The organism is Tindallia texcoconensis (assembly GCF_055383815.1).
In genome coordinates, this window is the sequence record NZ_AP042431.1 from 1,153,138 (window position 1) to 1,210,808 (window position 57,671).

The following is a 57,671-nucleotide window of genomic DNA, read 5'->3' on the forward strand; positions in this document are numbered from 1 at the left end:
CTTCTCATCAAGTTAATGGCCTCAATATTCACCACATGCCATGCTGTGGCAATATACTGAAAAGGTTCTCCATCTCCTACCACAAATCCACTTCCCCATGCCAACTCCATGTTGGTTGCTGGGTCCCACACGGTTACCACTACAACGCTTTTGGTTGCTTCAGAAACAGGGTTGGCATATACAGGCATGGCCAATACGCTGATGATTAATAGAACCGTCAAACACAACTTCACTTTTTTATGCCACTTTTTCATTTCTACTCACTCCTTTTTTTTAGGATCATCCCTTGGATTGTATGCTTAAGACAATAACGGTTATATTATCCAAATGCTTTTTATTTTTATTGAGGGCTTGTCGTACCAATTCTTCTGCTGGATTTTCCTTTTCTGTTTCCAGCACTTTCTGTATGTCTGCTATGGTAAGTACGTTGTCTAGTCCATCGCTGCATAAAAGCAGTTGATCCCCTCCTTCCAAGGATAATGCAGCTTGACTCTGATCCAATTCAGGTATTTCTGGCAGTCCTAGGTAGGAGGTTAAGTAATCATGTTCTGGATGGTTTTCCGCCTCCTTTTGTGTCATTTTCCCATTCACCACTTCTTCCTGCAATTCATTGCCATAAATATGATCTTTATTCAGTAGCACCAGTTTGCCCTGATGATAGTGATAAAGATGACTGTCTCCTGCTGTTACCCAGTATAGTTCCTTGTTGCTGATTAAAGCAGCTACCAAAGTAGTCCCCAGTTCTACTTCTTCTCCATCCATATATGCTTTATCAAATACAGATGTGTTGGCGATTTTAGCCGTTCTTTGCAAGAAGCCCAGGGCTGGCTCTTCTGGTTTTCTGTGTTGGTATTCTTTTAAAAAGCTATTCACCGCCGTATGGCTAGCCGTACGGCCCAAGGCCATCCCTCCCATGCCATCGGCCAAAACCGCTAAAAATCCACCAGCTTCTGGTGTCCCCTCCATTGTAAGACCCGCCATACCAAAGGCATCTTCCTGTGCTTTTCGAGTTCCCTGATGCTGTGCATTATAGGGTTGTATTCTAAATGCTTCTACTTCCATAAGCTATTCACTCCTTTTTAGGCATGATCTCTTCTAGATAGGCTCTGGCAATTAAACGATGTGTCCCTGGATGGTCTTTTGGTTCGCAGGTCTGTAGCGTAAGGGCTGGTCGTTCTGTAGAGTCAATCACACTCCAGTCATAAGGATCTACGATTTTTAGCCAAGCCATTTCATATACATAGGTCATGGTGGATGTCTCCAAGATAATCTGATCTCCTGGCTTTAATTGGTCCAAATCTCTAAAATAAGCATACTCCCCTCTTCGATGAGCCGCAAAAGCCGTATTTCCTCTCAGGGTTCCAGGCAAATCACTCATTTCAAAATGAACTGGAGCCATCCGTAGTAGTTCTTCATCAAACACTCCACCATTGATGACTTCCATGCCAAAATCCAGTACTGGTATTTTTAGGAACATTGGTTCCCATGTGGTCATTTCTATGGTCGGAAATTTTGTTTCCAAGGGATCTTCTACGGGATTTTCTACGGTATCTTCTTGGGAATCGGCTAGGTGAATTTCTCCAGACATGGTCACCACTCCAGTTTCCACGGAGGGAGGCCTACTATATAAAAAAAGAATTCCTCCCATGATCAACAACAAGATCCCTATTTTCTTTTTTAGAGCATGACCTTCTATTGGTTTCTTGTATGGAAACTTCATAAAAGAACCTCCGCATCCTTATCATCATAATGAGACTTTTCTTACTGTTTTAAAAGTATCATGATCCCCTCCTTTCTAACACACACAAAAAGGATAGGTTCCAATGTTTTAGGCATAAAAATACCTACCCAAAATGGGTAGGTATTCTAGTTTTTGTTGCTATTTCAAGGTTTTATTAAATTTCGAATTTTCATGCAGAAAAATCTGCAGATTGGTTTTCATCCACCTTTGGTTTTTCCATCGAAAGTATTTTAACGGGGCAATTGGCGACGCAGGTCTGACATTTGATGCAATTTATGTCTTGAAACTGACCCTGTGGATTCCAATTTTTCTGAGGAGCCAATTGCATAGGACATACTTTTTCACATTTTCCACACTGAACACATTTGGATTCATCCGAAATGGTTACCAAGGTATCTGTCTTTTGATGAATGGATGCCACTTTTTTACTAAGGCCATATACCATCTTTTGCATAGTTCCCATAGGGCAAAACTGACACCAGATTCGCGGAGTCCCAAAAACCGCTGCCAGACTTCCAGTAATCATCACGACCAAATAGGTCACCACAAATACAAATCCTAAACGATCTAAAAAATCATAGCTTCCCCAAGCCTGGGTTGCTCCTATTATTCGCCGGCCAAAGTTAACCATAAAGAAGGCAAAGAAGGCAAGGATAAAGGCTTTTGACTTAAGGGCTTCTGGAATTTTTTTATTTCGACTTAAGGGCATCAGCACCACATCAAAAAGGCTTCCATGGGGGCATACATTGCCACACCAATATCGGCCTTTAAAGAATGATGTAGCCATAAGACCTACCATAATGAGGATTACCAACAATCCCAACTTAGGTTCCCATAAACCACCAATGGCCACTAGCAAGGTAAATAACCATGCATACTTTCTCAAATGACTAAAGGCTCTGTTTGTTTTTAAGTACTTGACACTCATCTTATGCGCCTCCCAAAGATTCATTCCCTATAACCCACCCCCCTACGGTAGGGGGTTGTCCATGAAATTAAGTATAGTTGGTTTCTTCGGAATTGTCAAGTGCCCTCTGGGCCGCCTTGGCTTTAGAAAGCAATCCAGTAGGGCTTTATGATATGAGCCCCTAAAAACAAAAGCATTCCTAGGGCTAATATCCGGTGAACTGGCCTCCACATTTTTCTAAGGGAATATACGGCCTGACCCAGAATGGCTACGGCTCCCATCAAGAACAAGATCAGCCATACCAAAGTTCCAGAATGAAACCCAAGACTTCCTCCCATCATCAAATATCCATGATAACCACCAAGGACTACCATGAGGCTTCCAATAAGAGGATGGACTTTCCGTAGAATTCGATACAGTGGTACCAGCTCCTGATTTTGGCCCAATTTTTTCTTGATCGGGTAGATTCCTCCCATGAGGATCGCCGACAGGGCATTAATCCAGCCCAGAAATGATGCCATCGCTTGATCTCCTCCTTCTATTCGTATCCCTGTTATGCGTTGAATATCCTTACTGGAAATGAATTACTGTATCCCCCATTATTTTAACATCTTTCCAGTCATGGGTCACTAATACCACGGCTACTCCTTGGCGAGATAAAAAATCTCCAATCTCTGCCCGCAAGGTGTTTCTGGTCGCAGGATCCACGGAGGCAAAAGGCTCATCCAATAATAGTACCTTGGGGTTGCCTGCCAGGGCCCGTAAAATGGCTACTCTTTGCTTTTCTCCACCGGATAAGGTCCTTGGATACTGATGGCGCTTATGAGCCATTCCCACTGCCTTTAACCAGGTCATCATCTGTATTTCCTTTTCTTCCAGATTTTTTCCTTCCATGCCAAATAAGATGTTGTCCTGCACCTTCATATGGGGAAAAAGTCCGTAGTTTTGAGGTACATACCCAATTCTTCGATTTCTAGCCGGCAGATTAACTTTTTTCTCCGAATGATAAACCAGATTTTGGTCAATCTGGATCCAACCGTCATCTGGTTCCATGAGACCAGCGATCATTCGTAAGGTCAAGGTTTTCCCCGATCCAGAAGGTCCAAAAAGACTAACCACTTGGCCTTTTTCGCACTCCCAACTAACCTTTACGATTACGTCTTCCAGTTTTTTTTGAAAATCCACTTTTAACAATTTCTTCACCACTTTTCCAGATTTTTCCTTTGACTTAACAATAAGAGAGCCAGGATGGTAACGCCACTAATCAACAGCACCAAAAAATTAGCCTGTTGATAATCCCCAGCTTGAACCGCCTCATAAATGGCAATGGAAAGAGTTTGAGTTTTTCCTGGTATACTGCCAGCTACCATGAGAGTGGCACCAAATTCGCCCATGGATCTGGCAAAGGCTAAAATGCTGCCACCTAGAATCCCCTGCCAGGCTATGGGTAAGGTAATCCTACAAAAAACATCTATTTCAGATTTCCCCATGGTTCGTGCTACATCTTCCAGATCTGTATCCACCCTGTCTATACTGCTCTGTACCGCACGTATCATTAAGGGTAGAGAGACCAGAGTTGCTGCCAGTACCGCTCCCTGCCATGTAAATACAAGGCTAATGCCGAATTGGGCCTGTAGCCATCTGCCAATTGGGCTTTGATTCCCCACTAAAATCAGCAGGTAGTAGCCTAGCACCGTTGGTGGTAACACCATTGGCAAGGTCACCAAAGAAGACAGTAGGTTTTTTCCTGGAAACGATCCTCTAGAAAGCAGCCATCCCGTGGGAATTCCAATAAATGCCGTTAGGATCGTAGCAAAAAGAGCAATTTTTAAAGAAAGAAATACGGGCATCCAATTCAATGGTAACACCTCCTAGTATGGCAGATCAAAGCCATGGTTTTGTAAAATAGTAGCCGCTTCTTCCTCCATTAAGAAGGCCACAAACAATTGGGCCCCCTTTTTTTCCTTGGCTTCGCCTACAATACCATAGTGCAGATCCAAGGGTTCATGAAGGCTTTCATCAATGATGCGATACTCCAATGCCTCTGAATTTGCTAGGGATTTGGAAATAATTCCCGCAGAGACATTTCCGGTTTCGATATACTGGCGAACCTGCATAACGCTGTTTCCATACACTATTTTATCTTCTAAAGCCTTCCAGTTCCCAGATCTTTCTAAGGATTCTTTGGCTGCTTTTCCAAAGGGTGCGTGATCTGGATTGGCTATGGCTAGTTGCTGAACATTCTTGGATAAAAGGTCTTCAAGGCTATGTACTGGTTCACTATATTCCTTGGAGTAGGCTAACACAATTCTTCCTTTGGCGAATAAATCGATGTATTCTTCTTCCAGCTTCCCTTGTTGTCTTAGATGGTCGATCCATGATTTTTCAGCAGAAGCAAAGATATCTACTGGTGCTCCATGGACTATTTGCTGGGCTAAATTACCGGATGCATTGAATTGAAAAACAACTTCTATTCCTTCTTGTTCCTGAAATCGATCTCCAATTTCCTCTAAAGCAAATCGAAGGCTAGAAGCCGCTGCTACATGCAGTTTCCCTTGGGCTATTTCCTTTTCTTCAGCCCTTCCCATGCCAAATCCTCTTGTCAAAACCACTATGAGCACTAGGATTCCTGCTGCAAGAATAAGTCTCCTCTTTTTCACCTATCTCTGCCCCTTTCTTTCTTCGTTATTCTTTTAATCGAATAACGACCATCAAAAAAATGACCCTTCTTCAAAGGCTTTTATTTCTTCTCTGATTCGCTGGTCTATCCGATTTTTCAACTGTTCATATTTGTCCATGAGTTTTTTGGCTTCTGGCGTCAGGCTAGATCCGCCACCTTGCTGACCTCCAATGCATCGGTTCAAGATGGAAACCTTCAGTTCCTTTTCCATGGTTTTGACCATGGTCCAAGCTTTGCTATAGGACATTTCCATGGACAGAGCTGCCTGCCGCAAAGAGCCGGTTTCTTCCACCTTTTTCAAGAGCATCAGAGGCCCTTCTCCAAATACTTTCTGGCCATTTTCCACTAGAGAAATTCGAAATCGATAGTCCAAGGGGACCCTCCTTTCTAAATTTTCAATTTTTCTATTAACCTCCCATAGGCTTCCCAGGTATCGGCGTCCATCCCTGTTTCCAAGCAATCAAAGTAGCACTCCTCCACTGCCTGTGGATTTGCTTGTATAATCCCTCTTCCTCCTTGATCTCCTTCTACTTGCAAAAGCTGTTCCCTATAAGTCCAGGGAAATAGCACCGGATTTCCTGGCCTGCCAGCATAGACAGGTCGAAGGATACAAGCCGGGTGTTGTTGATGGATTTCCACCAGTTGATTAATGACTTCCGCTGACAATAGCGGTTGATCGCCCATAACAAACAGGTATCCTGAGCTTTGAGGATGTGCGTGTCCAACCCCCAGTTTCACGGCTTGACTTTGGCCCAAAGCTGCTTTTTCGTTGAGAATCGCTTGATGGACATAATTTCCAACGGCTTCCTTTACTTCCGGATTTCGGTAAATCAAGATCCGCTCCTTGACCTTTGACTGATGAAGGACCTTGGCAATATGACGAATCATTGGCTCTCCTTTAATGGGCAACAATAGCTTTTCCTGACCCATTCTTGTGGAAAAACCAGAAGCTATCAAGACTGCAGAGATCATATTTTTTCACTCCAAATCAATTGATAACGAGTTGGATCAAAGGCAGTGGCCAACATGAAATCCACTCTATTGGTTTCCTTTTTCTCCCTCAGTAGGGTCGCAATTTCTATGGCTTGTTGCCTAAGTTTCTGGGTGTCCGCCTGATTTAATATCAATACTCTTTTGGCTTTTGTTGAACTGTATTGAAAAAGGCCTTGGGGATGTGCAATAAGTCGAGCAAAACTCTCCTCGGTGATTGATTGTCCTATTGGTGTGGCTGTTCGTTGGGCAAAAATCTGACTTCGGTGTACCGTCGCTTCTGTCATCCTTTGTCCAAGTGCCCTTAGTCCCAAGACGCCCACCACCAAGTCCGTTGATGCTAGCAACACTGGTTCTGTTTTATTACAAGCTTTTATGGGCTTTTCCCGAGAACCATCGGATTCAATCAATAGGCGATCATACGCTTGTTGCTGAAGGATCCTCTCCAAGGATTCTGGTAAAAACCCCTTCAACTTTTGTTCCTCCGTCACCCGCTCTCCCCCAATGGTAATGCCTTTGATAGGCGTTTTTTTTTCTAGGGAAGTTGTCTTTTCAGATTCTACCCAGAGGCAATCAAAGGGTTCTTTCTCTGGTTTATACAAGGCTGTAGTGCTGGTAACCAACACCTTTTCCCCAGCATCTCGAAAGTTTCGGGCTAAGGCAAACAGACAAGTGGTTTTGCCACCGGCTCCTACAAAAGAAATCACTCGAGGCTTTTCAAAACATTGGGGATAACGGGTTAATAGGGATATTTCCTTGGTTTCCATTATGCCTGCTCCTGCTCTTTTCTCTTTGTATCTTTCAAGTGAATTAATTGGCCCTGATGGGTTATTTTTTGAATTTCCGCCATGATACTCAGGGCAATGTCTTCTGGCCTTGTACCACCAATACCCAAACCAGATGGGGAATACACCTTCTTTAGTTGCTCTTCTTCATATCCTTCTTCCAACAATTTTTCCAGCGTTTTCTTTGCTTTGCTCCAGCTTCCGATCATTCCTATATATGCTGCTGGGCTATGGATCACGGCTTTTAATGCTTCTTCATCCTGCTGATGTCCACGGGTAACCACCATCACACAGCTATTGTCATCAATGGGGTACTGAGAAAGCCTTTCAGCTACATTCCCTACTATGATTTCTGCGGCCTTTGGAAACCGTTCCTTGTTTCCAAATTCTTCCCGATCTTCAAAGATAACCACTTCATATTTAAGCAGGCAAGCCAATTGGTAAAGTTCGAAGGCCACATGTCCGCCGCCGGCAATTAGTAATTTACGAGAAGGGCCAAAAACTTTAATATATCCTTCTATAAGTCCTCCGCAAATCATTCCCAGTTCTGCAGAGTCACTTAATTCATACTTGAAGTGTTTCGACGTATTCTCTTCTATGCAGTGAAGGGCTTGATCCATCACTGTTTTTTCAATTTTTCCACCGCCTATGGTCCCAAGGATTTTTCCATCTGCTTCCACGCACATCAGACTCCCCTCTTTTCCAGGGGTAGAGCCTTCGGATCTAGTGAGTGTTACCAGCGCTATTTTCTGTTGTTGCTGTAGTGCTTTTGTGATTTTTTCCATGATTTTAATTTCCATCGATTCCACCTCCGCCCTCTTCTAAAGATGACTTAACAACAGGATCGCTTCCAGTACGCCTCCCGCTATGTTTCTTCCTTTTTCCGAGATGGTATAGCAATGGTCCACTTCTCCTCTCGGATCCACATCTGCAATTTTAAGGTTTTCAGATACCCAGGTGCCCTCTCTGATGAGGCCTCTCACCACTCCATCTATTCGGGTTTCTACTGGCTTTCCTTCTACGGATGCTATAGGATCCCCAGCTTTCACCAAATCACCTATTTTTTTGTAAGCCCTTAGAACCCCCTCTCCAGGGGATCGAATCACTCGTTCTTTCGTATATCCTAGGATGCTCCCAGGGCTTCCTGTGTCTACTTGGGCTGTACCGTGAAATATCAAGCGTCCCAGATGATGGCCTCGATTGGTTTCAATCACGATATCAACATCCTTACCAGCTTCAAAACCAGGGCCAATGGCAATGGTCTTTGGCGCCATCCCCCTATGTGTCCCCAGGTTTTTCTTTGCCATGATGGCATCTACTACCACCTCAAAGGATTCTTGTTCTAAAATCTTGGCCTCTGGATCCACCATAATTGGTACTCGATTTTCTCTCCAACTCTTTTTTATTTCTTCTCCTGTGGTTACCAGCCTGGCCTCTACGTCTTCCACTCGGCTATGGCCTTCTTGTACCGCCTCTGAAAAGGCTACGGTTCTTCGAATTGCCAATGGTTGTGCTGTCTCCAAAACCAATAGGCGAAACCCACTTCGATGCAATTTATGAATAATAGCGCTGCTCAAATCTCCACCGCCTCGTACCAGTACTTTTTGATTCCTCATCCTATTTCTTCCTTTCTTTTAACGAGATAAGGTGCATACTGGATAATGGCATTCCTCACAATTCTGGCATAGTCCCCCATGTCCCAATCCACTCATTTCTTTTTTGGTTGGTTTTTCCCCTGCCATTAACCTAGGCAGCACTAAATCAAGAGAGGTTATTTTATGATACATGGCACAGGCAGGAATGCCTACCATGGGCACTTCCCCAGCATAAGCCAGCATTAACATGGCTCCCGGTAGTACTGGTGCTCCATAGGAAATCACTTGTGTCGCTGTGTCTGCAATGGCTTTGGGTGTCATGTCATCGGCATCTACGGACATACCACCAGCCAATAAAATCAACTCGGCCCCGGCTGCCAACAGCTGTTGAATTTTTTCTCTTATCACCCGATCTTCATCTGGTGCAAAAACAGGTTCTAACCCAATGGAACCCAATTGTTCTATTTTTTTCACCAACACTTCACTAAACTTATCTTCAATGAGACCTTCATAGACCTCTGTTCCTGTCACTAGAATTCCTACCCGAAGGGACTGGATTTTTTTTATGCTAAGGATAGGTGCTTTCCCCTGACACAAGGCTTCCACCGCCGCAATTTCTGCATCTTTAATTTTCAGGGGAATAATCCGCGTGCCTGCTACCAGCTTGTTGGGAGGTACCACCGTATTATGACGAATGGTAGCCATCATGATATGCTCACGATCATTCAATTCTTCCAGTAAGTCTGTGTTGATTTTCAGCAAACCACCTTCTTTTGCCACCAAGCTTATTTTTCCTTCTGAAGGCCCTTCAAAGAAAAAATCCTCTTGGTTGGCAGCGGCTTTTGCAATCCGAATAGCCGCCTCATTTTCATGAACTTCATCTGGGGTCATCTCCATCACCCAGATGTTATTTTTGCCCATGGCTTTCAGGGCTGAGATGTCTTCTTGTCCTATCACATGGCCTTTTTTAAATGCGGCTCCTTTGTATTCCTCTGGTACGATTTTGGTTAAATCATGGCCTACCATCATGCCTATGGCTTGTTCTACAGCTACTTTTTTCATCTTATAACTCCTTTAAATCCCTACATATAGGGGCTCTATTCTCGCTTTCTCTATTGTACGTTTTTTCTGTCTTCTTTTCAATGGATTTTGCAAATGCATGGAAACAATCGTGTATCCGTCTCTTATTTTCTTTCTATTGCAACGGAAAAGTCTTTCTTTTATTCATTTGCTATGATAAAGATAGAGAAGGCATGTTATAAAATAAAAAAGACGCTTCGCGTCTTGTTAGTTGGAAAGTTGGTTAGTTGGAAAGAAAAAGCAAAGTCAAAGTCACAAAATAATCCACACGTTAAATGCGCATGCTATTTCCTTAGCCATAAAAAAATCAGGAAGCTGCCAAGGACACTACAATGGTTACACATCGGTGTGGTAAAAAATTTTGATGTCCAGGAAAAAAGCGGAGAATTGATAGTTTCTACACCCATAACTAGGTCTCTTCCCCTTCTTAAGGAACCAAGTAGCTTGATTGATTGCTGACTTTCTCTAGAATACTTCTTATCTTAAGTTTATTTTCCGCTTTTTATTTTGACTATCAAAACAAAAACCCGATCTGGTTTGTATCACCTAATCGGGCTTTTGTTTTATCTTTGAACTATATGATCAAACGTTAAACTTCTTGATCAACTGGGTTAATTCCTCTGCCAAATCAGACACCTCTCTTTGAGCAGAAACAATATGATCGATACGTTCCTGCTGTTCATGCATGGATGCAGATGATTGTTGGGTACTGGCTGCATTTTCTTCGGATATTGCAGATAGATTCTGCGTAAGATCGACAATACGGTCTTTATTTTCTGCCATGATATTTTTAGAATCATTGAGCGAATCAATAATGCTCTTTATGGAATCAATGGCTTTTGCAATGGCGTGAAATTTTCCTTCTGTGGCTTGTACACTCTGATTCTGTACTTTCGCTATGCTTTGAGCATTTCCCATGGTTTTTACCGCTTCTTGGGATTTCACTTTAAGTTCATCAATGACGGTCTTTATCTCATTTGTGAAATTATTTGATTGCTCCGCTAACTTCCGAATTTCGTCTGCTACAACAGCAAATCCCTTTCCAGCTTCACCTGCTCGTGCAGCTTCTATGGCTGCATTTAGGGCTAATAGATTTGTTTGATCCGCAATGTTTTGTATCATTGCACTGGCACTCTCAATTTTTTCTGCACTTACATTGGTACTTTGAACAACTTCATCGATGGATTGCATCGTCTGATCGCTTTCTTTTGTCCTTTGAATAAGATCGACCAAGATCATAAAACCATCTTCTTTTTGTTGATCTATGTCCATGGTTGCCTGATTTAATGCACTCATGTAGTTTGAATCATTATTTAATAGGGTGTTTATCTGCTCAACGGCTGTCGCTAACACTTCAACATCTTTGGCTTGTTCAGATGCACTATTTGCAATTTCATTGATGACACGAGCACTTTCTTGTGTGGATATCAACCCTTGTTCCGCACTAACGGATACTTCTTGGGTGTGTGAAGTCACTTGATTCGCTGTATCAGCAACTCCTCTAATAATATCCGCTATATTCTTTATAAATTGATTGACACTGGATGCCAGTAATCCTAGCTCGTCTTTTGATTGAACATCGATGCTCTGAGTCAAATCGCCACCATTTTGAACCAGTTGGTGAATACTCTCCTGAAGTCTATTAATATTCTTTATCACCTTAAAAATAAGGCTATACAGAAGGACTCCACTAATGAGAATCGAAATACTAAGACTAAGGATGCCAATGATGGTTAGCCTCTCTACTCTTGCTTCTAGATCCGCTACGGTACCCTCTGTTCTTTTTTCTAAAGCATGAAAAAAACTGTTAATCGGTCTCATGATTTCAGCCTTATATGTCATATATTGCTTATCATGCATTATTCGAATGGCCGCATCACCAGGAGTTTCTCCAGGGCGCATTACTTCCCTTTCTTCAGGTCCGATGTTGTTATCCGCTAAGTTCATTGCGATGACTTCAGTATTTACCAAACCATCGGAGTTGGCATTGGATTCCGCTAAAAGCGCAAATTCTTCCTCCGTAAAATTTAAATCCTCCATAATATCAATCAAGGCTCGTGTATCATTGGAATCCGGACTAGGAGCTACATCATCAACGGCTACAAGGTCCCAGTATATTAAGTGATAGTTTTCTGGTCTAGGCACTTCTCCATTTCTGATATCAAGTATCTTAAAATATTGACGCAGATATTCTTGGGCTTGTTCCGGATCATTTTCTTTTTCTACAACGTAGAGACGTGCCAATCGCGTTAAATCATCTGAAGATTGTCTTAGTTCATCGGCTCTTAGGTAGCTATTATACCGAACCTCCTGATGATAACTTAAACTGTCTTGGGTGTTTTTTAATATAAACATGATCCCAATGTTAACCACTAGCAAGATGACGATGGTTCCAATAGACAATAGCAACAATTTTTTTATACGCATGAAAATCCCTCCTCTTTCCTCTAAATTCCATAGCATTACCATTTCTGTATCCGATGGTATTCTCTCTCTGTATCTACATTATGATTCATGCTATGAGTTTTGTATTGATACCCAATTATCAGAATTTTATCTATCGATATAATTTTTTCTTTACTTTTTTGCAAAAAAAAACCAGCCAGACGTACATCGCCTGACTGGCTCCTTTTCTTCTTACTATTTCGCTTTCATCTTTAATCCACAAGAGAGGTTCCATTTGTTTCTTCACTTCCAAAGCGATCAAACACCATAAACATGATGGCCATAATAACATAGCCAGCGGCAAACTTATAATCATAGAAAAAGGCCAGCTTAGGAGCGTGCATAAATCCAGTGGCCGCAAGTCCTGCTGCCACCAAGGAAGCAATCGCCGCTTTCGGATAATCATTGTCTATAATATATACTACGATTGCACCCCATATTAAGCCTGAGAACATGGCCCCCTGCCCCAAGGGCACAATTCCAGTAGAAATGCCTGCTACGGTTTCACCAGCAGCATTATTAAACCGAGTCATCACATAATTTCCAAAATAAGGGAACATGGCGATCACCACTGCTGGAAAATGGCGCTGTGGAACAGATGCAAAGGTTTGAGCAACCATAGAGATTCCTACAAAGACCAAGATCGGTGCAATAACCGGCACAGGGATAATCTCTGAAATAGCTGCAACAATTCCAAAAAGAGAAGCCAGTAGGAAAACGCCCCCATTTAAAACCGAGTAGCCTCGTCCAGCATTCATCCACTTGGATCCTACAGAAGCAATATAAACCGTCGTTGGAAAAACGCCGCCAAAAAGGCTGCCCAACATAATGCCGCACCCATCTACCAACATACATTCACGCGCACTATAATCATCTCCGGCAGATGCCATCGCCTCTACATTGTTCATGGTTTCAATAAAATTATAGATAGAAATTGGTAGCAGTACTGCAATGAGTCCTACCATAGGTCCCATCAAATATTGGAATCCTTCAATAAATCCAAGGGTTGGTAGAAATGGATATACGCCAACATTCCCCATCCCTTCTCCAATACGGCTCATTTCTACCTCTCCCAGACTATAGGCTAATACGGTACCAATAATAATAGCAAATAATGACGCTGGTAATCGAAAGGGCATGGCCTTTCGAGCAATTAGTCCAACAATAATAATGGCTAACACCGTAAAGCCGATCATTGGCATTTCGTGGACATTAAAAAACAATTCTCCACCAATAAACGTGAAGGCAACTCCAGCAAGAGCACCAAGCATAGAAGCTCTAGGCAGGGTTTTTCGCACCCAGTTCCCAATAAAACTTCCAGCCACTTCCACCAGTCCACCAAAAAAACAAGCGGCTAGTCCGATACGCCATGCCACTTCAGGATCACCCGTAAAGGCAAGAGCAGGTCCCATGACTCCAAACAAATACACAAACATAACTGGTGTACTAATCCCATAAGACAGGGCTGTTACATCTGTTCTTCCTTCTTTTTGTGCAAGACGGTTGGCCATATAAGCATAATAAATATTTCCGAACAAAACAGAGACGGCTGCTCCCGGTATCACCCGACCATATACAATGCTAGTGGGATACCCCATTCCAATAAGCGCCACAGCTATTAGTACAAAGTTGGCCAAATTGTTTTGAAACAGGGCGAAAAAACCATCAATATCTTCTTTCTTAAACCATGGATAATTTACTTGCTGTTTTGTCATCCTTTTCCCTCCTCTTGTTTTCGATAACGGTTTACTAGTTGCTTGATACTATTTTCGCTATGCTGTACTAAAGTCCTTTGGTATCCTTATACAAATAATACCTGATTTTTTGAACTTTGTTCTCTTTTTAACAATAATTTTTCTTATTTATACGCCGGCTGAATCTCCAGACAATTGTTAATTGAATGAATTCTACGCGTAGAACAAGTATGTAAGACTTTACCAAAAATGCCATTTTTACTTTCGCCATGGGTTTTTATTGGATGAAAAAAGGATTTTGAGAGGCAACGTCGAAAAGGATATAAAGCCACAGGAAATGAATCTCCGAGACGACAAGAGGGAGGACCTATGAGAAGACAAAATGGCATCACCTTAGATGAGGTCATGAAAATGGATTGCATGAAAAAATGTCAGATTATCGCAGGACATCGCGGCGTCTTTAATACCGTATCCAAAGTCAATATAATGGCAGATCCCGATGCCTTGGAATGGGTTGATGCCTGTGAATTTTTACTCACCACAGCTTATTACTTTAAAAACGAACCTTTAGCAAAGCAGAAAGAGCTGGTTCAACGCTCTGCTCAAAGAGGATTGTCGGCTTTAGGCATTAAAATCCAACCCTATTTAGAGGAGCTTCCTATGGAAGTTTTGGAGACCGCCAATGAGTTGGATTTTCCTATTGTAGAACTTCATGACACCCTTCCTTTTTCCGAAATAATGACCCCTATTTTTCAGGAAGTATTTAATAAACAAACCTCTTTGTTGCAGCGCATCGAAAAAATCCATGAGGAATTAATGAATGTCATGCTTCGAAGTGGCAGCATTGAAGAAATTCTTCAAATTGTTGCAGAGCACCTTCAGAATCCTGTGATGCTTCGCATTGAAGGACGGAATATCTGGCGACAGGGCGGCGGCAAAATTGATGAGGATTTATGGCAAGCTCTTCCAGAAAATGCCAAACAGTTTTTGGAGCTGGCTGAAAAAGGAAAAGATCAAAGTCATTTTTATGAAGATCAGGTCACCCTAGTTCAAAAACGGATTCGACGCATGACCATGCCTGTGGTGGTCAAAAACCGAGTTTCTGGATTTTTAATGGCTTGGTCCATTAAAACTCCTCTTGGTGGTTTCGATTTATCTGTACTGGAGTCTGCCGCTACCACCATTGCTTTAGAAGTTCTGCGGCAAATGTCCATTCGAGATGTGGAGAACCGGTATCGGGTCGAATTTTTCGAAGATTTAATTTCTATGGATCCCAATCGAAAAGAAAAAGCACTGGAAAAGGCCTCCTTGTTTCAATTAACCCAGACAGATTATTTTATGGTGCTGGTTATCCAAGGAGATGAACCTTCCACAGAAATGTCTGGTGATCTGTTTGATAAAATAAGCTGGATTCATTATGAGACAGAAAAATATTTTAGAGATACCTCTGTCAAATCATTAATGGTGTTCAAAACCGATAGCCTCTATGTCCTTCTTTCCGCCGAATCCGAAAAAGAGCTTCAACAATCTGCACTGGCTTATGGCAGGCAAATTCTATCCCGACAGCCTAAAAAACAAGCAGCCTTCCATTTTAGGGTGGGCATCGGAAGATGCTATGCAGGCTTAGACCAAGTAGATCAAAGCTATGAAGATTCTGTAAAAGCACTGAAGCACGGCCCTCTTATTGAAGAAGAAAAGGCCGCCTATTTTGAAGATTTAGGCATTTATAAAATACTTTGCCACCCTTGTTTAGAAAAAGAATTACACCAGTTCTACGAAAAAACCCTGGCACCGCTGGTGGCCTACGACAAAAAAAAATCTTCAGAACTCCTAAAAACCCTGGAAACCTATTATCAACAAGGTGGCAACCTCCGCAAAACCGCCAAAACTTTATATACCCATTATAACACCACCCTCTATCGCATGGAGAATATCCAACGGATCACTGGAATGGATTTAAACAACCACAAAGATAGACTGAATTTGGAAGTAGCTTTAAAAGTAAAGAAACTATTGGATGCCTAAAAAAGCCCCCCATCAAAATCCTTGAAGGGGGGCTTTTTTTATACTTCTTCAATAAGGGCTACGGCGCGAATCGGGGATCCAGAACCTCCTCGAATCCGAAGAGGAAGTCCCATATACAAAAACCGTCGATTCACCACCAAATGAAGGTTGCAAAGATTTTCTGTATTGGTAATATCATACTCCCCGCAAATAAGATGTCCTGAAAAATCCGTATCTTCTGGGTGATCAATGGCTGGTGCATCCACGCCAATATTGACAACTCCCTGATCTGCCAACCATTTAGCCCCCTCATAGCTGAGACCACTATAGGTGGTTTGCCAATGCTCTGTATCAAAGTACCGATCAAAATGACCTGTATACATCAACACAATATCTCCTTTTTCAATGGACTGGCCAGATTTTTTTAGGGCATTCCGTAGCTCTGTAGGACCAATGCGTTGTTGAGGGGTAATATGGGTTAAATCAATGCAAATAGCACTCCCCCAGAAATGAGTTAAGGGCATTTTATCAATGGTTTCTCCTTCTGGTTTATACTCCCAAACCGCATCTGAATGGGTGCCTCCATGCTCACTGATCAGTAGGTTTCGTGCGGAAAATCCCAGGGTTTTACTCCCTGTTTTCTGCTGATTTTCCTCGTGGGTCATATTCGTCATAATAAAGGTAGGTTGATGCATGGGAAATACGGACATGCCTTCAAATATTTCCTGAGATAAATCGATGAGCTTCAGGGCCATGATAAATCCTCCTTCTCCTTTTGAACCTTATAGTGGATGTTTGATGCCAGTATATATGAAAAACACAAGCGTTGACAAGGCAAAGACAGCAAGACAGCCCAAGATTTATGAATACTCCACAAAGCAGCTCTGTTTTAGCCAGGCTATAAACTGAAAACTTTGTTACTTAACAATGAAAGAATTATTCAGAATCAAAGGAAAAGTAAGATATAATGAGAAGTAAGCAACAGAATCATTAAAGGATGAATGAAAAGGAGGCGTGTTTATGTCTACAGAAACTCAGTATGTGCTGGCAGTGCCAAATTTCAGTGAAGGTCGACGAAAGCAAGTCATCGATGCCATTGCCGCACCGCTTAAAGATCGCAAAGGGGTCACCTTGGTTAGCGTAGAACCAGAGCATGATTTCAACCGAAGTGTTATTACCGTCATTGGTGAACCAGAGCCATTGAAAAAAGCCTTGTTGGAGATGGCAGGCAAAAGCTATGAGCTCATCGATATGGAAGAACAGCAAGGAAGCCATCCTCGCATCGGAGCACAGGACACTATCCCTTTGTTTCCTTTTAAGAATATTAGCCTAGAAGAATGTACCCAATTGGCCGAGTCTATCGGAAAGGAACTCTACGATCGCTACGAAGTTCCTGTGTTTTTTTCCGGACAAAATGCTCGGAATGAAGAAAGAAAAGCATTGTCTTTCATTCGAAAAGGACAGTACGAAGGCTTAAAAGAAGTGGCCCACACAGACGACCGAAAACCCGACATCGGACCAGCGGCGCTTCATCCTACTGCAGGTGCCACCATTGTCAGCGCTGATACCGAAGGCTTAACGGCTTACAATGTATTCTTAGCCACGGAAGATGTATCCATTGCCAAATCCATTGCTAAAGGTGTCCGAGGTCCTAGTGGCGGTTTTTCCACGGTTCGCGCCGTAGGTATTAAGTTCCCAGATCATTCTGGCGTAGTAGTGTCCATGAACATGTTCGACTGCAGTGCTACTCCTTTATATCGAGCTTTTAATTTTGTTAAACAGGAAGCCGCTCGATACGGTATTGCTGTTACTGGCTCAGAGTTGGTAGGGCCTATCAAACTAGACCATGTGCTCAACTGTTTTGAATATGCTTTGGGACTGGAAGGATTTAACAAAGAACAAATTTTAGAAACCCATTTAATGAAATAATAACCATCTAAATGTCCAAGAATCTAAAAGCAATGAATAGGAGGGAATACACCCATGAAAGTAGATTTAGTTGTAAAAAATGCCCTGATTCCTCAAGGAGACGACACGGTCTTAACCAATATTCTAGTCACGGATGAAAAAATTGCCGGTTTTGTTTCGGATCTTGAAGGAGTTTCTTATGAAAGGGAAATCGATGCCAAGGGCCATCTAACCTTGCCGGGTTGTTTTGATTCTCATACCCATTTCATGGATCCAGGCTTTGAACACCGAGAAAACTTTTTAACAGGTACTTCTTCTGCCGCCGCTGGTGGACTGACAACTATCATGGATATGCCTTGTTGCTCCAAGCCGTCTGTGCGAAGCATTCCAGAATTAGAGAGCAAGCTGAACCGCATTAAAGATAAGGCCGTTATCGATTTTGCTTTCTGGGGCGGTGTTACCGGAGAAGATATTCGAAATGGCGATTATCACGTGGTTCAAGAACAAGCCGATTATGGCGTATGCGCCTTTAAGGTATATATGACACCTTCTGTCCCTACCTATGAACGAGTGACCGACCCAGAAATGCTAGAAGCCTTTCGGCTGGTGGCAAAAACAGGTTTAGTGGTAGGGATTCATGCCGAAAATTTTGCCATGTGTGACTTTTATGTAAAAAAATTCCAAGCCGAAGGCCGTACAGATGGACCTGCCTGGGCAGAAGCACGATTGGAATTAGCAGAAAAAGCCGCCATTCAATTGGGAATCAGCTTTGCCGAAGAAACTGGTGCTCGGCTTCACATTGTTCATATGAGTACTGGTATTGGAGCCAAATTAGTTGGTGCTGCCAAGCAAAAGGGCTTGGACGTTACTTCCGAAGCTTGCCCTCACTACCTGATGTTGAATTACCAAGATGCTATGACAGAACATAAGCAGTTTGCTAAGATTGCACCTCCACTTCGTACAAAGAAAGATAACGAAGAGTTATGGGAAGGCCTCCGAAACGGTAGTGTTGACTTTATGGGAACCGACCATGCGCCTTACGAAATTGCAACTGAAAAAGAAGGCATTGTAGATGGCGTTGCCTTGGATATTTGGAATTCCTTCCCCGGCATTCCTGGCGTTGAAACCCTCGTACCCATTATGGTCAGCGAAGGATACTTGAAAGGCCGCCTGAGCCTTAGCCGATTAGTAGAAGTATTAAGCACCAATGCGGCAAAACAATATGGTTTATACCCGAAAAAAGGGGCTATGCATATTGGATCAGATGCTGATTTTACCATCATTGATTTGGAAAAGGAATGGACTATCGACCAAGAAGAGACCTACTCCATGGCAAAATACAATCCGCTACACGGCATTACACTAAAAGGAAAGCCCTACAAAACCGTTGTTCGTGGCAATACGGTCTATGAAGATGGCAAAGGGATTGTTGGCAAACCTGGCTATGGTCAATTCGTGAAACGCCAGAATATCCAAAAATTATCCAGAACCATTCATTTTAGCGGCACAGACTTTAGACCTTAAAGCCTAAAAATTTATACACTGGTTCCACAAAAAGGAGGAATAATCATGCCAAGACATGCGATTTTGGTGATTGATATGTTGAATGATTTTGTAGGAGAGAAAGCACCTCTTCGATGCCCCGGCGGCGATGATATTATCCAACCGCTACAAAAACTCTTTGACTGGGTACGAAAACGTTCAGATGATGATATTCATTTGGTTCATATTCAGGAAGCTCACCGCAAGCACGATGCAGATTTTCGGGTTCGCCCAGTTCATGCCGTTGACGGCACCTGGGGATCCGACTTTATTCCAGCTCTATATCCAGAAGGCGATGAGTACATTGTTAAGAAAAGACGTCACAGTGGCTTTGCCCATACAGATTTAGATCTTTATTTAAAAGAAGAAAATATTGATACAGTAGTGGTTACAGGAGTTTGGACCAACGTATGCGTTCGAAGCACGGCTACAGATGCTTTAGCCAATGCATACAAAGTGATTACCCTCAGCGATGGGTGTGCCTCTAAAACCGAAGCTATGCATGAACACGGATTGGTAGACCTTAGCATTTTCACTAAAGTGATGACCATTGATGCGTATATCGAAGCTTGGAATCAAGGGGAAGATCCTTGGGTTGGCGGAGGCGACGCAGAAAACAAGGTGGAGTAACTATGAAAATTATTGTTGGAATTTCAGGAGGAAGCGGTGCCATCTACGGGGTGGCACTGCTACAAGCCTTACAACAGTTGGGAGTAGAAACCCACTTAGTCGTTTCAAAAATGGGCGCTTATGTGTTGAATCATGAGTGTGGCATGGACATGAAAGAACTGGAAAAAATGGCTACGGTTCGCTATGAATCCTGGGATTTAGCCGCTGCTATTTCCAGCGGTTCTTTCAAAACCCATGGAATGGTCATTGCACCTTGTTCTATGAGAACCTTGGCAGCTGTTGCCAACGGCCTATCTGACAATCTGGTAACCCGTGCTGCGGATGTGGTTTTGAAGGAGCAGCGCAAACTGGTATTGCTGGCCCGTGAAACTCCTCTTAGTGTCATTCATCTGGAAAACATGTTAAAATTAGCTAAGATGGGGGCTGTGGTAATGCCCGCCGCCCCAGGATTTTATCATCATCCAGAAACCTTAGAAGATATTGTTGCCATAATGGTGGGTAGAACCCTGGATCAATTAGGCATCGATCACCAGCTAAGCACCCCGTGGAGTGGAAATTAAATCCTTTACGCCAACAGAAGAAAGGAGGAGGTGCATGGAAAAGCAGATGCTTCGCGGAACCTTGGAAGCCTTTAGACACCGTAAGGAACTCAAAGTATGTAGCAAAGAAGTAGATCTACTCTACGAACTGGGAGCCGTCTTAAAACACTATAAAAATGAAGTTCCTATTCTTTTCGAAAAAGTAAAAGGACATAAAATGCCAGTTGCCGGCGCACTTTTTGGCGAGAGGCAAGCCTATTATGATCAAATGAAGATGACCGCCAACAATCGCTTATACAAAATGATGGCGGCTGTAGCCAATCCCCAACCTGTACGCTACGTTACAAATGCACCTGTCAAAGAAAAAATTGTTACTAGCGGCATCCATCTGGAAAAAATGTTTCCCATTCCAAAGTTTCATGAACAGGATTCTTCCACTTATATAACCTCTGGCATCGTTGCTCTGAAGGATCCTTCTACGGGTAAAACACATCTGTCTGTACGACGACTTCAAGTAAATGGGCCTAAGGAAGTCAGTGTTTTAGTGGCTTCCCCTTTAGCCAGACAACAATATGCCCAATTAGAAGCCGAAAACAAACCTTTAGAAATTGCTATTATTCTTGGCTACGATCACAGCCTGCTTTTAGCTTCTCAAATCAGCAGCCAACTCTATGGCGTTGATAAATATGAAGTAGATAGTGCTTTGCGTGGTGAAGCTTTAGAGTTGGTTCAATGCCACCAAATCGATCTGGCAGTCCCTGCCCATGCAGAAATTGTGCTGGAAGGAGTCATGCCACCAGGAAAAAGAAAGCCAGAGGGACCCTTTGGAGAGCTGATGGGTTATTATGGTGGAGTGGGAGATCATCCCATTGCAGAAATAAAGACCGTGCTGCACCGAAAAGATCCGATTTTTCAAACGGCATTTCCCTGCCGTGAAGAACATCTTTCCAACGGTCTTATCCGGGAAATGGAGCTCTACCAAGCTGTTAACAACGTCGCTGATGTATCAGATGTAAACGTCACCATTGCTGGCGGCTGTCGTTTTCACGCAGTGGTTGCCTTGAAAAACCCAGCTCCAGGACACGGGAAGTCCGCTATTTTGGCGGCTTTAGGTTCTAACAAAGATTTAAAACAGGTTACTATTGTAGACGATGACATTAATATTTATGACCCCTCAGATGTAGAACTGGCCGTTGCCACACGGTTTCAAGCCTCAAAGGATCTGGTGGTAATTCCAGACGCCATTGGGTCTGGCCTTGATCCTTCTAATGGAATCCGGGGCGTCACGGACAAGATGGGAATGGATGCTACTACCCCAGCAGGAGAGATGCGCCAAAAGTTTCATCGGGCGATAATTCCTGGCTACGATGCTCTTGATATAAACCAATATTTCCCAGAAGAACAGTAACATAAGGATGGAGATGGTGTACATGCAAGCCCTAGGCTTTGTAGAAACCAGAAGTTTAGTAGCCGCACTTAAAGCAGCCGATGCCATGTCAAAAGCGGCGGATGTCCGAATCGCTGATTTTAACCGAGTAGGTTCCGGCATCATCGCCGTGATTGTAGAGGGTGAAGTCGCAGCTGTCACCTCCGCTGTAGATCATGGAAAAGCCGAGGCGGAAAAAATCGCAGAAATCATTTCATGGAAAGTCTTAGCCCGCCCACATGAAGAGGTAGCCAATCTGATGGAGCAGGAGGAATAACCCATGGCAAATCCATTAATGCAACAAGTATTGCGCAATATCGCTGAAAAAGCAGGCCATCCTGTGGCTTCTAACCCTTCTGAAAACAAGGTTTCTCCTATACGTCAGGAAACAGAACTGCGATTAGAGCCACACCAAAAAATAGCCTTGACAGAACTCATTCAAAAACATCAACCAAGGGATTCCGACCATGGAAATGGATCCCAGCCAAAACCAAAGGCCACCACTGGTAAGCAGATGGTAAGTCTGTCGGCTTTGGCTGAGCAAAGGAGGAACCGACCATGAGTGGAGCCTTAGGAATGATTGAAGCCATTGGATTAACTTCTGCTATGACTGCCGTTGACGCAGCCTGTAAAGCAGCAGATATTCAATTGGTCGGCCAGGAAAAAGTGATTGGTGCTGGTGGATCCATTACGATTACGGTCTATTTTACCGGCGAAGTAGCCGCTATTCAGTCTGGAGTCGAAGCCGGTGTGAAAGCAGCAGAAATTTCTGGTCGTGTATTATCTTATCGAGTGATTCCTCGACCAGATGAAGATGTGATGAATAAACTGATTCGCATCAAGAAAAAAGTCCATCAAAAAACAAGGTCAAAGGATCCTAAGGGTCCAGAAAAGGAGGCAAAAAAATGAGTCAAGCATTAGGATTAGTGGAAACAAAAGGACTAGTAGGAGCCATAGAGGCTGGAGATGCCATGGTAAAGGCTGCCAGCGTTACCATTGAAAGCATCGAAAAAATCGGATTTGGACTCGTAACAGTAATGGTCCGAGGCGATGTAGGGGCTGTCAAAGCCGCAACAGACGCAGGTGCAGAAGCTGCCAGAGCCGTTGGCGAACTTCATTCTGTCCACGTAATCCCACGACCTCATTCAGAGGTGGAACGAGTACTCCTTAAGAAGAGCGAATAACACTTCCCCTTAAGGGTGAATGGCTTAATCAGGAGGGATTATGAATGAACCAACGAAGCCAGACCCAAAAAATTTTAACCCATTTATCTGGTGGAATCGGTGGATTGGCTGGTGGGCATAGCTCAGTAAAAAAGCCTTTTTCTAAGGAAAGAGACGATTTTTCTAAAGGTGTTCTAGTCACCTTCGCCGCCAATCCTCAACCTATGAAACAAACCCTTGAAACCCTAAGATCATGGAAAAAAACAGGTTGTAGCTTTGACATTGCATTTTCTGCTAATGCTGAAGCCTTAACCAACACAACTGAAATCTTGAAGCTCCTACAACCCATCCGCCAAGTTTCACGGAATATCCAAGCATTAAAGGATTATCGGATAGAGGATTTATCCGCGATTGTAGCTCTGAACATGACCCATAATTCTGCCAGCAAACTATCTCAGGGCATACAGGATGGCTTAATTCCTATTCTTCTTTGGCATGGGCTTTGGAAGGGCATTCCTGTCTATATGGACTTTTCCGCCTTAAGAACTTACCACGGAGAACCTACTGCCAATCCAGCTTTACGTCATATGACAGAGGCTTCGATTCATCAATTGAAAACCATGGGTGTCATGGATCTCAATACAGATCAACAACCCCAGAACAACGGATTCACCAGTACACAAAAACCCTTGAATTCAAAGGTGTGGACAGAAAAAGACGTATTGGCCATGCCTTCAGGTTCTACGGTAGAAGTTGGAAAAGGAACCATCCTTACGGCCTTAGCTAGGGAAGCTGCTAAAGCCAAATCCATCACGTTGCAACACCTTAAATAAACCCAGGATAAGGAGAGAAGATCATGCGGATTGGAGAAGTGATTGGCACTATTACCGCCACCAGAAAGGACGAACGACTCACCGGAAGCAAACTGCTTTTGACCCAGCCCCTCAAAGATGGCAGCCCCTCTGGCGATCCTTTGGTAGCCGTGGACACCGTTGGTGCTGGAATTGGCGAAATCGTTCTTTTTGCCACCGGAGCTGCATCGCGTCACGCTGCCAACCAGCCGCAATCACCAATTGATGCAGCTATCGTTGGGATTATAGATACCATCGATTTGGCGGATAAACAGAAACCTTAACGGTGATCGTCATCAGATCACGACCCTTAGAAAGGAGGCGAGCCCCACTCTATGGATACCCAGCACCTTAAGCAAGCCATGGAATACCGACAATTAGTAGATACCCTGATGTCCGACTCACAGTATGCAGATCTGGTGTTGTATGGCGGAAATATTGTAAACGTATTAACCGCAGAAATCTACCCAGCATCTATTGCAATTCAAGGGAAATATATTTTAATGGTAGGCGATGCCGATGCCCTCATAGGACCAGACACGGTTACAGTGGATGTTCAAGGAAAAACCTTGATCCCTGGCATGATGGACTCTCATATGCACTTTGAAAGCAGCATGCTGACCATCACAGAATTTGCAAGGCTTTCGATTCCATCTGGAACCACTACCCTTATAGCCGACCCTCATGAAATAGGCAATGCCCTTGGTCCCGTTGGCATGAAAGCCATGGCGGATGAAGCGGCTCTGGTCCCCAACCATGTTCATCTGGTGGTACCAGCCCTCACCCCTGATTGTCCTGGACTAGAAACCGCTGGCTATGACGTGGACTCCAAGGATATGAAGGATTTACTAAACTATCCTCATGTCATAGGAATTGGTGAGTTGCAGGGCTTTAGCAATGCTGCCCATGTTTATCGCAATACCTCAGAAATTGTCACAGACTTATTAGCCTCCACGACCTATGCTAAAAGCATTGGTAAAATAGTGGATGGCAACGCTCCTGAACTCTTTGGTGCAGAACTGGCAGCCCATATCATTGTAGCTGGAGGCAGTTGCTCCTGCCATGAAACTACTACCAAAGAAGAATGTGTCGAAAAATTAAGGCAAGGGGTTTATGTCTTTATGCGAGAAGGATCTACCCAGCGCAACATGGCTCAGTGCATCCGAGCCGTGACAGAAGATGGTCTGGACTCTCGCAGATGCATTTTAGCCACGGATGATATGGTGGCAGAAGATCTTGAAAAATTAGGTCATATGAATGAAATCGTTAAGCGTACCATTGCAGAAGGCGTGGATCCTGCTGTGGCCATCCAAATGGTAACCATTAATCCAGCCAGCTACTTTGGGTTTAAAGATCGTGGTGTTCTAGCCCCAGGAACACTGGCAGATATTGCTATTATCGATGATTTAGAAAACATGTCTGTAGAGGCGGTTTTTTTACAGGGAGCCTTAGTGGCTTCTCAGGGACAACTTCTTATAGACCTGCCTGAGTACACCTATCCAGACACTGTTAAGAACTCTGTGCGACGAGAAGCCTTAGTGCCAGAAGATTTGGCGATCCGCAGTAAGCATTCAGAAGCTCGTGTTCGATGCATTGGCCTGATTCCAGATCAAAATTTATCCGATAGCTTTGAATATACCCTTAAAACCCAACAGGGCGTCGTCCTGCCAGATACTCGGCAAGATATCCTTCAAATCGCCTGTGTGGAACGCTATGGAAGAAATGGAAGCATTGGAAAAGCTTTTGTACAGGGCTTTGGATTAGAACAAGGTGCTTTTGCTGAAAGCGTAGCCCATGATACCCATAATATTATGGTCATGGGGACTTGTTTGAAAGATATGACCGCTGCTGTAAATCATGTTATTCAAATAGGCGGTGGCATTGCCGTTGCAAAAGGTGGCCGCATTATTGATGACTTACGGCTTCCCATAGGCGGCTTAATGACGGATGAAATGAATGGCCATGAAGTGAGCCGTAAGATTTCTCAAGTGGAAGCTAGCATTAAGGACCAATTAGGCTGTAAAGTCCACGCCCCTCTTATGCATCTATCCTTTTTGGCCCTATCCACCAGCCCTAAATGGAAAATTACAGATCAGGGACTCATCGATGTCATTAATTTCACGGTGCTCCCACCAGTCATTGAAGATTAAAACAAATAGGATTCTTAGCTTGTCTACTTCCTTGTTTCACCCCTACTATGGCTAAGAATCCTATATCTGTCTGTGTTATTATGGAAATTTTCTGAAGACATGCCTCCTACTCATTCCTTTAAAAGGACTATAGGGTATCGGCGGCAGTCTTTCCGTTAATGAGGAGATGAAAAAGGAGGCATATAATGAATCATAAGGAAACCACACAAGCCGGCTTTTTGGAAAAAAGATTTCAATTAAAGAAGCATAACACGGATCCAAAAACAGAAATTTTAGCAGGGATTACCACTTTTATGACCATGGCCTACATCTTAATTGTGAATCCCTTGATTCTATCCGATGCAGGCATGGATTTCGGAGCGGTTTTTACTGCCACGGCCTTATCCTCTGTAATCGCAACTTTGGTCATGGCTTTTTATGCCAATTATCCCTTTGCCCTGGCACCAGGGATGGGATTAAATGCTTTTTTTGCCTACGGCATTGTTCTTGGCATGGGATACTCATGGCAAATGGCATTAACCGCCGTCTTTATCGAAGGGATTATTTTTATTCTGTTAACCTTGTTTAATGTCCGAGAAGCTATCGTAAAAGCCATCCCTCTCAATTTAAAGCATGCTGTGTCCGTTGGGATCGGTCTGTTTATCGCTTTTATTGGCCTCAAAAATGCCGGTGTTGTAGTTCCTTACGAAAGTACCATCATTACCTTAGGGGATATGACCGCTCCTGGTTCCATTATGGCCTTGGTGGGCTTGGTGATTACAGGCGTCTTATTGGCCAAAGGAATAAGAGGTGCTTTGCTAATTGGTATTTTCGTCACCACCCTGATCGGTATCCCCTTGGGTATGACGGAACTTCCAGGTCAGATTATATCAGCTCCGCCTTCTCTTTCCCCACTGTTATTTCAATTTGATTTTTCTAGTATTTTTACCATGGATATGGTTATTATCCTTTTCACCCTTCTATTTGTGGATATGTTTGATACCTTAGGGACTTTGGTGGGCGTTGCCTCAAAGGCAAATATGTTAGATGATACTGGAAACCTACCCAAAGCCAAACAAGCATTGTTTGCAGATGCCATCGGTACCACGGCTGGTGCCTGTTTGGGAACCAGTACCGTCACCACCTACGTCGAGAGTGCTGCTGGTGTTGCTGAAGGTGGCCGAACCGGTCTTACGGCTTTATCAACGGCTTTTATGTTTGCCATCGCCCTATTGCTATCCCCTATCTTTATTATGATTCCAGGAGCTGCAACGGCCCCAGCCTTAGTAATGGTTGGACTCTTTATGATGTCTCCGATTAATAAAATCGATCTGGATGACTTCACAGAATCCGTTCCTGCTTTTTTAACCATTATCATGATGCCCTTGACTTTTAGTATTGCAGACGGTATCGTTTTTGGAATGGTTTCTTACACTGCCTTAAAAATATTCACAGGTAAAATAAAAGATGTTTCTCTTATTATGATTGTATTATCCATTCTCTTTATCATAAAGTTCGCACTCTAACCTAGTTCCATGAGATAAGAACCATTATGCCCTGAGAATTTATTGCTTCTCGGGGCATTTCCCCTTAAACCCTAGAACAGGAGCTAACACATCCCTCGTTGGAAGGAGTTATCCGTTATGAACCCACTATTAATTCAAAATGCAACAATCCTTACGATGAACCCTCAGGAAGAAATCATTCATGGTGATGTCTTGATTGAAGACAGATGCATTAAGTCCATCGGACCCACGATACAGGCTCAAGGATGTGACCTCATTGATGCCACAGATATGATTCTGATCCCTGGATTTATTCAGACTCATATTCACTTAACTCAAAGCCTATTGAGAGGACAAGCCGATGACTTAGAACTTCTTGACTGGCTTAAAAAACGGGTATGGCCTCTTGAAGGAGCTCACACCCCTACATCCAATTACATTTCAGCAAAATTAGGTATTGCCGAACTGATCAAAGGTGGCACCACCTCTATTATCGATATGGAAACGGTTCACCATACGGAGTCTGCCTTTGAAGCCATTAAAGAAACAGGCTACCGAGCCATGTCAGGAAAATGCATGATGGATTACGGCTCAGGAGTTCCCAGTTCACTGATGGAAAAGACAGAGGATTCTCTAAAAGAAAGCTTGAGACTCCTTAAAAAATGGCACGGAACTGAAAATGGACGCATCGATTATGCTTTCGCACCTCGCTTTGTTGTTTCTTGCACTGAAAAACTATTAAAAGAAGTGGGCCACATGGCAAAGGAGTACGGAGTGATGATTCATACTCACGCTTCCGAAAATCGAGGAGAGATTGAGTTGGTTCAGAAAGACCGAGGAATGAGAAATGTGTGCTACTTAAAGTCTCTGGGCCTCACTGGCCAACAACTCATCTTGGCTCACTGTATCTGGCTTGATGAAGAAGAAATGAAAATTTTGGCGGAAAGTGGCACCAGAATTTCCCATTGCCCTTCCAGCAATATGAAACTAGCCTCTGGTATTGCAAAGATTCCAGAATTATTGGAGATGGGTGCCGCTGTTTCTTTGGCCGCCGATGGCGCTCCCTGCAATAATAATATGGATATGTTTCAAGAAATGCGGCATGCAGCCCTACTTCAAAAAGCCAGAACCCTTAGCCCCACCGTCATGCCCGCAAATACCGTATTGAAAATGGCTACTCGAAACGGTGCCATGGCCATGGGAAAAGAGAAACTACTCGGCAGTATTGAAGTAGGAAAAAAAGCCGACTTAGCCTTGATCCGTCGAGACGGCCTTCACCAAACTCCCTCTCAATCCGTAGACCCGATTTCTACCTTAGTCTATTCTGCCACTGCCTCTGATGTGGATACCACCATTATTGATGGAAAAGTGATGATGAAAAACCGACAACTAACCACTATCAATGAAAAAGCCTTACGAGAAGAAGCAAACCAAGAGATTAAAGATCAAATTCAAAGAGCCGGTGTGGTGAAATAACCAAACAGGGAAAGGAGACATCTGCCGTGGTGAATCAAGTGTATCAAGCAGGTTCTGTGGATGAAGTGTTGGAATGGCTTCATCAGTACCAAGAAAAAGCCCAGCTTATTGCCGGTGGCACAGACTTAATCATCAAACTCCGACAAGGAACCGAATCTCCAGCTATCCTAATTGATATCAGTGAAATAAAGGAAACCTCTACACTGAAGGAAAAGGATCATCGAATATCCCTTGGAAGCACCGTTACTTTTACAACCATTCAACAGCATGGTTTTTTTCAAAATAGAATGAAAGCCATGGCTGAAGCGGCTCAATCCGTAGGCTCCCCACAAATACGAAATCGAGCCACGGTTGGCGGGAATATCTGCAATGCTTCAACGGCGGCAGACCTGCTGCCTCCCCTATTAGCCATGGATGCCGTAGCACTGGTTCAGTCTAAAGACCGGCCACGAATTGTGCCTCTGGAGTCCTTCTTAACCGGAAAAGAAACAACGGATTTGATGCCGACAGAAATGTTAATCAGCCTTGATTTTTCAACTCTCAGAGAGGGAGAAGGCCTTGGTTTTAGCAAACTTTCTGTTCGGAACGCCTTGGCCATTGCCCGAATCTCTGTAGCCGTTTATTTGCAATTAGATGAACATGGCCTATGTCGAAACATTCGCATTGCCAGTGGTGCTCTTGGAATCAAAGCACAACGAGAAAAAAATGTGGAGTCCCTATTAAAAAACCAAATTTTAGATGAGAGAGCCATAGAAGATGCATCAAAAGCCTTAGAAGCCAATGCGTTAGAACGATTAGCTGGAAGAAAAACATTGCCATTCAAGCGATATGCTGTACAAGGCGTCTTTCAGGAAGCCTTGGAACAGGCCAGGAATCTTTGCCTAGGGAGGAATATCAAATGAAATCTATTGCCATCACTGTTAATGGAGAAAAGCATGTTTTGTCCGTCACTGGAGAAGAGCGATTAATCGACCTGCTACGAAACCAATTGAACCTGACTGGTACCAAGGAAGGCTGCGGCGAAGGGGAATGTGGTGCCTGTACGGTAATTATGGAGGGGACCCTGGTGAATTCTTGTCTTGTCTTGGCTTTTCAAGCCCAGGACAAAGTGATTGAAACCATCGAAGGAATGACAAGACAAGACGGAAGTCTCCATCCCATCCAACAGGCTTTTTTAGACAGCGGTGCTGTCCAATGTGGATTTTGTACCCCAGGCATGGTTCTGGCGGCTAAAGCCATCTTATCCAACAACCAAAACCCCAGTGAAGCAGAAATTCGAGAAGGCATTTCTGGTAATTTATGTCGATGCACCGGCTATGAAAAAATCCTTGAAGCCATCTGTAAAGTGAGAGATCAGCTAAAGGAAGGGGGAGATCCCAATGACTTGGCACAGTGTGGGAAAAAGTGAAATCAGAGTAGACGGAAAATCTAAAGTCACCGGAAAAGCCCTGTATTCCGAAGATTTAAAAATGGAGGGGATGGTCTTTGGCCGAACCCTTCGTTCCCAACGGCCACATGCTACCTTTCAACTGTTCACGGAGAAGGCATCCACCATGCCTGGTGTTCTAAAGATATTGACGGCAAAAGATGTCCCCCACAATGCACATGGTGTATTGCTGAAGGATCACGAAGTCTTTTGCAAGGAAAAAGTTCGGCGGATCGGAGATCCCTTAGCCTTTGTCGTAGCTGAAACCGAAGAAGCTGCCACCTTGGCATTAAAGGCCATTGATGTAACCTATCAGGATTTACCTGCTGTTTTCGATCCAGAAGAAGCCCTGAAGCCAGACGCACCAAAGATTCATGAACAGGGAAATTTGGTTCACCAGTTTCACCTACACAAAGGTCATATTGAAACTGGATTTCAACAGAGCCATGCCATTGTAGAAGAAACCTATCGAACCCCTATGGTAGATCATGCTTTTTTGCAGCCAGAATCTGGTATCGCCTATATGGAAAATCAACGAATTGTCGTGTGTGCTGCCACCCAATACCCCCATTTTGATCAATTGGAAATTGCAGAAGCCTTAGATAGGCCAGTGGAAACCGTACAAGTCATCAACCCTGCCGTAGGAGGTGCCTTTGGTGGCCGAGAAGACGTCACCATGCAAATCCATTTAGCCCTTGCGGCTCAACACCTAAACCGACCTGTTAAAACCACTTATTCTCGACAAGAATCCTTTTATGCCCATAGCAAACGTCATGCCATGGTCATGCGGTTTAAAACTGGTGCCGATGAAAAAGGTCAATTGCAAGCCATGGAAGCTACCATTTATTCCGATACTGGTGCTTACGCATCTTGGGCCATCAATGTGCTCCGCAAAGCCGGTGTTCACGCTACAGGCCCCTATGTAATTCCCCATGTGAAAATCCAAGGATTTTGTGCTTACACCAACAACCCCTTCGCTGGTGCCATGCGTGGTTTTGGTGCCGCACAAATCCCCATTGCCCACGAAGGACAAATGGATGCTTTGGCCGCAGCCTTAGGCATGAGTCCTATGGAGATACGTATGAAAAATGCTTTCCGTCCTGGAGATAAAACCGCTACAGGTCAAGTTCTGACAGAAAGCGTTCCCCTTGTGGAATGTTTGGAGGCGGTTTCTGCCGCCATGGATTGGAACCCTTCACAGGAGGTGGTCAAATGAAGCGAATTGGTAAAGGCATTGGATGCACTTTTTATGGCACCGGCTATGGCAATGGATTTCCGGATGTCTCTCGGGCCATCCTTCAATTAGAAAAAAATGGAGACCTATGTATTTTTGTTGGCGCTACGGAAGTGGGCCAAGGAGCGAAAACCATTTTAAGCCAAATGGCGGCTGAAATTCTTAAACTTCCCCTCTCTTCTATTCAGTTTGTTTGCGAAGATACGGACACCACTCCTGATGCAGGAACGGCTGCTGCCAGCCGTCAAACCTACAACACAGGAAATGCGGTAAAGAGAACGGCAGAAAAACTACTTCTGAAAATGAGGACTCGGGCTGCCCAACATTGGGACATTCAGCATCCAGAAACAATTCCAGTAGGAAAAGGGAAGCTGCTACATCCTTCTTCGCCCAACCAATCCTTGTCTTATCAGGAAATTGCATGGCTACAGGGCGATGTGCTTTTGCAGGCAGAGGATGACTTTACAGCCAACACCAGTGCCATTCATCCAGAAACTGGTCAAGGCAATCCTTATTGGCCCTACACTTTCACGGTTTATGGGGTGCAGGTAGAGGTTAATACACGAACAGGAAAAGTTCGCGTTACCCATGGGGTTTGTGCTCAAGATGTGGGGAGAGCCATCAACCCTCAGCTTATCCAAGGACAAATGGAAGGTGGATTTGCTATGGGCCTAGGGTACGCATTAATGGAAGATGTGGCTTTGGATAAGGGGGTTATGAAAAACGATCGATATTCCAGTTACTTAATTCCTACGTCCATGGACCTGCCTACATTAGAAAAAATCATTGTTGAATCTCCAGAATCCTCAGCCCCGTTTGGCGCTAAAGGCATTGGAGAACCAGTGATGCTGGGAGTAGCTCCAGCCATCCTCAACGCTATTTATGATGCCACTGGTATTCGAGTCACTCAATTACCTGTAACACCAGATCGTTTATTGGTCCTGCTCAAGGAAAAAGAAGGGAAAGGAGCCACGGATGAAAAAACATCTTAAAACACGTATCTCCGTTGCCGCTGGCAGGGAACCAGCAGACTTAGTCCTGAAAAACGCTGGAATCATCAACGTCTTTACCGCTTCTATTCAAGAGGGGGATGTAGCCATCCAGGATGGTTTTATTGTTGGTATTGGAAGCTATCAAGGAAAAGAAGAAATAGATCTGGAGGGTGCTTATTTATCCCCCGGTCTTATTGACGGACATGTTCATTTAGAATCTGCCATGGTTCACCCTGCTGAGTTCGCCAAAGCGATTGTCCCAAGAGGCACCACTACTATCATTGCGGATCCCCATGAAATCGCCAATGTAGCAGGGATTAAGGGGGTGGATTTCTTACTAGATGCCTGCAAAAATCTGCCCATGACCGTCAAAATGATGCTGCCCTCCTGCGTCCCCGCCACCCATTTTGAAAATGCTGGGGCCACTCTGAAAGCTGAAGATTTAGCACCTCTCTACGACAATAAGGATGTGATTGGACTGGGAGAAATGATGGATTATCCAGGTGTCATCCAAGGAGAAGATGGAGTGATGGATAAAATCCTAGGGGCTCATGGCAAAATCATTGATGGCCATGGTCCAGAAATAAGCCAAAAATCCTTAAATGCCTACGTAGCCGCTGGTATTCAAACCGAACATGAATGCTCCACTGTCCAAGAAATGAAAGAACGCTTAGGCTTAGGTATGTATATCCTCCTTCGAGAAGGATCTGCCGCCAGGAATCTGACGACCCTAGCTAAATTCGTCAACAGAGACAATGCTCGTAGATGTTTGTTTTGCACGGATGATAAACATCCAGAAGACTTGATTCAACAAGGTCATATGGACCATAATTTGCGATTGGCGGTTCAGGCCGGCATCCCCCCCATTACAGCCATTCAAATCGCTAGCCTTAACGCTGCGGAATGCTATGAGCTAAAACACCTAGGGGCTATTGCACCAGGCTATCAGGCAGACTTAGTGGTTTTTGAAGATTTAAAGGACTTTAAGGCCAAAAAAGTGTTTTACAAAGGGAAGCTAGTGGCCTCGGAGGGCAAGCTGGAAACCAAGATTACCAGCATTCCTTCCACCGCTTTACACGGTTCTGTTCACTTACCTCCCATAAAAAGTGAGGATTTCCGACTTCCTTTAAAGTCCGATACCCTCCATGTCATTCAATTGCAACCTCACAGCCTAGTCACCCATAAGAAAATTCGTAAAGTAAGCCGCGTAGAAGGATATTTTAAACCCGATCATCGATTGGATATTCTTAAAATGGCTGTTATCGAACGGCATCACGCTACGGGAAACATAGGGATCGGTCTTGTAGAGGGCTTTGGATTAAAGGATGGCGCCATTGCTACGACCATCTGCCATGATTCCCATAATCTCATTGTTATTGGAGATGAGGATGAGTCCATGGCCTTAGCCGTAGAAACCTTAAGGCAAATGGGCGGTGGTATTGTCTTATGTCATCAGGGAACTGTTTTAAAAACCTTGGCTTTACCCATTGCTGGCCTAATTTCAGAGGAATCCATCCATAGGGTCCATCATCATTTAAACGAAATGAGTGGCATGGCTCATGAAACCCTTTCTGTCAGTCAATCCATCGATCCTTTTATGACCCTTTCTTTTCTAGCGCTTCCAGTCATTCCAGAAATCAAATTAACGGACATGGGCCTTTTTGATGTCAGCCAGTTTAGGTTTATTTCTTTAGAAGCAAAGGAAACCCAAGTAACCAAGGGGACAGAGTAATTTTTAACTCTCTGTCCCTAGCTTTTTTTCTGCCTTCCCATCTCCATGAAAGTATAGGGATGAATTAAGGCGATTTAACCTTTCCAGAATTCGATTGCGCTCCTGCTGATCATCTAACAATCGCACTAAACCAAATCGTATTTCTGCTGGATATACCTTTACTTGTGTCATTTGTTCTGGGGTCAGTTCCAGTTCAAGGGCTACGGTATCGTTTGCTAGGGAAGCATGGCTGGTGGTGAACACAAAATTCCCCAAAGAATAAGCCGTAAACTGTTTAGGACCATTCCATTCCATCCTTTGAAGTACGTGGGGATGGCTTCCAATAATGATATTGGCACCAGCCCTTTCCAAAGATTTTTTCAGAACCAACTGATGTTCATCCGGCTCTTCTTCTAGCTCCTGTCCCCAATGAAGATACGGAATAACATAATCCACCTTTTCTGACCATTTTTCTACATAACGTGTCAAAGGCTCTGGACTATAGGCTGTTGCCATTCCTGGCCGTGTATCCGTTGCTCGCCATTCTGGAATTGGAATGACTCGAGAAGCTCCAAAAATGGCAACAGATACGCCATTTATTTCTGTCGTATAAGGTTGAAAGGCTTCTTGATGGTTTCTTCCGATGCCGACATAATGAAAACCCTCTTCTTCCAAGGTTTCAATGGTTTCCATCACAGGTGCATCCATTCCGTGATTATTGGCCAAGGTAAAAACGAGTTTGTCCTGATAAGGTTTAAATAATTCCAAATACTGGGGCTTTGTCTGAAAGGCAAAAAGTTTGTCTTCCATTACATTTCCACTGGTCCCCACAGCGGTTTCTAAATTCACCACAATAAGGTCCGCCTTCTCCAATACGGGTGCAAATTCCCTTAATGGATAATCCATCCCATATTGATCCATGGCCCCAGCCACATTGCCAGTCATCATGCTGTCTCCCAAAAAAAGCACTGTGAGACTCTCAGAATGGTGGTAGGCCTCTTTTGTTGCTTCCTTCTGTTGGCTTTCTTCCTTTTCTACTTTTTCTACTTCTTCTACTTCTTCTACTTCTTCCACTTCGTCTACTTCGTCTTTTTCTACTATCGAATGAATTCCTTCTTCTAACTTGGCTCTTAGGGGATGAAAAAAATCCCTTGCTTCCAACTTTCCTATTCCCTGATCAGCAAAGGCCAATCCCATCAACATGATTGGAATCATCAAGATCAAGACAATGTTTCGGATTTTTTTACCTTTTTTCTGTTTCTGCAGTCGTCTCTCTGTTCGAGTCATCTATAGTTCCCTCCATACTCTTATCCTTATGCCTTAAACCCACATCATAGCCGCTATGCCATGAAAAATCAAGAGGCATAGCGGCCTGATTGGAATCTGTCTTTTCCTACCACAATAGAAAGTGGCTTTATGGTAAAAATGTTTGCAATTGACTAGCTTTATGTTCTATAATATTCTGATAAGCCTTACTATTCTTAATTGACCCTAGGAAAATTTATGTGGGAGGTTATTCACCATGAAGAGTCACCAAATAACACAAGGAGCACACCGTGCTCCTCACCGTTCTTTACTGAATGCACTGGGCATGAGCCAAGAGGAAATGCATCGGCCCAAAATTGGAATTGTCAATTCCTTTAACGAAGTAGTTCCAGGCCACACCCATCTGGATAAAATAACCAATGCCGTTAAGATGGGGGTTGCAATGGCAGGTGGCATGCCTATGGAGTTTCCAGCCATCGCCGTATGTGATGGAATTGCTATGGGCCATCCTGGCATGAAGTATTCCTTGGTAACCAGGGAGTTGATTGCCGACTCAACGGAGGCCATGGCTATTTCTCATGCTTTTGATGGGCTTGTAATGATTCCCAACTGCGATAAAAATGTACCTGGACTCCTAATGGCAGCCGCTCGCTTAAATATCCCTACTATTTTTGTCAGCGGTGGGGCGATGCTGGCAGGTACCGTTAAGGGAGAAAAAACTAGTCTTTCCTCAGTCTTCGAAGCCGTTGGTCGCCATGCATCCGGAAAAATAAGTTCTGAAGAACTGACCGCCTATGAAAATAAAGCCTGTCCCACCTGCGGCTCCTGTTCTGGCATGTATACAGCCAATAGTATGAACTGCCTTACAGAAGCTTTGGGCATGGGCCTAAAGGGAAATGGAACCATTCCTGCTGTTTATTCTTCACGAGTGCAATTAGCCAAATTGGCTGGTATGCAGATTATGAACTTATTAAAGGAAGATATTCGTCCGCGGCAAATCATGACCGAGAAAGCGTTTAAAAACGCCTTAACCGTTGATATGGCTCTGGGATGCAGCACCAATTCTATGCTTCATCTTCCTGCCATTGCTTATGAAGCTGGTGTGCAATTGGATTTGGAAATGGCCAACCAAATCAGCGAAAAAACCCCTAATTTATGCCACCTTGCACCTGCTGGCCCTGCCTTTATCGAAGACTTGGAGGCGGCTGGCGGAGTCTATGGGGTGATGAACGAACTAAATAAAGTGAATTTAATTGAAAAAGATGCCTTCACCTGCACCATGAAAACCGTAGGAGAAAACATCCAAGGATGTCATAATCAAAATCCAGAGATCATCCGCCCCATTGACAATCCCTTTAGCGCCACAGGAGGCATTGCGGTACTTAAGGGAAATCTGGCACCAGATGCTTGTGTCGTAAAGGCTTCTGCCGTTGCTCCTGAAATGATGCAACACAGTGGACCAGCACGGGTTTTTGACAGCGAAGAAGAAGCTACGGAAGCCATCCAAAATGGAAACATTAAGGCTGGTGATGTAGTGGTCATTCGATATGAAGGACCTAAGGGCGGCCCTGGTATGCGAGAAATGTTGAGTCCTACCTCTGTTATTGCTGGGATGGGATTGGGCAGCGAAGTAGCCCTTATTACAGATGGACGCTTTAGTGGCGCTACGAGAGGTGCTTCCATTGGTCATGTATCACCAGAGGCAGCCGTAGGAGGCCCTATTGCTCTGGTGGAAGAAGGAGACCTGATCACCATTGATATATCCGCCAAAACCATTGATTTTGAAGTGCCAGAAGACGTTCTCACTAAAAGAAAAAACGCTTGGAGGCCAAGACCTCCCAAGATCACCAGTGGTGTGTTGGCCCGATATGCTCATATGGTGACCAGCGGTAGCCAAGGTGCTATCCTGAAAGTCCCAGATATCCAATAAATGTTTTCCCTTTTTCTGGAGGGACGAAGCCAAGGATGGAGCCATCCTTGGCTTCGAATTGTAGTCGGATCAAATGAAAACCTCAAAAAAGTAGGTGAATCTAGCTAAATGACTTTAATAAGTCCCTTGTTGCTGTCGATATAAGGCTTCAAACTGATTCCATGTCATGGGTTTTGCATAGAAGTATCCCTGTAACATATCGCAATCATAATCCCCCAACAAATCGGCCTGTTTCTGTGTTTCCACTCCTTCGGCGACTACTTTCTTCCCCAAAGCATGGGCCAAGTTAATCATGGATCGAACAATGGCTTGTTTGGAACCACTGTTTTCCATATTATTAACAAAGGATTTATCAATTTTCACTTCTTGGACTGGCATAGCTTTTAAATGATTCATGGATGAAAAGCCAGTGCCAAAGTCATCCAAGGAAATGCGCACCCCCATCTGAGAAAGCGTCTCTAAGGAACGTACTACGTCACCAGAATCCATCATGCTGATGCTTTCTGTTACTTCCAACTTCAAATAGTTGATATCTGCAAATCCCATCTCATAGTATGCTTTAAAATCTTCTAAAAAAGTTGGGTGCTGTATTTGTCTGATCGATACATTAACGGAAAGATCTAAGGATTCATGACCTTTGATCTTCCATTCATGCATTTTCTTTGAAGCCTCCGTCATCACCCAACGACCAATTTCTACAATTTGTCCAGAGTTTTCAGCCACCGGAACAAACTCCGTTGGCGAGATCCTCCCTTTTTCTGGGTGTTCCCATCGAATAAGTGCTTCCACGCCTTTTATTTTTCCTGTTTTTGCTTGGATCTGTGGCTGATATTCCAAGCTGAATTGTTGTGCTTCCATGGCATCATAGAGATCTGCTTCCAATTCAACTCTTTTTCGCACCTTTTCTTGTATTTCTTGATAAAAAAACTGATAGCGACAATTGCTTTCTCTTTTTGCTTGATTCATGGCCGCATCCGCACAGGCAAATAAGGATTGGGCATCCACTGCATCCTTGGGATATAAAGCAATTCCAGCTGTGAAATACGGGTATAAGGTTACTTCTTCCATCACCATGGGTTGATGCACTTTTTCAAAGAGTTCATCCAGATAAGCTTGCAAGGCTTCCTTGGTTTCTACTTTGCTTATACAGAGGATAAATTCGTCGCCCCCCATTCTGGCAACCATGGAGTGTTGGCTTTTTGCTTCGGATAACCGATTTCCCAATTCTCTTAAAAGCTGATCCCCTGCTAAATGGCCATGTATGTCGTTGACGCTCTTAAAATCGTCTAAATCCATTAAAACAAAGGCAATCATCTCATTATTTTGACCGTCTGTTTCTATTTTCTCCTCTAGATACTCATGCACCGATCTCATATTCGGAAGACCGGTCAACTCATCGTGATGAGCCATATGCTCGATCACCTGGATATAATGCTGCAATTGATCCACCTGATCGCATAACTCTTCTTCCATGGCTCTTATTTCTTCATAAGAAGCTTGTAATTCTATCATTTGATTTTTGATTGCAAAATACCGAGTGCTGGCAATCAGTCCCAACAGTAAAATACCCAGAAGTAAAAGGATGCCCATCTGTCGCTTTCTTTGTTCCTCATAAAAATGAGGAGAATTTTTCTGCAGATACTTCTGATAGGTAGCTTCATACACGCCTGTTTCTTTCATTTCTTCGAGGCGTCTATTCATAAAACCAACTAGTTCCGGTTTTTCTTTGCTAACGCCATAATGATAGGCCCGCGGGAAAAGCCCTGTTTTATAGGGAGCAATATAGCCTTGTAATCTGTTTTGGACTAATACATGGGCAAAGGCATCTTCTTCCGCAAACACTAAATCCACTCTACCAGCCATTAAGGCATGCATGGCTTCTTCTAAGCCAGCAAAACTCATATAATCTGTTATGCCTAAGTCTTCTTCCAGTAAAAGCGCATCTGAATAGGCTTCTCCTATACCAATCCTATAGTCTTCTATCCTATCCATGGAAAAGGCTTCTATTCTGTCCGTACCAAAAAATCCTTGGCTTACTTGAAGAATAGGATCTGTAAACAGCATCGCTTCTTTACGCTCTTCTGTAATCCCTAGAGCACTAATGACATCCGCCTTGCCCTGCTGAACATATTCTAAAACCAGTGGCCAACTTTCTCCGTGAACCACCAATCGGTACTGTGGATCTTGAAAGATTCGCTGAATCAATTCCACATCAAAACCATCCATTCCTACGGCGGTTTCGTAGGAATAGGGAGGATAGGCTTCATCGGCATAGTAATTAACAATCTCTACATATCCATGAACAGAAACACTCTGGAATGTCATTGTAAAAAGCAATAAGAAAAGGATGGCAACTATTTTTTTCAACGGAAGAACTCCTTCGTTTTGCCAAATTGAATAATTCAGAATAATACTACTAATTATACCATGTAGCCCTTGTTTTTTCCAATAGGCCTAGGCCTTAAACCTCCAAAACAGAACAAAACTCTCTGCTTTTTTATCAGCAGAAAGTTTTGTATACTAGCTATATCCCACGTTTTAACGCTTAAATTTTGATAATGCTTCTTTTAGGGACTCAGCCACCTCTGCCAAGTTACTGGTAGAACTAGAAACTTCTTCCATAGAAGCGGTTTGTTCTTCCACAGAAGCGGAGGCTTCTTCGGTGCCTGCTGCATTCTCTTGGGCAATGGCAGACAAGTTTTGCATCAATACAATAATCTCATTTTTCTTACTTTCCATGTGATGCCCTGAAGCGCTTAAGGATTTTATAGATGTTTTCATTTCTTCGATTGCTTTGTCGATGCCCATGAATTTCTCATTGGTTTCCATAATCCCTTTTCCTTGTGCTTCTACGATTCCACCTACTTTTTCCATTGTTTCTACTGCAATTTCAGTTTTTTCTGTGAGCTCTTCTATCACCATTTCAATTTCACCAGTAAATCGACTGGTTTGCTCCGCTAATTTTCTAATTTCATCTGCAACTACCGCAAATCCTCTGCCTGCTTCTCCAGCTCTGGCGGATTCGATGGCTGCATTCAGGGCCAAAAGATTTGTCTGATCGGCGATATTGGCAATCATTTCACTGGCGCTTTTAATTTTTTGGGCACTTTCATTGGTTTTCCCTATAACGCTATTCACCTCTTGAGCCGCTTTGCTGCTCTCATCGGTTTTACTGACAACATGCTTCATAATGTCCATTCCCTCTTGCTGCAAGGTGCTTACTACTTCCGAAGTATGGTCCACTTTTTTTGTCTGATCATTATTGGCTTCTATCATATCTCCCAGATCCTGTATGTGATCCATGCCTTTTTCTGTATCATTTGCCTGATCTGTTGCACCTCTGGCAATGTCTTGAATAGCTCCTGCTACCTCTTCCACGGCTTTGGCGGTTTCTGCTGCTACGCTTTGTAAATCATGGGAGGTTTTATTCACGTCTTCAGCCAGTTTATCACTTTGTTCCAAAAACTCTAGTACGCTTTTGTTGGATAGGAGAATGGCATGGACCATCCTTCCAAGTTCATCCTTTCTCTCTTTCAGTTTCCCTGGAATACTCTCTGTTGATTCCCTAAAATTAAGCTCGCCTTGTTTTTGAATAATGGCGGTCATCCACTGGATGGGTTGCACCAACATTTTTTGACTAACGGCTATAATCAAAACAATGGCTATGACTCCTGCCATCATCGACACCAGCATTATTTTTCTTAAACTATCCGACAGAATCTGATTCATGGTGGCCGTATCCACGTTTATACCAATATTCAAAGCTCCTACATGTTCTCCTTCATGGTAGATGGGCGTCAATACATCTAGTACCTGAGAATCTGTAACGGACCAGTGGAAATAGCCCGAAAATGCTTGCCCGTCCCTAGCAGCCGCTATGCTTCCCGGATCGTCTAGTTCGATGCCAATACGACTAGCATCACTGTGGGCAATTGCCTTAAGGTTTTTATCAATAAACAGGGCATAGGCCAAATCGTTTTCTTGATCAATGCCTTCGATAAAGGATTGAAGGTTATTCATGTCGATCATTTCACTATATAAGTCTACCAGCTTTAATTCCGATACTTTCCACTGTTCTAATACCTCATCCCGTATCACAGATCTAGTGACCAGATTAACACTGGCAAAGATAACTGTTAGGGATACTAAGATTGCTAATGACAACTTAAAGGTAATACTACTGGTTATTTTTTTCATATCCTCCACATCCTTCTGTCTCATTTTCTATGTTGCTTTTAAAGCTTATGTTCCATTCATCCTAGGCAGCCCTTTGTGTTCCACCACCCCTCTCTTTCATTCTCCTTCTCATGGCCAATAAACAAAGACGCTAGGCGATGGTTCTATATTACTTGTTTTTAATGTTTACCCAATTCGCGGAGTATATCACACATTTATGAAAAAACTGTCAAAATCCTTGGCTCTTGTTTATATTTTAACCTTATTTCTTCCTGATTTCTTGGCTTTATACAACAGTTCATCTGCCCATTCTACCAAGGTTTCAAAATTCAGATTTTTTCCTGCAACAATTCCAGCACTCATGCTAATGGGTTTGTTACAGGCAGCAGGGGTTAGCTTTTTTATTTCTTCTTGGATACGCTGGATAATTCGGTAGGCTTGTTCTCTTTTGGTGTTGGGAAAGATAATCGCAAATTCATCGCCACCATAGCGACACACAACATCTTCCTGCCGACAGCAGTCTTTCAATGTCTGACCTATCAATTGCAACAATTTATCGCCTATGGTATGGCCGCACTCATCGTTAACTTCTTTAAAGTAGTCTAAATCTATCATTGCTAAGGCCATTGTTTTTTCATGGTCTCGGGCTAATTCTATTTCTCTTTTAAGCAGATCATAGAAGGCTTTATGATTGTAAAGACCTGTCAATCCATCTAATTGTGAAACACGAAACAGCTGTTCATTTCGAAGGGTTAGTTTCTGATTGGCTTCTTCCAGTTCAGAGGTAACCTGATCCACCAAATGAGTTAGGGCTTTGATACTCGATAATTGACGATCGGCGGTATTCCTTCTACATAAAGTATATTCATCCCATTCCACCTCTGGCTTTCGATGAGAATCTTCTGACAAAAAGACCATGGTCATGGTTGCGTTAAGCACATGATTGGTATGCTCCTTTCGATAAAACTCCCCATAGGTAAACAGGCCAGCCGTCTTCATGACCCTAGACAATGGTTTGATTTCTCGCAGGACATGTTCTCCCAGAAGAGCTTTTCTGGCGGCACAGGAAAAAATCAAAGCGGCTTCCGCCGCCACGGATTTCATCGGAGGAAAATCCTCTTCCATGTTTTCCAGCATCATAGATGGGTTCCCATATCCAAACTGCACTACTTCATTCTCCAGCAAATCACCGGCGTAAAGCATACTCCCATCCTGATGTATCCCTACCACGCAACGTGCCAGATCCATTCCCTTTCGATGCACCATCAGCGGAAAATCTGCCCCTATAGAATGAGGCAAGGCGTCGGCCTTGTTTATCCCCAAATATTGATGGTAGATTTCCGTTACCGGACGATGATCTATTTCATACACCTGATTGCCCATGGATTTTGTCACCTTCATTTCTTTGCCAATCCTCTTCCAATTTAGGCGGTGTGCCGCAGAAACCATTAAGTGATGACTGTTAAGAGACACTCCTACGACGGAATTTTCTAACACTTGATGGTTCAAAAACACCAAGGTTTTTTCAAGTCGAAGATTATCGCCTGCCATTCCACCTGCTACGGGAACCTGATCCGATTCCTTGGAAACCCCTTGTAACAGCCGGGATGGATTTGTATGCAATCCTTCTGCAAAGAGCAGTAGCAATTGGCTATGATCCCTTAGGATGTCCTTGGCCATCGAAGATCCAACTTCTTCTTCATTTTTGTCCTGTATCTTGTAAGCGCTTCCACTAATTTCTACAGGGTATTGAAAGCAGCAAAAAGTAATGTGAATGCCCTCTTCATGCACCTTCACCCCTTCTATGGTTCCAGCAGCAGAGCAACCCGTCAGAGTTGACTCCGGCAACATTTTCATAATGTGAGTATTTACTTCCACTATTGTATCCACAGGCTCCACATTGGTAAAAACCAGTACCAAAAGTTCTTTTCCTTGCAGTTTATTTTTCTTAATAAACTGGTTCAAATGATCTTTTGACCTGTAACGGATGTTGAACATTTCCATTACATTCGCTCCCTCCATCTCAATCCAATCTTCCAGTTTCTCTAGACTTTAGTGTAGCATAAGTCTCTCTTTCAAACCATGGTTATTATCCTGCATTTCCAGAAGAGACTCCTCCAAAACCCTAGTTCCATTCATCCATAGGTACTCTCTATCGATTATCAAAAACCTATTGAAAAATCCAATTTTAAAACCCTTGTGAATCATGGTATGATTCTATTGGTTAATCCTTTCTACTTTACTAGGGTAAAGGTGGTTCTTGATTATGTTAATCGATCTGCATCTCCATGAAAAACAACATTCTGCTGACAGTCAATTGGATGTAAAAGACATTGTCCGTCAAGCAAAAATAAGAGGCCTGGATGCCATTGGCATTACAGACCATGACAGTATAGGGCTTTTTCCTCAAGCGGAAAGGCTCTCCCAAGAAATGAATTTTCCTATTTTTGTTGGTGCCGAAATCCTTACCTACGAAGGTGATTTGCTGATTTACGGCGTAGATCATATTCCAGAGCACAAAATGCATGCCCAAGAACTCATTGATTGGACGGAAAAACGTGGGGGCATTTCTATCGCTGCCCATCCTTATCGAGAAAATGGGCGAGCCTTGGGAGATACCATGTTTTCCTTAAAAGGATTATCCGGTGTTGAAGCCTTGAACGGAAGTACGCCTATGCCATTAAATGACCGGGCCTGCCATGCGGCTTTTGATCTGAAACTTCCTCTTCTCGGGTGTAGCGATGCCCACCGTCAAGAAAAAGTGGGGATTTTTGCCACCAAATTCTCACAAAAAATCTCCCATGTCCAAGACTTGGTTCGTGAAATTCGAGCAGGCCGTACAAATCCTGTTTATTCCTACCAAAATACGTATCATTCTTTAGACCTTGAATCAATGAAGGAACTTGCGGTTTAAAGGGTTTCTAGGTCCCCATCTAAGTCACCAAGAGGATGTTGTTCGCCAACATCCTCTTTTTTTCTTTTAGCTGCAACTTTTTCTTAAAGTCCTGCGTCTTAATCTTTAGTACGAACTAACACTACTTTAGGAGGAGAATAGACTATGTGTAAATCTACAAGAAAAAAATCCTTGAAAAGGACTTTGGTATTGACTTTATTGCTGACCATGATCCCTATGATGGCTTTGGCTGACACGAACCATCCAGAAGAAAAAGAGGCCGTTGCTTTCCAAAAAGTTACGGGTTCTATCCAAGAAATTCAAGAAAGTCAGGATTCCGACGCTTTCATGATGAGGCTAGAGGATGCAGAGGGAAATCCCTTCGACTTACGCATTTCTGAACAGACCCTGAGTATGACACAAGCATCTCCCCAAAAAGGCGATGATCTTGTTGCCTATTATGATGCCCGCAGACCTATGATTACTATTTATCCGCCACAATATAAGGCCGTGGCCTATATGGTGGAATCAGGCCCTCAAGGATTATTTGTTGGGATATTTGATGAAAGCTTAACAGACACCACTCATTTTCTTCGTTTAAATATTAGCGAAGACACAAAGGTAATGGATCAGCAGGGTGACCCTTACACGGAATCTTTGGAAAACCAAGCCCTAGCAGTCCTCTACAGCGCTGCAACCAAGAGTATTCCAGCACAGACCAATCCAGAACTGGTCGTGGTACTGGAAAACCACCATCCTACTTCTGAAACAAAGGAAATAGACGTTGCTTCCATGGACCTTATCGTAGAGGGAGAGAAGTTGGAGGCTCCCCAAGCTTGGATGACTGAAGACCAGGTTGTCATGGTCCCCGTAGGGCCTATCGCAGAAAAGTTAGGGTTTAATGTTATGTGGAGCGAAGAACTCCAATTAGTCATGCTCAGTGATAGTATTACCTTAACCATCGGCGAAGATGCTTATGTTAATATGAAATATGATGATCCTATTGAGATCGGACAAGAACCTGTTATCCGTAATGGACGAAGTTTTGTCCCACTTTCTTTTTTCAAGGATGTCATCCCATTGAATAATGCCTATGTATCTGAAAATCAAATTGTTATCAATAAGAATTTGGCTGAAAAGTTTAATGAGGAAAGAATGGATTAATTCAACCCTAAAGGCCCCTATCTAAAAACAGACAGGGGCCTTTGTTTCACCATGAATCATCTTTGTTAATTCATACGCCAATTGCTCTTTTGCTTTGTTTAACTGTTTCCCCTGCCACGTTTCCATTTCCTTGATGGTTTCTATGGGTATAAAGGTCAACATCCGTAAACATTTCAACACATCCGCATCTCCTATATTCCGCCAATACTGGTAAAATTCAGAGGGGGATGTTTTCTTTGGATCTAGCCAAACAGCTCCTTTAGCAGTTTTCCCCATTTTTCCTCCTTCTGAGTTCATCAGTAAGGTGTTTGTCATAGCATAGGTATTGACCCCTAGTTTACGCCGAATCAGTTCTCTTCCACCCAGCATATTAGACCATTGATCATCGCCGCCAAATTGCATATTGCAACCATAATGTTGATACAGGTAGAAAAAATCAAAGGACTGCATAATCATATAATTAAGCTCTAGAAAAGACAGGCCTTTTTCCATTCTTTGCTTATAGCACTCTGCCCGTAGCATATGATTCACAGAAAAATGAGTCCCTATTTCTTTCAGTAGTTCTATGTAGTTAAGATCCAAGAGCCAATCTACATTATTGACCAAAACAGCCTTGTCTTCGCCAAATTGGATGAATTTTTCTATTTGATGTTTAAAGCATTCACAATTTCTTTGAATCGTGTCTGCCTCCATCATGGAGCGTAAGTCCATCCTTCCAGAGGGATCTCCCACATACCCAGTGCCTCCACCCAGCAATACAATGGGTTTGTTTCCGGCCATTTGCAAACGCTTCATTAAACATAATGCAACAAAGTGTCCCACATGCAAGGAATCGGCTGTAGGGTCAAATCCAATATAAAATGTAGCCTGTCCTTGATTGATTTTTTCCCTAATCTCTTTTTCATCCGTAACTTGAGCAATCAAACCTCTCTCTACCAGTTCATCATACATATTCATCTTACTATTTCCTCCTATCTTTTCCCTCTAAATTATCCTCCGTCTCAAAAAAACGGTGAAGCCAAGGGATGGAATGGATTCCATTCTAAGATAGGGCTTCAGGAATGTAAAGTCACACTATGGCAAAAATGTAACCCTCTCCTTCTATTTATTCTTCAATGTGTTGGAGTATTTCTTGTGGTAAGGTATTTTTAATTAATTGGACGAGTTTTTTCTTGTCCATCTTCATTCCACTACAGAGCCATTGAATGACCATATCCGTCCCCCCACGAGAAGCAATTTCAATGGCAAATTCCACAGATTCTTTCTGCACCTCTATCCCCTTACCCTTCAGGTATTGCTCATAGGTTTTTTTCGTCAAGGCAATATCCGCATTTCTGAGGCCATTAACATCTTGACTATCATAAGCATTCTTCAACACTGTGTATTTTTCCTGATATTGCTCCAAGTATTTTGTCAAGGCCTCTTCCCAAGTAAGGTGGTTGTTTAAAAGGCCAAAACTCTCTTGGAAAATGCATGCTAAGTACCAATTAGAAAGATCATATTTATCTTTAAAGTGCCGGTAAAATGTTTTTCTGGAAAATCCGCTTCCTGCAACGATTTCACTGACATGAATTGCGTCTAACTTTTTGTACATCAGCAACTGTTCAAGAGAGGCTGCATACCTGCTTTTTGTATCCATTCAACAACTTCCCTTCTATTATGCCTAGAAAGAATGAGGGTTCAAACATGGGAGAGGAGAACAACACTGTTGTTTCATAGTTATCGTCTCGACGTTCACACCTCGAAAAAATGAGTAAAAGAATTATATTCATTAAAATAATAGCACTCACTTTACCTAAAAAAAGCACAAACTATTCAACTTCTGCTATAATCGAACTACTAATTTCTGCAAATACTCTAATAAAGAGGTGTCTCCTACTATGATAAACGAATCCAGCAGTAGAATACAACTAATAATTTATCTGGTCTTTGAACAAACAAAATGATTGACTCTGTACTAAACCAAAGCATCAAATCAATGTCTAAATGGCTTAATTTCTTCCTTGATCTATAGAAATTTTCTATCCAATTTTCTATTCTTATAGATATATTCAATTTCAAAAACCCACAGCACATGGTATACTTCTTTATGGTAGGAGTTTCGAATCTTATATTGGCGAATATTGGCGAAGAAACTAGCGATATCATCTAAAAAAGATTATGTTTGGAATTAACTCAACGTTAAGGAATCTATTATATGATTAGGAGGAACGTGTAATGATTTTCCAGAAAAAAACACTTGCTTTGTTCTTAGGGGTATTTATGATCTTCTTCTTGGCTGGCTGCCAAACTGCAGATGAACCAGAAACGCCTGAAGAAACGACAACAGAAACTATGGAGCAAGCCCACGATACCGAAGAAGCCTATACAGGTGAACCGCTTCAAATTTATGCTTCCTATGGTGGTCTGGATCTGATTCAGGAAGCCTTTACGGAAGCTACTGGTATTCCCGTGGATATGCTAAGCATGTCTTCCGGTGAAGTGCTGTCCCGAATGCGGGCTGAAAGCGGCCGGACCCTTGGTGATGTCTGGTTTGGTGGCGGCCCTGACAGTTTTATGGTTGCCGCAGAAGAAGGACTACTACATCCTTATGTTTCGCCTGAATCTCATGTAGTAGAGGATATGTTCAAAGATCCAGATGGTTACTGGACAGGTGTTTCTGTCACATTGGTAACCCTGGTTGTTAATACAGACTTGGCTGAATCTGGAAATTTCGAAATCCCCACATCCTGGGAGGATTTACTGGATCCAGCCTATAGCGGTGAAATAATGATGGCGAATCCAGGAATATCTGGATCAACCTACACTGTAATTGCCGCCCTATTACAGAATTTTGGACAGGAAGAAGGATGGGCCTATTTAGACGCTTTAAACGAAAACATTCCTTATTATGCAGAGAGGGGCAGTGAGCCTTCTGATAAAGTATCGCTGGGCGAAGCATTAATTGGTATTGGCCCTAATGGCGTATACTATGAAAATGAAGGCTATCCAACCACAGCCATTTATCCGGAAGACGGCACTGTCTGGCAGCATGCTCCTGTTGCTATCATTGAGGGAACAGACAAACTGGAAGCTGCTCAGGCTTTTGTAGACTGGACGCTTTCCGTAGAAGGGCAGGAAGTTTTGGCACAAGGCAGCCCGCGACCAGGGATCCGGTCCGGCGTTACCCTTCAGCCAGGAGTACCTGATGTAGAAGCCTTAAATCTATTTGAATATGATTTTGCAGCCGCTGCGAGGGATCGAGATGCTATTATTGAAGAATGGAACGAACGATACGGATACTAAAAGATCAAAGGTATTATCCAACGCTCTCTATATGGGGATAGCTATGGCTATCCTCATATTTTTGTTGGTTTTTGTGGTATATCCCATTTTTCGTGTGTTCCTTTCCAGTCTGTGGATAGATCAACGCCTTGATTTCAGTCATTTTATGCGACTTTTCAGTGGTCGTCGCATTATTCTCTTTCGCAACACCCTAATTGTTACCACCCTCTCTACGGTTTTCGCCACCTTCACAGGGCTTTTATTGTCCATTTTTGTGAATAGAAGCCATTGGCCAGGTAGAAAATTTGTTCACTATGCTGCTATCCTGAATATGATTTCTCCGCCATTTGTCAGTGCTATCGTCTACATCATGCTCTTTGGCCGACGGGGCTTGATTACCAACCAGTTGTTGGGACTGGATCTCAATCTCTTTGGTCCTGGTCTGATTGTTTTGCTGCAAACCATCGGGAATGGCAGCATTGCCTACCTTATTATTTCCAATGTCCTTCGAAATCTAGATACAACGCTGGAAGACAGCGCCTTGGACCTTGGCGCTTCCAAACATCAGGTGTTTTTTTCGGTTACCCTGCCTCTTTTGCTGCCTGGATTAACCGCCTCTGCTTCTTTAATCTTCGCCAATGTGTTATCGGACTTCGGCACACCCATTCTGGTAGGAGCTGGTTATCGAGTGCTGGCCAGCGAAGCCTACCTACAGCTAATTTCCAATTTTAATCTGGGTTATGCATCCGCCATCAGCGTGGTTCTCCTCTTTCTCAGTGTTTGGATTTATGCTGCTGAAAAACTTATTTTACGGAACAAGTCCTTCACCTCAAGAGATCCAGTAGCCTTTCAGCAAATAGAAACTCGACGTTCCATGTTTTCCACCCCTATTATGTTGGTGCTTTTTCTCCTTGCCTCCGCCTATGCCTCTTTGGTGTTTATACAGTTTCTGACGATTATGACTGGTGCTTTTACCACAGTCTGGGGGTATGATTACAGCTTTAGCCTACGGCATTTTACCAACGTCCGTATACAAGCTCTTAAAAGTCTACAGAACAGCTTAAGCTTTGCCTATCAGGTGGCTCTCCTTGGTCCGCTGCTGGGTCTTTTAACCGCCTATCTGCATTCAAAGTTCCGAGGTTCTGTAAAGGCATGGGTTCACGCCATCGCATTATCTCCCTACGTAATTCCTGGAACGGTTATGGGAATCAGTTATGTCATGGCCTTTCACCATCCACCATTTCAGCTAACTGGAACGGCAACAGTTATCGTGCTGATTTGTATGGTTCGTGAACTTCCCATTAGTTTTAGCAGCACTAAAGCCTTGCTAAGACAGTTGTCCAACCATCTGGAAGACGCATCTCGGGATTTGGGCGCAAACCGGCGACAAACCTTTACAAAAGTAATTGCCCCTTCTCTAATGCCGGCCTATCGCTTAGGGATGCTACACGCCTTTATCCATGTCATGATTACCATCGGTGCCATCATCTTCCTAATTACACCCCGCCATGTCACCCTGACCTTTGAGATTTTCAGCGCAGTGAATCTGGGTCAGATGGGCATAGGCGCAGCTTATGCTTTTATTTTGATTGTGTTTACCGTACTAGGCCTTGGCTCCCTAAATCTGTTATGGATGATCTTTTTATGGCTGCAGCGACGATTGAATGGCTGACGATATCTAAGAGAGAAAAGAGTCTTTTAAGAAAGGATGTTCTATATGACATTGCAACTAAACGGCATTGAAAAAGCCTATGATGAGGTAGAAGCGGTTAAACCCCTCAGCTTAACCATCAAGGAAGGAGAACTATTGGTGCTAGTTGGTCCCAGCGGGTGTGGAAAAACCACCATCCTCAGAATGCTGGCAGGAATGATCCCTCCAGATCATGGGGATATCCTCTTTCGAGAACAAAATTTAACCAAGGTCGTCCCAGAAAACCGGCCAACGGTTACGGTATTCCAGGACTACGCTCTGTTCCCCCATATGACGGTCTATCAAAACATTGCCTATGGACTGAAGGTGCGCGGCGTTCCAAAGAAAGAAGTGGAAGAGAAAGTTCATCACTATATGAAGCTAATGCAGATCGATAGCATGAAAAGCCGAAGCATCGACGCCCTCAGCGGCGGTCAGAAGCAACGGGTTGCCCTTGCCCGAGCCATGGTAGTGGATCCAGCCATTCTACTTTTTGATGAACCCCTAAGCAGCCTAGACGCGAAGCTGCGGGTGGAAATGAGGGATGAAATCAAAGAAATACAACAGCGAACCGGCATTACTGCGGTTTATGTCACCCACGACCAAGAGGAAGCCTTAGCTATTGCCGATCGAGTGGCTGTAATGAAGGATGGCTCCATGGAGCAAATCGGTACTCCAGAAGAGATCTACTATACGCCTGCCACCGCCTTTGTTGCAGATTTTATCGGTTATGGAAATTTTGTAACCGCTAAGGTTAAGGAACATACCAGCGATACACTCTTCCTCTCTTTACTAGGTAAGACCATGGCCTATCCTTTAGTGCCGGGCCATCAGGCAGGGATGCCTTCAACCCAGGAGGCGAAAAACGACACCAGAGAGAGCCTGACGCTCTTTATCAGACCAGAAGCTATTGTTCCTGCTTCGGAAGGACTTTTTCACGGTCGAATTATTCAAAAATCCTTTCTGGGAGCTTCCACCCGTTACTTGATTGATACAGGAGAAGATCCTGTATTAAAGATGGATATTTTTTCGAATGCCTATCACTTCCAAGTCGAAGAAGAAATCTCCTTTAATCTGTCAAAAATACGAATAATGGAGCATGATTCATCATGAGTTTTGTCTTCTCTCGTCTCTTCAACTCATCCTTGTCAGTGTCTCCAAGGCTACTTCTATTTCCCGCCTTTCACCTTGGGCTGTCAAAGTTTCATCCTCCACATATTCCCCAATCCCCTGACGGACATCTTCCTGAAATAAAACCACGTTGTTCAGGATGGAAGCTGCCCGGACCCCACGCAATCTTGCTACTGTCAGTAGTGCAGCCGTTTCCATATCAGAGCCTAGGATTCCTTTTTCATGGCATTTTTTCATGATAGCTTCTTCTTCATCGATATAAAAGGAATCATGACTTCTCACAATACCTGGGTGGCAAGGATATCTTTTTTCTTCACAGATTTGTATCATTTTTAAAGTCAATTCCAAATCAGCAACTGCTGGGTAAGCTTCTGGCATATACATGCGGGATGCACCATCTTCCCTTAGGGCTCCCTCAGCAACAATTAGATCTCCTAATGCAATGTTCTTTTGTATAGCACCTGCACTTCCGATACGGATAAAGTTTTTTCCGCCACAACTAATCAGTTCTTCAAGGGCAATTGCCGCCGATGCACCACCAATGCCGGTGGAGGTAACGGTAACAGGAATACCTTTGAAGGTTCCTGTTAGGGTTCTAAATTCCCGATTCCATGCTATTTCTTGGTAATCGTCCAAAAATTCCGCCACTCGGATCACTCTACCAGGATCACCAGGAAGCAATACGTTCGGAGCCACTTCTCCTTTTTGACACAAAATATGAGGCTGTTTCATGATTCACACTCCTTTTAAATTGCAAAATAATAAGTCGATGACCCTTCGGTTCATACCCACAGAAGGATGTACTCTGCTGGAAAATATGACAAGGTCTTTTTCTACGCCCCTATTATCCCATATTTTTTAAGTTTTCGATATAAAGTTCTTACACTAACGCCTAGTGCTTGGGCGGTTTTTTCTTTCCCTTCCAGATGCCAACCGTATTCATCTAAGAATTCCACTATCATGGCCTGTTCTTCTTGGAGGCTTTTTTCATGATTCACCCTTGGTTTGCTTAGGGGCGCCTTCAATTTTTCTTGTAAGGCTTTTGGCAAATGAACTTCCCTTAGAACTGGCTCATCCCAACGATTTACTGCATATTCTATGGCGTTTTCCAACTCGCGAATATTTCCTGGCCAATCGTATAGACATGTTTTCATTTTTTCTACCAACTTTTCCGAAACCCTTTCCCTTGGCTTTTTGATTAATTGGCTGTACTGTTGAACAAAATAGTGACAAAGATCCCCTATATCTTCTCTTCTATGCCTAAGGGCAGGTAAGTGGAGGGGAATCACATTGATCCGATAGAATAAATCAGCTCGAAACTTCTTTTCCGCTATTAAGGCCTCTAAATCCTGATTGGTAGCTGCCACCACTCGTACATTGATGGGGATTGATCTAGTGCTACCTAAGGGTTCTATGGTATAGTTTTGCAACACTCTGAGTAGTTTTGCCTGAATCGATAAAGGCATTTCTCCTATTTCATCTAAAAAAATAGTACCTTCATTGGCCATTTGAAAACGCCCAGCTTTCCCCCCTTTTTTTGCTCCCGTGAAGGCTCCTTCCATATAACCAAATAGTTCACTTTCAAATAGTGTTTCTGGAATACTGGCACAATTCACGGCTACAAAGGGGTTATTCCGTCGAGAGCTATTGGCGTGAATCCCTTGCGCTACCAGTTCTTTTCCAGTTCCTGTATCCCCAGTTATCAACACCGGGGAAGGGGCATCCGCAAAATGAAGGATCTCTTCTTTGAGCCTTTTTATTTCTGGGCTTTTCCCCACTATTCGTCCCAAGGCTACTTCCCCTGGATTTTTATGCTGATCCCAGACCATGTCTGTATTTCGATGCCATACGGATTGTTGAAGCCTTAAAACCGCCCCTCCAAACTTCCCATCTTTGCGAATAGGGGCTACCGTCAGTTTCCCATCAAAATAGGGCGTGTTCAGTGGCCTAGCTGTAAACGCTTCTCCTAAAAGAATACTCCGAAGAATTGCGGGAGGTAATATCTGCTTCATGGAAGCATCTGAAAGGTTACAGAAAGAAAACAGTTCCTGGGCGGCTTCATTGACATGGGTTGTCAATCCATTATGATCAATGGCCATCACCGGCTCCTCTAAAAATCCTATAGCCGATTGCAGTAACTCTTCTAAGGAAGCCGTGTGGTCCATGTTGGTTTCTTGCCTAAACACAGTACCAAGAATTTCTGCGATATCACGGGATATCTCCAAGTAGAGGGCTGGATTATTGGTGATTTTAGCATGGCCTTTTTTCGTGAAAGAGGTAAGTGCTACCACACCAAAGGTATAGCGATTTGTCTGAATGCAGTTGAGTATTTCAATGGTGGCAGGACAATGATCTTTAAAACGGCATCCTCTACAAGAAGCCATGCGACCTGGTTCATTCACAATGATTTTTCCTTCTTGCATCACCTCTTCAACAGATGGATTATGAACAGTTTTCCCTTTTTGACGCAAATAAGCGGGTGTATATCCGATCAAATGGCAATCTCTGTCAAACACAGCAATTTCAATGTCTAGAACAGTACCCAGGCTCCTTATGAGCCGTTGCAACCCATCACTGGTTTCTTTTCCAATCATCATAAAACCCCTTCCTCAACTAGCTTTAGCTCTATTATGTCATAATTGTCAATCAATGGCAAATATTTGTCATTTATTGACAATTATGAAGGGAGAGGAACATTCCTTACCAGAAATCAATATCCTTATTTTCTTTCTTAAACAATCTTTTAAAATAACCACAGAAAAGGATCCTCTTGTCTAGTTTCTCCTATCTATCCTTCAGACTTTTTCTACGTTTCCCTCTTCTTTAAATCCATATTTTTTTCATATGGCCTTAAATCTTGGCATAAGAGTTGCAATAAAGAAATACAAGAGAATTCCTTTAGGAAGCCTCAAGACCATAGAATCCACACCAAAGAAACAACATACAAATGAAACTAGAAAAGGAGGTTGCATCATGCTAGAAAAGAAAGACGTGTTGAATCTCGAGGGAAAAGTGGCTGTTATTTCTGGCGCCGCTTCTGGTATAGGTTTGGCAACAGCCGAATTGTTATCTGCCTATGGCGCTACCGTAGCTCTGCTGGATATTAATCATGAGCAGGGAGAAAAAGGGGCCCAAGCCCTTCGACAAGCTGGCCGCAAAGCGGATTATTTCGCCTGCAATATCGCTTCCCTCCAAGACTGCCAGAAAACAATCCAAGAAATTACCAAAAAGTTTGGAAGGATTGATATTCTATTTAACAACGCCGGCGTAACCCATCGAAAGACCGTGGTGGACTTGGAAGAACAAGAGTGGGATCAAGTATTGGATGTTAGCCTTAAAGGGGCCTATCTCCTCTCCAAATTTGTTGTTCCCGTCATGGCTAACAATGGTGGCGGGAGCATTATTAACACAGGTTCTGGCTGGGGCTTAAAGGGAGGCGATAAAGCGGCTGCCTACTGTGCCGCAAAGGCAGGTCTCGTGAACTTGACTCGAGCCATGGCGATTGATCATGGTCCGGATCATATCCGTGTCAATAGCATCAATCCAGGTGATACAGATACGGCCATGCTTCGAGAGGAAGGGCGCCAGCTTGGTTGCGAAGAAGAAGCATTCCTATGTGATTCCGCAAAAGGACGCCCCTTAGAAAGATTGGGTACCGCAGAAGATATTGCTAATGTGGTCCTATTTCTAGCCAGCGACCTCTCCAAATGGATGACCGGAAGCGCTCTGGTCATAGACGGTGGCGGGATCGCCTAATTCACCAGAACAAAGACCCTGGGGCTGTTTCGTGGTTAGGGCTTAGGAAAATCACACGCAAAACCTTTAAACCCTTGTCCACAGCTTGATTAAGAATATCCATAGGCTCCCTCGTTCTTTTTCCTTATTCATAAAAAATCTAGTCAGGAGGAATACACTATGACCATTAAAGGTTTTCAGCAGCACCCTTATATTCCCAATTCAGTTCCAGAGGTTCAGAAACAAATGCTACAGGAAATTGGGTTGGAAAGTTTAGAAGAATTACATGCAGAAATACCAGAAGCATTAAAACTCAAAGAAAATATGAATCTACCACCAGCACTGGCATCTGAATACCAGCTCCGCCGGCATATCGAACAGCTACTGAAAAAAAATCAATGCAGCCGAGACAATCTAATTTTTCTGGGCGGAGGGTGCTGGCCCCATTACGTTCCTGCTATTTGTGATGAAATCAACTCCAGAGGCGAGTTTCTTACTGGTTATGCTGGCGAAGCATATAATGATCATGGCCGATTCCAGAGCCTCTTTGAGTACCAAAGCATGGTAGCTGAATTAGTGGATATGGAAGTCGTTAATGTTCCTACCATGGACTGGGCACAAGCAGCCGCTACCTCTATGCGAATGGCTGGAAGAATGAAAAAACGCAGCAAAATCTTAGTCCCTTCTCTGATGGATCCAGAAAAGCTAAAAGCCATTAAGAATTACTGTGACCCAACGTTAGAGATCCTTCCCGTCCAGCATCATCCGGAAACCGGGCAGATGGATTTAGAGGATCTTGAGCACAAAATTTCTGCAGATACGGCGGCGGTTTATTTTGAAAACCCTTCTTACCTCGGCTTTATTGAAGAGCAAGGAGAAGCCATTTCTGCCATGGCCAAAAAGATGGGAGCCGTTACGGTTGTAGGGGTAGATCCCAGCTCCTTAGGCGTTTTAGAGCCCCCTTCCCAGTATGGAGCAGACATTATTTGCGGAGAACTACAACCTCTAGGGATTCATATGCATTACGGCGGCGGCCTTTCTGGCTTTATTGCTACACGAGACGAAGAAGCATATGTTATGCAGTACCCTTCTCGTCTTTTCGGCATTGCCCCCACTTCTCACGAAGGGGAATACGGTTTTGGCGATGTTAGCTATAACCGAACGTCCTTTGGTGATTTACGAGAAGATGCCAACGAGTACGTCGGTACCCAAACCTCTCTATGGGCTATCACTGCTGGGGTTTATCTGGCAGCCATGGGACCCAAAGGAATGCAGGAACTGGGTGAAACGATTCTGCAACGAGTCCTTTATACCATGAAGAAAATGGAAACCCTCCCTGGCGTAAAGGTATCTCCTTTCAAATCTTCTGTTTTCAAAGAATTTGTGGTGGATTTCAGCGCTACTGGTAAAACCGTAGCTGAGATCAATCAACAATTGAGAGAGTTCCATATCTTTGGCGGAAAAGATCTATCCGCTCAGTTCCCTGAGTTGGGACAAAGTGCCTTGTATTGCGTAACAGAAATTCATACCCGAGAAGATATTGATACACTGATTAATGCCATAGAGACCATTGTAGGAAAGGAAGGGTAAACATGAAACGAATTAACCGAGAATATAAAGTGCGTCATTTTCACCAAGCTAAGTGGGACGAGCCGATTATTTTTGAATTAAGTCAAGAAGGAGAGCGTGGCATACTGGTTCCAGAGGCTGACCATAGGATAAAAGCTGTAGCTGGCCATGGACTTGCTTCTCTTCCCTCCCACCTGCGCCGAAAAACAGCCCCTGCTCTGCCAGAAATGTCTCAACCTAGAGTACTGCGACATTACATGCGGCTTTCCCAAGAAAATCTGGGCGGTGATGTCAACATAGAAATCGGCCAAGGAACCTGCACGGTGAAACACAATCCAAAGGTGAATGATCGATTGGCAGGACTCCCAGAAATGGCATCTCTTCATCCCTCTCAGCCAAC

Annotated in this window: 54 protein-coding genes (2 of these 54 only partly in view); 29 read left to right on the top strand and 25 right to left on the bottom strand. The window is 43.4% G+C overall.

The genetic code is table 11. The annotated features are described in order from the left end of the window. The 16 genes from ACZ47N_RS05340 to ACZ47N_RS05415 all read right to left on the bottom strand — a co-directional run. On the bottom strand, positions 1-254 hold the start of the coding sequence (locus ACZ47N_RS05340) for a trypsin-like peptidase domain-containing protein (protein WP_464888101.1). 1,252 nt of this gene lie to the left of the window's left edge; the window shows 254 of its 1,506 coding nt (coding positions 1-254); its start codon is at positions 252-254; its stop codon lies beyond the left edge, outside the window. A gap of 25 nt (positions 255-279) precedes the next feature. Then, entirely contained in the window at positions 280-1,062 is a 783-nt protein-coding gene (locus tag ACZ47N_RS05345) for a PP2C family protein-serine/threonine phosphatase (RefSeq protein ID WP_464888102.1), read from the bottom strand. A gap of 7 nt (positions 1,063-1,069) precedes the next feature. Beyond that, positions 1,070-1,720 carry a sortase gene (locus tag ACZ47N_RS05350; RefSeq protein WP_464888103.1) on the bottom strand — a complete coding sequence of 217 codons (651 nt, stop codon included), beginning with the start codon at positions 1,718-1,720 and terminating at the stop codon, positions 1,070-1,072. Positions 1,721-1,910: 190 nt separating this feature from the next. Further along, on the bottom strand, positions 1,911-2,669 hold the full coding sequence (locus tag ACZ47N_RS05355; protein WP_464888104.1) for a 4Fe-4S binding protein: 759 nt from the start codon (positions 2,667-2,669) through the stop codon (positions 1,911-1,913). A gap of 122 nt (positions 2,670-2,791) precedes the next feature. Further along, positions 2,792-3,169 carry a hypothetical protein gene (locus ACZ47N_RS05360; protein ID WP_464888105.1) on the bottom strand — a complete coding sequence of 126 codons (378 nt, stop codon included), beginning with the start codon at positions 3,167-3,169 and terminating at the stop codon, positions 2,792-2,794. A 49-nt stretch (positions 3,170-3,218) separates the two neighbouring features. After that, the gene (locus tag ACZ47N_RS05365) at positions 3,219-3,833 is read right to left on the bottom strand and encodes an ABC transporter ATP-binding protein (RefSeq protein ID WP_464888417.1); all 615 of its coding nucleotides are present in this window, start codon (positions 3,831-3,833) and stop codon (positions 3,219-3,221) included. A 14-nt stretch (positions 3,834-3,847) separates the two neighbouring features. Next, positions 3,848-4,498, bottom strand: a complete 651-nt coding sequence (gene modB, locus ACZ47N_RS05370) for a molybdate ABC transporter permease subunit (RefSeq protein WP_464888418.1) — start codon at positions 4,496-4,498, stop codon at positions 3,848-3,850. Positions 4,499-4,519: 21 nt separating this feature from the next. After that, positions 4,520-5,308, bottom strand: coding sequence for a molybdate ABC transporter substrate-binding protein (gene modA / locus ACZ47N_RS05375; RefSeq protein ID WP_464888106.1), 789 nt, complete (start codon positions 5,306-5,308; stop codon positions 4,520-4,522). 51 nt (positions 5,309-5,359) lie between these two features. Beyond that, entirely contained in the window at positions 5,360-5,701 is a 342-nt protein-coding gene (locus tag ACZ47N_RS05380; protein WP_464888107.1) for a winged helix-turn-helix domain-containing protein, read from the bottom strand. Between the two features lie 14 nt (positions 5,702-5,715). Beyond that, positions 5,716-6,300, bottom strand: coding sequence for a nucleotidyltransferase family protein (locus tag ACZ47N_RS05385; protein ID WP_464888108.1), 585 nt, complete (start codon positions 6,298-6,300; stop codon positions 5,716-5,718). Further along, positions 6,297-7,085: a selenium cofactor biosynthesis protein YqeC gene (gene yqeC, locus ACZ47N_RS05390; RefSeq protein WP_464888109.1), complete on the bottom strand. Its 789-nt coding sequence runs from the start codon at positions 7,083-7,085 to the stop codon at positions 6,297-6,299. The genes ACZ47N_RS05385 and yqeC overlap by 4 nt, the downstream gene beginning before the upstream one ends. Further along, positions 7,085-7,903, bottom strand: coding sequence for an XdhC family protein (locus ACZ47N_RS05395; protein WP_464888110.1), 819 nt, complete (start codon positions 7,901-7,903; stop codon positions 7,085-7,087). Before ACZ47N_RS05395 ends, yqeC begins: the two co-directional genes overlap by 1 nt. 21 nt (positions 7,904-7,924) lie before the next feature. Then, a complete protein-coding gene (gene yqeB / locus ACZ47N_RS05400; RefSeq protein ID WP_464888111.1) occupies positions 7,925-8,719 on the bottom strand; it encodes a selenium-dependent molybdenum cofactor biosynthesis protein YqeB in 795 nt (264 codons plus the stop codon). A gap of 18 nt (positions 8,720-8,737) precedes the next feature. Continuing rightward, on the bottom strand, positions 8,738-9,760 hold the full coding sequence (locus ACZ47N_RS05405) for a molybdopterin-binding protein (RefSeq protein WP_464888112.1): 1,023 nt from the start codon (positions 9,758-9,760) through the stop codon (positions 8,738-8,740). A 600-nt stretch (positions 9,761-10,360) separates the two neighbouring features. Continuing rightward, entirely contained in the window at positions 10,361-12,205 is a 1,845-nt protein-coding gene (locus ACZ47N_RS05410) for a methyl-accepting chemotaxis protein (protein ID WP_464888113.1), read from the bottom strand. Positions 12,206-12,435: 230 nt separating this feature from the next. Next, a complete protein-coding gene (locus tag ACZ47N_RS05415; protein ID WP_464888114.1) occupies positions 12,436-13,938 on the bottom strand; it encodes an NCS2 family permease in 1,503 nt (500 codons plus the stop codon). 348 nt (positions 13,939-14,286) lie between these two features. Between ACZ47N_RS05415 and ACZ47N_RS05420 the strand changes: the two genes are divergently transcribed. Then, the gene (locus ACZ47N_RS05420; RefSeq protein WP_464888115.1) at positions 14,287-15,942 is read left to right on the top strand and encodes a PucR family transcriptional regulator ligand-binding domain-containing protein; all 1,656 of its coding nucleotides are present in this window, start codon (positions 14,287-14,289) and stop codon (positions 15,940-15,942) included. Between the two features lie 38 nt (positions 15,943-15,980). Here the strand turns inward: ACZ47N_RS05420 and ACZ47N_RS05425 are convergent, their stop codons facing one another. After that, positions 15,981-16,676 carry a cyclase family protein gene (locus ACZ47N_RS05425; protein ID WP_464888116.1) on the bottom strand — a complete coding sequence of 232 codons (696 nt, stop codon included), beginning with the start codon at positions 16,674-16,676 and terminating at the stop codon, positions 15,981-15,983. A 265-nt stretch (positions 16,677-16,941) separates the two neighbouring features. On the opposite strand from ACZ47N_RS05425, the gene ftcD reads away from it, so the two are divergent. The 19 genes from ftcD to ade all read left to right on the top strand — a co-directional run bounded on the left by ftcD (position 16,942) and on the right by ade (position 34,474). Beyond that, the gene (gene ftcD / locus ACZ47N_RS05430) at positions 16,942-17,850 is read left to right on the top strand and encodes a glutamate formimidoyltransferase (RefSeq protein WP_464888117.1); all 909 of its coding nucleotides are present in this window, start codon (positions 16,942-16,944) and stop codon (positions 17,848-17,850) included. A 54-nt stretch (positions 17,851-17,904) separates the two neighbouring features. Then, positions 17,905-19,353 carry a dihydroorotase gene (locus tag ACZ47N_RS05435; protein WP_464888118.1) on the top strand — a complete coding sequence of 483 codons (1,449 nt, stop codon included), beginning with the start codon at positions 17,905-17,907 and terminating at the stop codon, positions 19,351-19,353. Positions 19,354-19,398: 45 nt separating this feature from the next. Then, on the top strand, positions 19,399-20,001 hold the full coding sequence (locus ACZ47N_RS05440) for a cysteine hydrolase family protein (RefSeq protein WP_464888119.1): 603 nt from the start codon (positions 19,399-19,401) through the stop codon (positions 19,999-20,001). 2 nt (positions 20,002-20,003) lie between these two features. Next, positions 20,004-20,561: a UbiX family flavin prenyltransferase gene (locus ACZ47N_RS05445; protein WP_464888120.1), complete on the top strand. Its 558-nt coding sequence runs from the start codon at positions 20,004-20,006 to the stop codon at positions 20,559-20,561. A gap of 34 nt (positions 20,562-20,595) precedes the next feature. Beyond that, the gene (locus ACZ47N_RS05450; protein WP_464888121.1) at positions 20,596-21,948 is read left to right on the top strand and encodes a UbiD family decarboxylase; all 1,353 of its coding nucleotides are present in this window, start codon (positions 20,596-20,598) and stop codon (positions 21,946-21,948) included. Positions 21,949-21,970: 22 nt separating this feature from the next. Beyond that, a complete protein-coding gene (locus ACZ47N_RS05455) occupies positions 21,971-22,243 on the top strand; it encodes a BMC domain-containing protein (protein ID WP_464888122.1) in 273 nt (90 codons plus the stop codon). A gap of 3 nt (positions 22,244-22,246) precedes the next feature. After that, positions 22,247-22,528 (top strand): hypothetical protein, encoded by a 282-nt coding sequence (locus tag ACZ47N_RS05460; protein ID WP_464888123.1) that lies wholly within the window; start codon positions 22,247-22,249, stop codon positions 22,526-22,528. Beyond that, a complete protein-coding gene (locus ACZ47N_RS05465) occupies positions 22,525-22,875 on the top strand; it encodes a BMC domain-containing protein (RefSeq protein ID WP_464888124.1) in 351 nt (116 codons plus the stop codon). Before ACZ47N_RS05460 ends, ACZ47N_RS05465 begins: the two co-directional genes overlap by 4 nt. Beyond that, on the top strand, positions 22,872-23,150 hold the full coding sequence (locus ACZ47N_RS05470; RefSeq protein ID WP_464888125.1) for a BMC domain-containing protein: 279 nt from the start codon (positions 22,872-22,874) through the stop codon (positions 23,148-23,150). Before ACZ47N_RS05465 ends, ACZ47N_RS05470 begins: the two co-directional genes overlap by 4 nt. 44 nt (positions 23,151-23,194) lie before the next feature. Beyond that, on the top strand, positions 23,195-23,962 hold the full coding sequence (locus tag ACZ47N_RS05475) for a hypothetical protein (RefSeq protein WP_464888126.1): 768 nt from the start codon (positions 23,195-23,197) through the stop codon (positions 23,960-23,962). A gap of 23 nt (positions 23,963-23,985) precedes the next feature. Further along, positions 23,986-24,264, top strand: a complete 279-nt coding sequence (locus ACZ47N_RS05480) for a EutN/CcmL family microcompartment protein (RefSeq protein WP_464888127.1) — start codon at positions 23,986-23,988, stop codon at positions 24,262-24,264. A 51-nt stretch (positions 24,265-24,315) separates the two neighbouring features. Continuing rightward, positions 24,316-26,130: an adenine deaminase gene (locus ACZ47N_RS05485; RefSeq protein ID WP_464888128.1), complete on the top strand. Its 1,815-nt coding sequence runs from the start codon at positions 24,316-24,318 to the stop codon at positions 26,128-26,130. Positions 26,131-26,315: 185 nt separating this feature from the next. Further along, positions 26,316-27,635, top strand: a complete 1,320-nt coding sequence (locus ACZ47N_RS05490) for an NCS2 family permease (RefSeq protein ID WP_464888129.1) — start codon at positions 26,316-26,318, stop codon at positions 27,633-27,635. Positions 27,636-27,752: 117 nt separating this feature from the next. After that, entirely contained in the window at positions 27,753-29,090 is a 1,338-nt protein-coding gene (locus ACZ47N_RS05495; protein WP_464888130.1) for a 5'-deoxyadenosine deaminase, read from the top strand. 26 nt (positions 29,091-29,116) lie between these two features. After that, a complete protein-coding gene (locus ACZ47N_RS05500; RefSeq protein WP_464888131.1) occupies positions 29,117-29,992 on the top strand; it encodes an FAD binding domain-containing protein in 876 nt (291 codons plus the stop codon). Beyond that, entirely contained in the window at positions 29,989-30,498 is a 510-nt protein-coding gene (locus ACZ47N_RS05505; protein WP_464888132.1) for a (2Fe-2S)-binding protein, read from the top strand. Before ACZ47N_RS05500 ends, ACZ47N_RS05505 begins: the two co-directional genes overlap by 4 nt. Further along, positions 30,470-31,732 (top strand): xanthine dehydrogenase family protein molybdopterin-binding subunit, encoded by a 1,263-nt coding sequence (locus ACZ47N_RS05510; RefSeq protein WP_464888133.1) that lies wholly within the window; start codon positions 30,470-30,472, stop codon positions 31,730-31,732. Before ACZ47N_RS05505 ends, ACZ47N_RS05510 begins: the two co-directional genes overlap by 29 nt. Then, the gene (locus tag ACZ47N_RS05515) at positions 31,729-32,742 is read left to right on the top strand and encodes a xanthine dehydrogenase family protein molybdopterin-binding subunit (protein WP_464888134.1); all 1,014 of its coding nucleotides are present in this window, start codon (positions 31,729-31,731) and stop codon (positions 32,740-32,742) included. Before ACZ47N_RS05510 ends, ACZ47N_RS05515 begins: the two co-directional genes overlap by 4 nt. After that, on the top strand, positions 32,726-34,474 hold the full coding sequence (gene ade / locus ACZ47N_RS05520) for an adenine deaminase (RefSeq protein ID WP_464888135.1): 1,749 nt from the start codon (positions 32,726-32,728) through the stop codon (positions 34,472-34,474). The genes ACZ47N_RS05515 and ade overlap by 17 nt, the downstream gene beginning before the upstream one ends. 3 nt (positions 34,475-34,477) lie before the next feature. Here the strand turns inward: ade and ACZ47N_RS05525 are convergent, their stop codons facing one another. Then, positions 34,478-35,740 carry a CapA family protein gene (locus tag ACZ47N_RS05525; RefSeq protein ID WP_464888136.1) on the bottom strand — a complete coding sequence of 421 codons (1,263 nt, stop codon included), beginning with the start codon at positions 35,738-35,740 and terminating at the stop codon, positions 34,478-34,480. A gap of 235 nt (positions 35,741-35,975) precedes the next feature. Here ACZ47N_RS05525 and ilvD point away from each other — a divergent pair, with 235 nt between their 5' ends. Then, a complete protein-coding gene (gene ilvD, locus ACZ47N_RS05530) occupies positions 35,976-37,649 on the top strand; it encodes a dihydroxy-acid dehydratase (RefSeq protein ID WP_464888137.1) in 1,674 nt (557 codons plus the stop codon). A 114-nt stretch (positions 37,650-37,763) separates the two neighbouring features. Here the strand turns inward: ilvD and ACZ47N_RS05535 are convergent, their stop codons facing one another. From ACZ47N_RS05535 to ACZ47N_RS05545, 3 genes are all read right to left on the bottom strand, one after another. Continuing rightward, positions 37,764-40,016, bottom strand: a complete 2,253-nt coding sequence (locus ACZ47N_RS05535; protein WP_464888138.1) for an EAL domain-containing protein — start codon at positions 40,014-40,016, stop codon at positions 37,764-37,766. A 171-nt stretch (positions 40,017-40,187) separates the two neighbouring features. After that, on the bottom strand, positions 40,188-41,846 hold the full coding sequence (locus ACZ47N_RS05540; RefSeq protein ID WP_464888139.1) for a methyl-accepting chemotaxis protein: 1,659 nt from the start codon (positions 41,844-41,846) through the stop codon (positions 40,188-40,190). Positions 41,847-42,074: 228 nt separating this feature from the next. Further along, a complete protein-coding gene (locus ACZ47N_RS05545; protein WP_464888140.1) occupies positions 42,075-43,829 on the bottom strand; it encodes a sensor domain-containing diguanylate cyclase in 1,755 nt (584 codons plus the stop codon). Between the two features lie 262 nt (positions 43,830-44,091). Here ACZ47N_RS05545 and ACZ47N_RS05550 point away from each other — a divergent pair, with 262 nt between their 5' ends. After that, the gene (locus ACZ47N_RS05550; protein WP_464888141.1) at positions 44,092-44,739 is read left to right on the top strand and encodes a PHP-associated domain-containing protein; all 648 of its coding nucleotides are present in this window, start codon (positions 44,092-44,094) and stop codon (positions 44,737-44,739) included. A 144-nt stretch (positions 44,740-44,883) separates the two neighbouring features. After that, on the top strand, positions 44,884-45,882 hold the full coding sequence (locus tag ACZ47N_RS05555) for a copper amine oxidase N-terminal domain-containing protein (protein ID WP_464888142.1): 999 nt from the start codon (positions 44,884-44,886) through the stop codon (positions 45,880-45,882). A gap of 21 nt (positions 45,883-45,903) precedes the next feature. Here ACZ47N_RS05555 and tyrS read toward each other — a convergent pair whose 3' ends face one another. Continuing rightward, positions 45,904-46,839: a tyrosine--tRNA ligase gene (gene tyrS / locus ACZ47N_RS05560; RefSeq protein WP_464888143.1), complete on the bottom strand. Its 936-nt coding sequence runs from the start codon at positions 46,837-46,839 to the stop codon at positions 45,904-45,906. 148 nt (positions 46,840-46,987) lie between these two features. Then, positions 46,988-47,521 carry a TetR/AcrR family transcriptional regulator C-terminal domain-containing protein gene (locus tag ACZ47N_RS05565; protein ID WP_464888144.1) on the bottom strand — a complete coding sequence of 178 codons (534 nt, stop codon included), beginning with the start codon at positions 47,519-47,521 and terminating at the stop codon, positions 46,988-46,990. A gap of 578 nt (positions 47,522-48,099) precedes the next feature. On the opposite strand from ACZ47N_RS05565, the gene ACZ47N_RS05570 reads away from it, so the two are divergent. From ACZ47N_RS05570 to ACZ47N_RS05580, 3 genes are read left to right on the top strand one after another with little or no spacing between them, the layout of a single operon-like run. Next, positions 48,100-49,167, top strand: a complete 1,068-nt coding sequence (locus tag ACZ47N_RS05570) for an ABC transporter substrate-binding protein (RefSeq protein WP_464888145.1) — start codon at positions 48,100-48,102, stop codon at positions 49,165-49,167. After that, positions 49,127-50,818: an ABC transporter permease gene (locus ACZ47N_RS05575; protein WP_464888146.1), complete on the top strand. Its 1,692-nt coding sequence runs from the start codon at positions 49,127-49,129 to the stop codon at positions 50,816-50,818. The genes ACZ47N_RS05570 and ACZ47N_RS05575 overlap by 41 nt, the downstream gene beginning before the upstream one ends. 45 nt (positions 50,819-50,863) lie before the next feature. Beyond that, positions 50,864-51,949, top strand: a complete 1,086-nt coding sequence (locus ACZ47N_RS05580; protein WP_464888147.1) for an ABC transporter ATP-binding protein — start codon at positions 50,864-50,866, stop codon at positions 51,947-51,949. A 21-nt stretch (positions 51,950-51,970) separates the two neighbouring features. Here ACZ47N_RS05580 and ACZ47N_RS05585 read toward each other — a convergent pair whose 3' ends face one another. Together ACZ47N_RS05585 and ACZ47N_RS05590 are read right to left on the bottom strand one after the other, a co-directional pair. Further along, on the bottom strand, positions 51,971-52,699 hold the full coding sequence (locus tag ACZ47N_RS05585; protein ID WP_464888148.1) for a nucleoside phosphorylase: 729 nt from the start codon (positions 52,697-52,699) through the stop codon (positions 51,971-51,973). Between the two features lie 101 nt (positions 52,700-52,800). Further along, positions 52,801-54,564, bottom strand: coding sequence for a sigma-54 interaction domain-containing protein (locus tag ACZ47N_RS05590; protein ID WP_464888149.1), 1,764 nt, complete (start codon positions 54,562-54,564; stop codon positions 52,801-52,803). A gap of 376 nt (positions 54,565-54,940) precedes the next feature. On the opposite strand from ACZ47N_RS05590, the gene ACZ47N_RS05595 reads away from it, so the two are divergent. The 3 genes from ACZ47N_RS05595 to gcvPB form a co-directional block, all read left to right on the top strand. Then, positions 54,941-55,723, top strand: coding sequence for an SDR family NAD(P)-dependent oxidoreductase (locus ACZ47N_RS05595; protein WP_464888150.1), 783 nt, complete (start codon positions 54,941-54,943; stop codon positions 55,721-55,723). 159 nt (positions 55,724-55,882) lie between these two features. Beyond that, the gene (gene gcvPA, locus ACZ47N_RS05600) at positions 55,883-57,292 is read left to right on the top strand and encodes an aminomethyl-transferring glycine dehydrogenase subunit GcvPA (RefSeq protein WP_464888151.1); all 1,410 of its coding nucleotides are present in this window, start codon (positions 55,883-55,885) and stop codon (positions 57,290-57,292) included. A gap of 2 nt (positions 57,293-57,294) precedes the next feature. After that, on the top strand, positions 57,295-57,671 hold the start of the coding sequence (gene gcvPB / locus ACZ47N_RS05605) for an aminomethyl-transferring glycine dehydrogenase subunit GcvPB (protein ID WP_464888152.1). The gene runs 1,186 nt beyond the window's last position; only the first 377 of its 1,563 coding nucleotides appear in the window; it begins with the start codon at positions 57,295-57,297; its stop codon lies off the right edge, out of view.

Bases quoted from the DNA above. Each gene is read 5' to 3' on its own strand.
- ACZ47N_RS05345 (WP_464888102.1), bottom strand. From the start codon at position 1,062: ATGGAAGTAGAAGCATTTAGAATACAACCCTATAATGCACAGCATCAG.
- ACZ47N_RS05350 (WP_464888103.1), bottom strand. From the start codon at position 1,720: ATGAAGTTTCCATACAAGAAACCAATAGAAGGTCATGCTCTAAAAAAG.
- ACZ47N_RS05355 (WP_464888104.1), bottom strand. From the start codon at position 2,669: ATGAGTGTCAAGTACTTAAAAACAAACAGAGCCTTTAGTCATTTGAGA.
- ACZ47N_RS05360 (WP_464888105.1), bottom strand. From the start codon at position 3,169: ATGGCATCATTTCTGGGCTGGATTAATGCCCTGTCGGCGATCCTCATG.
- modB (WP_464888418.1), bottom strand. From the start codon at position 4,498: ATGCCCGTATTTCTTTCTTTAAAAATTGCTCTTTTTGCTACGATCCTA.
- ACZ47N_RS05385 (WP_464888108.1), bottom strand. From the start codon at position 6,300: ATGATCTCTGCAGTCTTGATAGCTTCTGGTTTTTCCACAAGAATGGGT.
- yqeC (WP_464888109.1), bottom strand. From the start codon at position 7,085: ATGGAAACCAAGGAAATATCCCTATTAACCCGTTATCCCCAATGTTTT.
- ACZ47N_RS05395 (WP_464888110.1), bottom strand. From the start codon at position 7,903: ATGGAAATTAAAATCATGGAAAAAATCACAAAAGCACTACAGCAACAA.
- yqeB (WP_464888111.1), bottom strand. From the start codon at position 8,719: ATGAGGAATCAAAAAGTACTGGTACGAGGCGGTGGAGATTTGAGCAGC.
- ACZ47N_RS05405 (WP_464888112.1), bottom strand. From the start codon at position 9,760: ATGAAAAAAGTAGCTGTAGAACAAGCCATAGGCATGATGGTAGGCCAT.
- ACZ47N_RS05410 (WP_464888113.1), bottom strand. From the start codon at position 12,205: ATGCGTATAAAAAAATTGTTGCTATTGTCTATTGGAACCATCGTCATC.
- ACZ47N_RS05415 (WP_464888114.1), bottom strand. From the start codon at position 13,938: ATGACAAAACAGCAAGTAAATTATCCATGGTTTAAGAAAGAAGATATT.
- ACZ47N_RS05420 (WP_464888115.1), top strand. From the start codon at position 14,287: ATGAGAAGACAAAATGGCATCACCTTAGATGAGGTCATGAAAATGGAT.
- ACZ47N_RS05425 (WP_464888116.1), bottom strand. From the start codon at position 16,676: ATGGCCCTGAAGCTCATCGATTTATCTCAGGAAATATTTGAAGGCATG.
- ftcD (WP_464888117.1), top strand. From the start codon at position 16,942: ATGTCTACAGAAACTCAGTATGTGCTGGCAGTGCCAAATTTCAGTGAA.
- ACZ47N_RS05435 (WP_464888118.1), top strand. From the start codon at position 17,905: ATGAAAGTAGATTTAGTTGTAAAAAATGCCCTGATTCCTCAAGGAGAC.
- ACZ47N_RS05440 (WP_464888119.1), top strand. From the start codon at position 19,399: ATGCCAAGACATGCGATTTTGGTGATTGATATGTTGAATGATTTTGTA.
- ACZ47N_RS05445 (WP_464888120.1), top strand. From the start codon at position 20,004: ATGAAAATTATTGTTGGAATTTCAGGAGGAAGCGGTGCCATCTACGGG.
- ACZ47N_RS05450 (WP_464888121.1), top strand. From the start codon at position 20,596: ATGGAAAAGCAGATGCTTCGCGGAACCTTGGAAGCCTTTAGACACCGT.
- ACZ47N_RS05455 (WP_464888122.1), top strand. From the start codon at position 21,971: ATGCAAGCCCTAGGCTTTGTAGAAACCAGAAGTTTAGTAGCCGCACTT.
- ACZ47N_RS05460 (WP_464888123.1), top strand. From the start codon at position 22,247: ATGGCAAATCCATTAATGCAACAAGTATTGCGCAATATCGCTGAAAAA.
- ACZ47N_RS05465 (WP_464888124.1), top strand. From the start codon at position 22,525: ATGAGTGGAGCCTTAGGAATGATTGAAGCCATTGGATTAACTTCTGCT.
- ACZ47N_RS05470 (WP_464888125.1), top strand. From the start codon at position 22,872: ATGAGTCAAGCATTAGGATTAGTGGAAACAAAAGGACTAGTAGGAGCC.
- ACZ47N_RS05475 (WP_464888126.1), top strand. From the start codon at position 23,195: ATGAACCAACGAAGCCAGACCCAAAAAATTTTAACCCATTTATCTGGT.
- ACZ47N_RS05480 (WP_464888127.1), top strand. From the start codon at position 23,986: ATGCGGATTGGAGAAGTGATTGGCACTATTACCGCCACCAGAAAGGAC.
- ACZ47N_RS05485 (WP_464888128.1), top strand. From the start codon at position 24,316: ATGGATACCCAGCACCTTAAGCAAGCCATGGAATACCGACAATTAGTA.
- ACZ47N_RS05490 (WP_464888129.1), top strand. From the start codon at position 26,316: ATGAATCATAAGGAAACCACACAAGCCGGCTTTTTGGAAAAAAGATTT.
- ACZ47N_RS05495 (WP_464888130.1), top strand. From the start codon at position 27,753: ATGAACCCACTATTAATTCAAAATGCAACAATCCTTACGATGAACCCT.
- ACZ47N_RS05505 (WP_464888132.1), top strand. From the start codon at position 29,989: ATGAAATCTATTGCCATCACTGTTAATGGAGAAAAGCATGTTTTGTCC.
- ACZ47N_RS05510 (WP_464888133.1), top strand. From the start codon at position 30,470: ATGACTTGGCACAGTGTGGGAAAAAGTGAAATCAGAGTAGACGGAAAA.
- ACZ47N_RS05515 (WP_464888134.1), top strand. From the start codon at position 31,729: ATGAAGCGAATTGGTAAAGGCATTGGATGCACTTTTTATGGCACCGGC.
- ade (WP_464888135.1), top strand. From the start codon at position 32,726: ATGAAAAAACATCTTAAAACACGTATCTCCGTTGCCGCTGGCAGGGAA.
- ACZ47N_RS05525 (WP_464888136.1), bottom strand. From the start codon at position 35,740: ATGACTCGAACAGAGAGACGACTGCAGAAACAGAAAAAAGGTAAAAAA.
- ilvD (WP_464888137.1), top strand. From the start codon at position 35,976: ATGAAGAGTCACCAAATAACACAAGGAGCACACCGTGCTCCTCACCGT.
- ACZ47N_RS05540 (WP_464888139.1), bottom strand. From the start codon at position 41,846: ATGAAAAAAATAACCAGTAGTATTACCTTTAAGTTGTCATTAGCAATC.
- ACZ47N_RS05545 (WP_464888140.1), bottom strand. From the start codon at position 43,829: ATGGAAATGTTCAACATCCGTTACAGGTCAAAAGATCATTTGAACCAG.
- ACZ47N_RS05550 (WP_464888141.1), top strand. From the start codon at position 44,092: ATGTTAATCGATCTGCATCTCCATGAAAAACAACATTCTGCTGACAGT.
- ACZ47N_RS05555 (WP_464888142.1), top strand. From the start codon at position 44,884: ATGTGTAAATCTACAAGAAAAAAATCCTTGAAAAGGACTTTGGTATTG.
- tyrS (WP_464888143.1), bottom strand. From the start codon at position 46,839: ATGAATATGTATGATGAACTGGTAGAGAGAGGTTTGATTGCTCAAGTT.
- ACZ47N_RS05565 (WP_464888144.1), bottom strand. From the start codon at position 47,521: ATGGATACAAAAAGCAGGTATGCAGCCTCTCTTGAACAGTTGCTGATG.
- ACZ47N_RS05570 (WP_464888145.1), top strand. From the start codon at position 48,100: ATGATTTTCCAGAAAAAAACACTTGCTTTGTTCTTAGGGGTATTTATG.
- ACZ47N_RS05575 (WP_464888146.1), top strand. From the start codon at position 49,127: ATGCTATTATTGAAGAATGGAACGAACGATACGGATACTAAAAGATCA.
- ACZ47N_RS05580 (WP_464888147.1), top strand. From the start codon at position 50,864: ATGACATTGCAACTAAACGGCATTGAAAAAGCCTATGATGAGGTAGAA.
- ACZ47N_RS05585 (WP_464888148.1), bottom strand. From the start codon at position 52,699: ATGAAACAGCCTCATATTTTGTGTCAAAAAGGAGAAGTGGCTCCGAAC.
- ACZ47N_RS05590 (WP_464888149.1), bottom strand. From the start codon at position 54,564: ATGATGATTGGAAAAGAAACCAGTGATGGGTTGCAACGGCTCATAAGG.
- ACZ47N_RS05595 (WP_464888150.1), top strand. From the start codon at position 54,941: ATGCTAGAAAAGAAAGACGTGTTGAATCTCGAGGGAAAAGTGGCTGTT.
- gcvPA (WP_464888151.1), top strand. From the start codon at position 55,883: ATGACCATTAAAGGTTTTCAGCAGCACCCTTATATTCCCAATTCAGTT.